Annotated in this window: 60 protein-coding genes and 1 pseudogene (2 of these 61 running past the window's edge); 28 read left to right on the top strand and 33 right to left on the bottom strand. The window is 71.2% G+C overall.

Features of this window, described 5'->3' with window-relative positions:
- Positions 1–136, bottom strand: the 5' portion of a protein-coding gene (locus ACMGFI_RS17230) for an Lrp/AsnC family transcriptional regulator (protein WP_436911139.1). The gene continues 95 nt to the left of window position 1, outside the view; the window shows 136 of its 231 coding nt (coding positions 1–136); the start codon lies at positions 134–136; its stop codon lies off the left edge, out of view.
- A 183-nt stretch (positions 137–319) separates the two neighbouring features.
- Between ACMGFI_RS17230 and ACMGFI_RS17225 the strand changes: the two genes are divergently transcribed.
- Both ACMGFI_RS17225 and ACMGFI_RS17220 read left to right on the top strand, forming a co-directional pair.
- Positions 320–1000 carry a potassium channel family protein gene (locus ACMGFI_RS17225; protein ID WP_436911137.1) on the top strand — a complete coding sequence of 227 codons (681 nt, stop codon included), beginning with the start codon at positions 320–322 and terminating at the stop codon, positions 998–1000.
- A gap of 1 nt (position 1001) precedes the next feature.
- On the top strand, positions 1002–1232 hold the full coding sequence (locus ACMGFI_RS17220) for an Lrp/AsnC family transcriptional regulator (RefSeq protein ID WP_179911031.1): 231 nt from the start codon (positions 1002–1004) through the stop codon (positions 1230–1232).
- Between the two features lie 48 nt (positions 1233–1280).
- On the opposite strand, the gene ACMGFI_RS17215 is transcribed toward ACMGFI_RS17220, so the two are convergent.
- From ACMGFI_RS17215 to upp, 3 genes are all read right to left on the bottom strand, one after another.
- Complete coding sequence (locus tag ACMGFI_RS17215; RefSeq protein ID WP_436911135.1) at positions 1281–1862, bottom strand: hypothetical protein; 582 nt, start codon at positions 1860–1862, stop codon at positions 1281–1283.
- A 153-nt stretch (positions 1863–2015) separates the two neighbouring features.
- A complete protein-coding gene (locus tag ACMGFI_RS17210) occupies positions 2016–2942 on the bottom strand; it encodes an EamA family transporter (RefSeq protein WP_436911133.1) in 927 nt (308 codons plus the stop codon).
- Positions 2943–3061: 119 nt separating this feature from the next.
- Positions 3062–3742, bottom strand: a complete 681-nt coding sequence (gene upp, locus ACMGFI_RS17205) for a uracil phosphoribosyltransferase (protein ID WP_436911131.1) — start codon at positions 3740–3742, stop codon at positions 3062–3064.
- A gap of 182 nt (positions 3743–3924) precedes the next feature.
- On the opposite strand from upp, the gene ACMGFI_RS17200 reads away from it, so the two are divergent.
- Complete coding sequence (locus tag ACMGFI_RS17200; RefSeq protein ID WP_436911129.1) at positions 3925–4371, top strand: universal stress protein; 447 nt, start codon at positions 3925–3927, stop codon at positions 4369–4371.
- A gap of 34 nt (positions 4372–4405) precedes the next feature.
- Here ACMGFI_RS17200 and ACMGFI_RS17195 read toward each other — a convergent pair whose 3' ends face one another.
- Together ACMGFI_RS17195 and ACMGFI_RS17190 are read right to left on the bottom strand one after the other, a co-directional pair.
- Positions 4406–5104, bottom strand: coding sequence for a type 1 glutamine amidotransferase domain-containing protein (locus ACMGFI_RS17195; protein WP_436911127.1), 699 nt, complete (start codon positions 5102–5104; stop codon positions 4406–4408).
- 119 nt (positions 5105–5223) lie between these two features.
- A complete protein-coding gene (locus ACMGFI_RS17190; protein WP_436911126.1) occupies positions 5224–5418 on the bottom strand; it encodes a DUF8107 family protein in 195 nt (64 codons plus the stop codon).
- A 157-nt stretch (positions 5419–5575) separates the two neighbouring features.
- Between ACMGFI_RS17190 and ACMGFI_RS17185 the strand changes: the two genes are divergently transcribed.
- Entirely contained in the window at positions 5576–6874 is a 1299-nt protein-coding gene (locus ACMGFI_RS17185; protein ID WP_436911124.1) for an outer membrane protein assembly factor BamB family protein, read from the top strand.
- A 41-nt stretch (positions 6875–6915) separates the two neighbouring features.
- On the opposite strand, the gene ACMGFI_RS17180 is transcribed toward ACMGFI_RS17185, so the two are convergent.
- Complete coding sequence (locus ACMGFI_RS17180) at positions 6916–8178, bottom strand: hypothetical protein (protein WP_436911122.1); 1263 nt, start codon at positions 8176–8178, stop codon at positions 6916–6918.
- Positions 8179–8292: 114 nt separating this feature from the next.
- The gene (locus ACMGFI_RS17175; RefSeq protein ID WP_436911120.1) at positions 8293–8763 is read right to left on the bottom strand and encodes an NUDIX domain-containing protein; all 471 of its coding nucleotides are present in this window, start codon (positions 8761–8763) and stop codon (positions 8293–8295) included.
- 140 nt (positions 8764–8903) lie between these two features.
- On the opposite strand from ACMGFI_RS17175, the gene ACMGFI_RS17170 reads away from it, so the two are divergent.
- The 5 genes from ACMGFI_RS17170 (at position 8904) to ACMGFI_RS17150 (ending at position 13081) form a co-directional block, all read left to right on the top strand.
- A complete protein-coding gene (locus tag ACMGFI_RS17170; RefSeq protein ID WP_436911118.1) occupies positions 8904–9452 on the top strand; it encodes an NUDIX hydrolase in 549 nt (182 codons plus the stop codon).
- Positions 9453–9495: 43 nt separating this feature from the next.
- Positions 9496–9771, top strand: a complete 276-nt coding sequence (locus ACMGFI_RS17165) for a hypothetical protein (RefSeq protein WP_436911115.1) — start codon at positions 9496–9498, stop codon at positions 9769–9771.
- Positions 9768–10202 (top strand): type II toxin-antitoxin system VapC family toxin, encoded by a 435-nt coding sequence (locus tag ACMGFI_RS17160; protein ID WP_436911114.1) that lies wholly within the window; start codon positions 9768–9770, stop codon positions 10200–10202. The genes ACMGFI_RS17165 and ACMGFI_RS17160 overlap by 4 nt, the downstream gene beginning before the upstream one ends.
- Positions 10203–10247: 45 nt before the next feature.
- Positions 10248–11717, top strand: coding sequence for a tRNA guanosine(15) transglycosylase TgtA (gene tgtA / locus ACMGFI_RS17155; protein WP_436911112.1), 1470 nt, complete (start codon positions 10248–10250; stop codon positions 11715–11717).
- A gap of 272 nt (positions 11718–11989) precedes the next feature.
- Positions 11990–13081, top strand: coding sequence for an archaeosine biosynthesis radical SAM protein RaSEA (locus ACMGFI_RS17150; RefSeq protein WP_436911110.1), 1092 nt, complete (start codon positions 11990–11992; stop codon positions 13079–13081).
- Positions 13082–13807: 726 nt separating this feature from the next.
- On the opposite strand, the gene ACMGFI_RS17145 is transcribed toward ACMGFI_RS17150, so the two are convergent.
- Positions 13808–14110, bottom strand: a complete 303-nt coding sequence (locus ACMGFI_RS17145) for an ABC transporter permease family protein (RefSeq protein ID WP_436911108.1) — start codon at positions 14108–14110, stop codon at positions 13808–13810.
- Positions 14111–14243: 133 nt separating this feature from the next.
- On the opposite strand from ACMGFI_RS17145, the gene ACMGFI_RS17140 reads away from it, so the two are divergent.
- Both ACMGFI_RS17140 and ACMGFI_RS17135 read left to right on the top strand, forming a co-directional pair.
- Positions 14244–14828 carry an NUDIX domain-containing protein gene (locus tag ACMGFI_RS17140; RefSeq protein WP_436911107.1) on the top strand — a complete coding sequence of 195 codons (585 nt, stop codon included), beginning with the start codon at positions 14244–14246 and terminating at the stop codon, positions 14826–14828.
- Between the two features lie 56 nt (positions 14829–14884).
- Complete coding sequence (locus ACMGFI_RS17135; RefSeq protein WP_436911106.1) at positions 14885–15070, top strand: hypothetical protein; 186 nt, start codon at positions 14885–14887, stop codon at positions 15068–15070.
- An 18-nt stretch (positions 15071–15088) separates the two neighbouring features.
- On the opposite strand, the gene purQ is transcribed toward ACMGFI_RS17135, so the two are convergent.
- From purQ to ACMGFI_RS17115, 4 genes are all read right to left on the bottom strand, one after another.
- Positions 15089–15766 (bottom strand): phosphoribosylformylglycinamidine synthase I, encoded by a 678-nt coding sequence (gene purQ / locus ACMGFI_RS17130; RefSeq protein ID WP_436911104.1) that lies wholly within the window; start codon positions 15764–15766, stop codon positions 15089–15091.
- Positions 15763–16014, bottom strand: a complete 252-nt coding sequence (gene purS, locus ACMGFI_RS17125) for a phosphoribosylformylglycinamidine synthase subunit PurS (protein ID WP_436911102.1) — start codon at positions 16012–16014, stop codon at positions 15763–15765. The genes purQ and purS overlap by 4 nt, the downstream gene beginning before the upstream one ends.
- A 104-nt stretch (positions 16015–16118) precedes the next feature.
- Positions 16119–16781, bottom strand: a complete 663-nt coding sequence (locus tag ACMGFI_RS17120) for a DUF7504 family protein (protein WP_436911101.1) — start codon at positions 16779–16781, stop codon at positions 16119–16121.
- A complete protein-coding gene (locus ACMGFI_RS17115; protein WP_436911099.1) occupies positions 16778–17761 on the bottom strand; it encodes a GAF domain-containing protein in 984 nt (327 codons plus the stop codon). Before ACMGFI_RS17115 ends, ACMGFI_RS17120 begins: the two co-directional genes overlap by 4 nt.
- A 212-nt stretch (positions 17762–17973) precedes the next feature.
- On the opposite strand from ACMGFI_RS17115, the gene ACMGFI_RS17110 reads away from it, so the two are divergent.
- Positions 17974–18966, top strand: a complete 993-nt coding sequence (locus tag ACMGFI_RS17110; RefSeq protein WP_436911097.1) for a formyltetrahydrofolate deformylase — start codon at positions 17974–17976, stop codon at positions 18964–18966.
- A gap of 187 nt (positions 18967–19153) precedes the next feature.
- Here the strand turns inward: ACMGFI_RS17110 and ACMGFI_RS17105 are convergent, their stop codons facing one another.
- Together ACMGFI_RS17105 and ACMGFI_RS17100 are read right to left on the bottom strand one after the other, a co-directional pair.
- Complete coding sequence (locus ACMGFI_RS17105; RefSeq protein ID WP_436911095.1) at positions 19154–19540, bottom strand: CHY zinc finger protein; 387 nt, start codon at positions 19538–19540, stop codon at positions 19154–19156.
- A 16-nt stretch (positions 19541–19556) separates the two neighbouring features.
- Positions 19557–20609 (bottom strand): phosphoribosylaminoimidazolesuccinocarboxamide synthase, encoded by a 1053-nt coding sequence (locus ACMGFI_RS17100; RefSeq protein WP_436911093.1) that lies wholly within the window; start codon positions 20607–20609, stop codon positions 19557–19559.
- A gap of 151 nt (positions 20610–20760) precedes the next feature.
- Here ACMGFI_RS17100 and ACMGFI_RS17095 point away from each other — a divergent pair, with 151 nt between their 5' ends.
- The 5 genes from ACMGFI_RS17095 (at position 20761) to ACMGFI_RS17075 (ending at position 26023) form a co-directional block, all read left to right on the top strand.
- Positions 20761–21792 carry a sodium:calcium antiporter gene (locus tag ACMGFI_RS17095; protein ID WP_436911092.1) on the top strand — a complete coding sequence of 344 codons (1032 nt, stop codon included), beginning with the start codon at positions 20761–20763 and terminating at the stop codon, positions 21790–21792.
- A gap of 144 nt (positions 21793–21936) precedes the next feature.
- A complete protein-coding gene (cofH, locus tag ACMGFI_RS17090; protein WP_436911090.1) occupies positions 21937–23340 on the top strand; it encodes a 7,8-didemethyl-8-hydroxy-5-deazariboflavin synthase subunit CofH in 1404 nt (467 codons plus the stop codon).
- Positions 23341–23412: 72 nt separating this feature from the next.
- On the top strand, positions 23413–24228 hold the full coding sequence (locus ACMGFI_RS17085) for an MFS transporter (protein WP_436911089.1): 816 nt from the start codon (positions 23413–23415) through the stop codon (positions 24226–24228).
- Positions 24229–24321: 93 nt separating this feature from the next.
- On the top strand, positions 24322–25215 hold the full coding sequence (locus ACMGFI_RS17080) for a hypothetical protein (protein WP_436911088.1): 894 nt from the start codon (positions 24322–24324) through the stop codon (positions 25213–25215).
- Between the two features lie 151 nt (positions 25216–25366).
- Positions 25367–26023, top strand: coding sequence for a helix-turn-helix domain-containing protein (locus ACMGFI_RS17075; RefSeq protein WP_436911086.1), 657 nt, complete (start codon positions 25367–25369; stop codon positions 26021–26023).
- A 597-nt stretch (positions 26024–26620) separates the two neighbouring features.
- On the opposite strand, the gene engB is transcribed toward ACMGFI_RS17075, so the two are convergent.
- On the bottom strand, positions 26621–27238 hold the full coding sequence (gene engB, locus ACMGFI_RS17070; RefSeq protein ID WP_436911085.1) for a GTP-binding protein EngB: 618 nt from the start codon (positions 27236–27238) through the stop codon (positions 26621–26623).
- Positions 27239–27370: 132 nt separating this feature from the next.
- Here engB and ACMGFI_RS17065 point away from each other — a divergent pair, with 132 nt between their 5' ends.
- Both ACMGFI_RS17065 and ACMGFI_RS17060 read left to right on the top strand, forming a co-directional pair.
- Positions 27371–29134: an LVIVD repeat-containing protein gene (locus ACMGFI_RS17065; protein WP_436911083.1), complete on the top strand. Its 1764-nt coding sequence runs from the start codon at positions 27371–27373 to the stop codon at positions 29132–29134.
- 93 nt (positions 29135–29227) lie between these two features.
- Complete coding sequence (locus ACMGFI_RS17060) at positions 29228–30853, top strand: LVIVD repeat-containing protein (protein WP_436911081.1); 1626 nt, start codon at positions 29228–29230, stop codon at positions 30851–30853.
- Between the two features lie 4 nt (positions 30854–30857).
- On the opposite strand, the gene ACMGFI_RS17055 is transcribed toward ACMGFI_RS17060, so the two are convergent.
- The 3 genes from ACMGFI_RS17055 to ACMGFI_RS17045 form a co-directional block, all read right to left on the bottom strand.
- Positions 30858–32423, bottom strand: coding sequence for a ribonuclease FAU-1 family protein (locus ACMGFI_RS17055; protein ID WP_436911079.1), 1566 nt, complete (start codon positions 32421–32423; stop codon positions 30858–30860).
- The gene (locus tag ACMGFI_RS17050; protein ID WP_436911077.1) at positions 32420–32794 is read right to left on the bottom strand and encodes a DUF7532 family protein; all 375 of its coding nucleotides are present in this window, start codon (positions 32792–32794) and stop codon (positions 32420–32422) included. Before ACMGFI_RS17050 ends, ACMGFI_RS17055 begins: the two co-directional genes overlap by 4 nt.
- A 117-nt stretch (positions 32795–32911) precedes the next feature.
- Positions 32912–33070 (bottom strand): preprotein translocase subunit Sec61beta, encoded by a 159-nt coding sequence (locus ACMGFI_RS17045; RefSeq protein ID WP_135366185.1) that lies wholly within the window; start codon positions 33068–33070, stop codon positions 32912–32914.
- Positions 33071–33246: 176 nt separating this feature from the next.
- Between ACMGFI_RS17045 and ACMGFI_RS17040 the strand changes: the two genes are divergently transcribed.
- Positions 33247–33513 (top strand): thioredoxin family protein, encoded by a 267-nt coding sequence (locus tag ACMGFI_RS17040; protein WP_436911075.1) that lies wholly within the window; start codon positions 33247–33249, stop codon positions 33511–33513.
- 104 nt (positions 33514–33617) lie between these two features.
- On the top strand, positions 33618–34052 hold the full coding sequence (gene ribH, locus ACMGFI_RS17035; protein ID WP_436911074.1) for a 6,7-dimethyl-8-ribityllumazine synthase: 435 nt from the start codon (positions 33618–33620) through the stop codon (positions 34050–34052).
- 5 nt (positions 34053–34057) lie between these two features.
- On the opposite strand, the gene ACMGFI_RS17030 is transcribed toward ribH, so the two are convergent.
- The 5 genes from ACMGFI_RS17030 to ACMGFI_RS17010 form a co-directional block, all read right to left on the bottom strand.
- Positions 34058–34471 carry a putative toxin-antitoxin system toxin component, PIN family gene (locus ACMGFI_RS17030; RefSeq protein ID WP_436911072.1) on the bottom strand — a complete coding sequence of 138 codons (414 nt, stop codon included), beginning with the start codon at positions 34469–34471 and terminating at the stop codon, positions 34058–34060.
- Positions 34453–34725, bottom strand: coding sequence for a hypothetical protein (locus ACMGFI_RS17025; RefSeq protein WP_436911071.1), 273 nt, complete (start codon positions 34723–34725; stop codon positions 34453–34455). Before ACMGFI_RS17025 ends, ACMGFI_RS17030 begins: the two co-directional genes overlap by 19 nt.
- Positions 34726–34785: 60 nt before the next feature.
- Positions 34786–35454, bottom strand: a complete 669-nt coding sequence (gene npdG / locus ACMGFI_RS17020; protein WP_436911068.1) for an NADPH-dependent F420 reductase — start codon at positions 35452–35454, stop codon at positions 34786–34788.
- 184 nt (positions 35455–35638) lie between these two features.
- Positions 35639–36520, bottom strand: coding sequence for a TIGR01548 family HAD-type hydrolase (locus ACMGFI_RS17015; RefSeq protein ID WP_436911066.1), 882 nt, complete (start codon positions 36518–36520; stop codon positions 35639–35641).
- Positions 36521–36639: 119 nt separating this feature from the next.
- Positions 36640–37029, bottom strand: coding sequence for a UPF0146 family protein (locus tag ACMGFI_RS17010; RefSeq protein WP_436911064.1), 390 nt, complete (start codon positions 37027–37029; stop codon positions 36640–36642).
- Positions 37030–37069: 40 nt separating this feature from the next.
- Here ACMGFI_RS17010 and ACMGFI_RS17005 point away from each other — a divergent pair, with 40 nt between their 5' ends.
- Together ACMGFI_RS17005 and ACMGFI_RS17000 are read left to right on the top strand one after the other, a co-directional pair.
- A complete protein-coding gene (locus ACMGFI_RS17005; protein ID WP_436911062.1) occupies positions 37070–37591 on the top strand; it encodes an archaemetzincin family Zn-dependent metalloprotease in 522 nt (173 codons plus the stop codon).
- A gap of 115 nt (positions 37592–37706) precedes the next feature.
- Positions 37707–37904, top strand: coding sequence for a hypothetical protein (locus ACMGFI_RS17000; protein WP_436911060.1), 198 nt, complete (start codon positions 37707–37709; stop codon positions 37902–37904).
- Here the strand turns inward: ACMGFI_RS17000 and ACMGFI_RS16995 are convergent.
- A pseudogene (locus tag ACMGFI_RS16995) lies at positions 37901–38661 on the bottom strand (PHP domain-containing protein). The gene ACMGFI_RS17000 and the pseudogene ACMGFI_RS16995 overlap by 4 nt on opposite strands.
- Positions 38662–38780: 119 nt before the next feature.
- Between ACMGFI_RS16995 and ACMGFI_RS16990 the strand changes: the two are divergent.
- Positions 38781–39902, top strand: a complete 1122-nt coding sequence (locus ACMGFI_RS16990) for an ATP-binding protein (RefSeq protein ID WP_436911059.1) — start codon at positions 38781–38783, stop codon at positions 39900–39902.
- Between the two features lie 3 nt (positions 39903–39905).
- Here ACMGFI_RS16990 and ACMGFI_RS16985 read toward each other — a convergent pair whose 3' ends face one another.
- The 3 genes from ACMGFI_RS16985 to ACMGFI_RS16975 form a co-directional block, all read right to left on the bottom strand.
- Positions 39906–40904: a WD40/YVTN/BNR-like repeat-containing protein gene (locus tag ACMGFI_RS16985; protein WP_436911057.1), complete on the bottom strand. Its 999-nt coding sequence runs from the start codon at positions 40902–40904 to the stop codon at positions 39906–39908.
- A gap of 120 nt (positions 40905–41024) precedes the next feature.
- Complete coding sequence (locus ACMGFI_RS16980) at positions 41025–41876, bottom strand: ABC transporter permease (protein ID WP_436911055.1); 852 nt, start codon at positions 41874–41876, stop codon at positions 41025–41027.
- Positions 41877–41878: 2 nt separating this feature from the next.
- Positions 41879–42880, bottom strand: coding sequence for an ABC transporter ATP-binding protein (locus ACMGFI_RS16975; RefSeq protein WP_436911053.1), 1002 nt, complete (start codon positions 42878–42880; stop codon positions 41879–41881).
- 230 nt (positions 42881–43110) lie between these two features.
- Between ACMGFI_RS16975 and ACMGFI_RS16970 the strand changes: the two genes are divergently transcribed.
- Together ACMGFI_RS16970 and ACMGFI_RS16965 are read left to right on the top strand one after the other, a co-directional pair.
- Complete coding sequence (locus ACMGFI_RS16970) at positions 43111–43863, top strand: hypothetical protein (protein ID WP_436911052.1); 753 nt, start codon at positions 43111–43113, stop codon at positions 43861–43863.
- Between the two features lie 123 nt (positions 43864–43986).
- Positions 43987–44943 (top strand): ROK family protein, encoded by a 957-nt coding sequence (locus tag ACMGFI_RS16965; protein WP_436911050.1) that lies wholly within the window; start codon positions 43987–43989, stop codon positions 44941–44943.
- A 56-nt stretch (positions 44944–44999) separates the two neighbouring features.
- On the opposite strand, the gene ACMGFI_RS16960 is transcribed toward ACMGFI_RS16965, so the two are convergent.
- The 4 genes from ACMGFI_RS16960 to ACMGFI_RS16945 form a co-directional block, all read right to left on the bottom strand.
- Positions 45000–45245: a type II toxin-antitoxin system HicA family toxin gene (locus ACMGFI_RS16960; RefSeq protein ID WP_436911049.1), complete on the bottom strand. Its 246-nt coding sequence runs from the start codon at positions 45243–45245 to the stop codon at positions 45000–45002.
- 3 nt (positions 45246–45248) lie between these two features.
- Positions 45249–45452: a type II toxin-antitoxin system HicB family antitoxin gene (locus ACMGFI_RS16955; RefSeq protein ID WP_436911048.1), complete on the bottom strand. Its 204-nt coding sequence runs from the start codon at positions 45450–45452 to the stop codon at positions 45249–45251.
- 66 nt (positions 45453–45518) lie between these two features.
- Positions 45519–47351 (bottom strand): ribosome biogenesis/translation initiation ATPase RLI, encoded by a 1833-nt coding sequence (locus ACMGFI_RS16950; RefSeq protein ID WP_436911047.1) that lies wholly within the window; start codon positions 47349–47351, stop codon positions 45519–45521.
- Positions 47352–47353: 2 nt separating this feature from the next.
- On the bottom strand, positions 47354–47656 hold the full coding sequence (locus ACMGFI_RS16945) for an EMC6-like membrane protein (RefSeq protein WP_436911046.1): 303 nt from the start codon (positions 47654–47656) through the stop codon (positions 47354–47356).
- A gap of 273 nt (positions 47657–47929) precedes the next feature.
- On the opposite strand from ACMGFI_RS16945, the gene ACMGFI_RS16940 reads away from it, so the two are divergent.
- A complete protein-coding gene (locus ACMGFI_RS16940) occupies positions 47930–48202 on the top strand; it encodes a winged helix-turn-helix transcriptional regulator (RefSeq protein ID WP_135366170.1) in 273 nt (90 codons plus the stop codon).
- Between the two features lie 63 nt (positions 48203–48265).
- Here the strand turns inward: ACMGFI_RS16940 and ACMGFI_RS16935 are convergent, their stop codons facing one another.
- Positions 48266–49579, bottom strand: a complete 1314-nt coding sequence (locus ACMGFI_RS16935; protein ID WP_436911045.1) for a DUF7978 family protein — start codon at positions 49577–49579, stop codon at positions 48266–48268.
- 415 nt (positions 49580–49994) lie between these two features.
- Between ACMGFI_RS16935 and ACMGFI_RS16930 the strand changes: the two genes are divergently transcribed.
- A protein-coding gene (locus tag ACMGFI_RS16930; protein WP_436911044.1) for a PQQ-dependent sugar dehydrogenase crosses the window boundary here: on the top strand, positions 49995–51959 show its 5' portion. 105 nt of this gene lie beyond the right edge of the window; only the first 1965 of its 2070 coding nucleotides appear in the window; its start codon is at positions 49995–49997; the stop codon falls past the right edge of the window.

Raw genomic sequence — 51959 nt, 5'->3', positions numbered from 1 at the left:
CGACCGCCTCGACGATGATGTCGTACTGGCCGGCGACGATGTGCGCCTCCTCGACCCCGTCGATCCCCCGGATCGAGTCGAGCAACTGTTCGGACTTCCCGGCCGCCGTCTTCACCATGATAAAGGCCCGCACCATCGTAGGCCGAACTTCGCCCGGCCGCTCCAAAAACCTTCCCCCGTCCCGTCGAATCCCGGATTAATCGGGTAGCGTGAGACTCACACCCACACCGGAGATCGGGGGTTCGATCGCGGGGTCGCACCCGCCGATCGGGGGGCGATCGGAGGTAGCTTTATTCCCCGCCTGGTCGTACGCGTTACCATGCGATTCGTTATCGTGGGTGCCGGCCGCGTCGGGCTGCGGACGGCGCGCGCACTCGAAGACAGCGGACACGAGGTGGTCCTCATCGAGCGCGACCCGACGAAGGTAGACCGCGCGAAGGCCGAGGGCCACGAGGTCATCGAGGGGGACGCCAGCGACGAGCAGGTGTTGCTCTCGGCGAATCTGTCCGAAGCGGACGCCCTGGGCGCGCTGACGGGCGACCTCTCGACGAACTTCGTCGCCTGCATGGTCGCGAAACACCACGGCTGTCGGACCGTCCTCCGCATCGACGAGGAGTACCGCGAGGAGATCTACCGCAAGTACGCCTCCGACGTCGACGAGGTCATCTACCCCGAACGGCTGGGCGCCATCGTCGCCAAGAACGCCCTGCTGGGCGGCAACATCCGCGCCGTCGCCGACATCGCGCAAAATCTCCAGCTGGTCGAGCTGACGGTCACCCCCGAGTCGCCGATGCGCGGCTACACCCTGAGCGAACTGGAACTGCCCGCGGACACCGAGCTGCTCGCGTTCGGCAAGAAGGGCGACCCGCTCACCATCCCCGACGAGGACGTGTCGCTGGAGGCCGGCGACACGCTCGCCATCCTCGCGGACTTCGAGAAACTGGACGACGTGCGACAGATCGTCGTCGGCGAGGCCGTCGCCGCGAAGGGGGGTGCCTGAGATGGTCCGCGCCTACGTCATGGTCAAGGCCCACTCCGGCGACGCCGAGCGCCTCAAGTCCGAGATCCTCGACGTGGAGGGGGTCGACGACGCCTACATCGTCGCCGGCGACGTGGACTTCATCGCCACCGTCACCGTCGACGAGACCGCCGACGTGAAGGCCGTCGCCGCCACCCACATCCAGAACCTGGAGGGCATCGAGGACACCCAGACCTACGTCGCGATGGACTGACGACCCCGCGACCGCTCCCGGTCCGTTTACCGAATCGGCGGTGTCCGGTCAGTCCGACGCGCCCGATGGGTCCGGCCGGTCCGCTGCGCCCTGTTCGCTCGTCTGCGCCGCCACGGCGAGATACACCGGTTGCGAGTCGTACCGCCCGCCGTCGAGGAGCGAGAGCGCTCTCGCCGTCGCGTAGTGGTTCCCGTCGACCACCGACGGGACCGCCGCGTCCGGGGAGCGAAAGAGCGTCAGCCGCTCCGCCTCCGCGTCGTCGCCGAGCGCGGCCGCTCGCCGACGGATGTAGTCGATATCGATACCCTCGCGGACACCGGCCAGTCCGTCCGCTCTGATGCGTTTCGCCGCGCCCAGGATCGTGCCGTCGGGAGAGAGGGCCCGCCAGGACTCGTCGGGCGGCCCCCCGATGACTCGCAGCCGGCGAAACTCCGGCTCGGTCAGCTCCGTCCGGTACCACTCGACCGGGTACCGCCAGAGGAACGACGCCTGGAACGGGCACTGACAGAGCAGGTTGCCGACCAGCTCCCAGTCGCGCTCGCCGCCGTGAACGGTGAACTCCCGGTAGGGCTTGCGGTGTTCCCGGCGCAGCCAGTTGCGGACCGCTTCGTCGAGTTCCACTGACTCCATCTCCCGGGGCTACGTCCCCGGGCGAGAAAACGTGTCCCATCGAACGGCCCCGCGGGCGGGACCGCGCCGTCCGGCTGGGCGCTCCCAGGTGGCTCCCGCCGGCCGAGGGGGCCGGCCGTCCGTGGTGGCCGGTCACGTGTCGGAGCGACGGTCTCACCCCCTGACGACGAGCGTCACGCCGACGACCACGAGCAGCGCCGCGCCGGCGAGACGGAGCGTCACCCGCTCGTCGCCCCGGAGGAATACCGCGGCGCCGGCGACGACGAACAGCGTGCTCGCGCTCAGTACGGGGGTCGCGACCGACACCGGGACCCTTGCGAGCGCCTCGTAGTACGCGAGGAGGTAGACGGTGTTGGCGACGCTCGCCGCGAGCAGCCAGCGCTCCGCACCGAGGGAGAGCCGCCGACCCGCTCGGAGCGCCCCGAGGGCGGGGACGCGTCCGCCCCGGAGTGCCCGCCAGAGGAAATAGAGGCCGAAGGCCGTCGCCGCGGCGACGATGCGGACCGCGACGCCGACCAGCGGCGTCGTCCCGTCGGCCAGCCCCAGCTTGGTGAACACCGGATCGATACCGAGGAACAGCGCCGCGGCGACCGGAAAGGCGACGGCGACCCAGAGCGCTCGTCCCGTGGCCGTCCCGGGCGCGTCCCGGCTGTCGAGGCCGACGAGCGCGCCGGCGCCGACCAGCAGCGCCACGCCGCCGAGCCGCGTCGCTGTGACGAACTCCCCGAGGAAGGCGACGGCCGCGCCGAGCGCGAAAAGCGGGGCCAGCGCCCGGAGCGGCTCGGCCCGACTCGCGCCCAGTCGCTCGATCCCCACGTAGTAACAGACGCGGGCGAGCAGCGAGCCGAGGAGCCCGGCGACGGCGAAGGCCGCGACCGCCCGCGCCGTCAGGCCGAAGTCGGGATAGGCGGCGAGGACGGCCGCGGGGACCACCACGAGCAGGTTGACGGCGAACACGGCCCCCACGACCGCCGCGATCGAGCGCGTCTTCGTCCCGAGGCGGACGGCGATACCCTGGGCCGCGAACGCGAGCGCGGAGAGCAACGCGAACCCGACGCCGACGACGGACTCCGACACCATCCGTCTCCCCGTTGTGGCCGAGGCCCCGTCAGTCCCGGCCTTGTCCCTGAAGCCGTCGGGGAACCCTGTCTGCCGGCTCGCCGGGCGCCGGCCCCGGCGCGAACGGGCTCACTCGCCGGTCACTCCGTCGTCCGGAACGCCCGGTCGCCGGCGTCGCCCAGGCCGGGCACGATGTAGCCGTCCTCGTCGAGTTCGTCGTCGATCGCCACGGTGAGCAGTTCGGCCTCGGGGACGGCGTCGCTCACCTGCAGGAGTCCCTCGGGCGCGCTCACCGCCGAGAGGACGAACAGGTTCTCGGGCTCGGGCTGACCCTCCAGCACCCGCTCCAGGACCGCGCACATCGTCGACCCGGTCGCCAGCATCGGGTCCGCGACGATGACGGTGTCCTCGGGCTCGATGTCCGGGAGCTTGACGTAGTCGACGGAGATGGGGAACTGTCCCTCCTCGTCCATGCCCGCCGCCTCGTCGCGGCTGGCGGAGATGACGCCCTGGCGGGCGCGCGGGAACGCCTTCAGCAGCCCCTCGACGAACGGCGTCGCCGCGCGGAGGACGTTGACGATCACCACGTCGTCCAGCCCCTTGACGCGCTGGCCCATCGTCTCCGTGAGGGGGGTCTGAACGGGGACGTACTCGGTCTCCATCGCCCCGTCGATGATCTCGTAGCCGCAGACCCGGCCGAGCTTGACCAGCCCCTTTCGAAAGGCCACCTGTTCGGTCTCCACGTCGCGCAGCCGCGTCAGCACGTCCGTGGCGAGCGCGTGGTCGATGAGTTTCGCGTCGCCGCGGTCTTCGATCGCCATACCCGCGAGTGGGTCCGGCCCCACCAAATATCCTTGTCCGCTCGTCTGGGGCCGCTCCGCCCGCCCGCGGCCGCTCCGCCCGTCCACAGCCGATCCACCCGCCTGCGCTCCCGCCCCTTACCGCCCCGTCCGGCGGTTGAACGGTCGACACACTCACGGCGCCCCGCGTGGTTCCGGGGCGCATGGACGGGTACGAGCGGATCCTGGTGCCGACTGACGGGAGCGAGCCGAGCGAGCGGGCGACCGACCACGCCGTCGACCTGGCGGGCCGGTACGGCGCGACCGTCGACGCGCTGTTCGTCGTCGACGAGACCTACCCGGCGGTGAGCCACTGGGACATGGTGGTCGAAGCGGAGGAGGAGGCCGGCGAGCGGGCGCTGGACGCGGTCGCCGCGGCCGGCGAGGCGGCCGGCGTCGCCGTCGAGCGCCACCTCCGCCGCGGGGTGCCCCACGAGGAGATCGTCGACGCCGCCGCCGAGTACGGCGCGGACCTCGTCGTGATGGGCACCCACGGCCGGACGGGGCTCGACCGCTTCGCGAACACCGGGAGCACGACCGAGCGCGTGGTCCGGCTGACGCCCGTGCCGACGCTCGTGGTCGGCGGCGCGGGACTCGACGAGGCCGAGTGAACGGACCGGGGTCCCGCCCCGTGGCGACCGCGCGTCAGTCGCTCGCCTCGGCGGCGGCGCCGAGTTCGTCGAGCAACGTCCGCGCGGCGGCCGCTGAGGACTCGGGACCGCGGGCGGTCACGAGGTCGCCGTCGACGGTGACGCTCGTGTCGGCGTCGAGTTCGGCGTCCCAGTTCCCGCCGGCTGTTTTCACCTCGTCCTCGACCCAGTAGGGGAGCTTCCGGCCGTCGGGCATCCGGTCGGCGTCGTCGACGATGCCCTCCTCCCACTCGTTGGGGAACCCGGTCACGTCGCGGCCGTCGACGAGGAACTCGCCGCCGTCGGTGCGGGTAAAGGCGAGGATGCCGACGGCGTGACAGACCACGAGCGCCGTGCCGTCGTCGCCGGCGACGGCGTCGCGGAGTAGCCGCCGGGCGTCGCTGTCCTGGTTGACGTCCCACTCGGTGCCGTGGCCGCCCGGGAACACGACGGCGTCGTAGCCGTCGGCCTCGGCGCGGGCGACCGGCTCGGGGTCGTTCAGTTCGGGGTGGTTCTCGTGGACCTCGCGGACGCGCTCGGCGGTCTCCTCGCCGACCTCGTCGGGGTCGACCGAGCGCTCGTCGACGACCGGCGGGTCGCCCGACGGCGTCGCGACCGTCACGTCGACGCCCGCGGATTCGAGCGTCGTGAGCGGCTCGATACACTCCTCTCCCCAGTAGCCTTCCTCGCTGACGACGAACAGTGCTGATGTCATGGCACGCGCGCTAGGGGCGCGAGACGCCTAAAGGATCCCCCGGCCGAACGGCTTGCCGGCTCCGCGGTGTGGCGGAGGTCCCGGCCGTGGCTGTCCCCGCATATCGCTCCCGCCGGTGCTCACTCCCGGAGGACCGCGAAGTAGGTCACGACCGCGAGAAAGAGCGTCGCGAGGGCGACGTTTTGCCAGGTGTACTCGCCGACCCCGGCCAGGTCGAGCGCGTAGACGGCGCCGACGCTGAACACCAGCGAGAGGAGGAGATCGAGGACGAGCAGCACGCGGATGTCGCCCGAGGGCTCGTCGTCCGTCGCCATGTCCACGTGCGCGGCCGCTGGGCCCTTAGCTGTGGGGGCCGAGCGGGCGCTAGCGACGGAAGGGAGCGCGGACAGGGGGGAGCGGTGGCGGGGAACGACCGAAGCGACCCGCCGACGCCCCGTAACAGTGAAACGACCCGGCGACGACTACCGGGCCATGGACGAACCCCACTCGCGGCGGGCGTTTCTGGGGGCGGCCGGCGCGGCCGCCGGCAGCGTCGCGGCCGGCCTCGCGGGCTGCGTGGCGGCGCCCGGCGGCTCGGAGGTCGTCAGGCGGATCGAGACCGACGGCGAACCGCTCAGCGAGGCCGCCGCGGCGCAGTTTCGCGGTGGCCTCCAGCGCCGCGGCGTCTCCCCCGACGCGACGATCCCCACCGATCCCGAAGTCGACTGGACGATCCGGGAGGTCAACACCGGCGACCACACGGCGGCGAAGGCCAGCCCCGTCGAAGTCCCGGGCGGCGACATCGTCGTCCCGGGCGACAACGGCGAGATCCGGCGGGTGACGCCCGCCGGCGAGGAGGTCTGGAAGTCGTCGGTCGAGCCGACCTCGCGGGGGATCCACGGGACGCCCGCGGTCGCCAACGGCGCCGTCTACGTCGGGGCCTACGACGGCGCGCTGTACGCGTTCGACCTCGAATCGGGCGAGCGCTACTGGCGGTCGAAGCTCGGCGACGCCATCGGGTCCAGCCCCGGGTATCACGACGGCACCGTCTACATCGGCGTCGAGTACTACGAACCCAGCGGCGCGATGTTCGCCGTCGACGCCGTCACCGGCGAGGTGACCTGGGAGGACCAGCGGGTCACCGACCACCCCCACTCGACGGCCGCGGTCGACCGCCGGGCCGGTCGCCTCGTCATCGGCTCGAACGACGGCTACCTCTACGCCTGGAGTTACCCCGACCTGGAGTACCTGTGGAAGTTCCCGACGGGGCGGCCGATAAAGGGGCCGGTCGCCACCGCCGGCGGGAGCGCGGTCTTCGGGTCGTGGGACGGCTCGGTCTACCGAGTGGCGCTGGACGACGGGACCGAGGAGTGGTCGTTCGACACCGACGGGCTGGTGATGTCCGGTCCCTCGATCGAGGCCGAGACGGGGACCGTCTACGTCGGCAGCCACGACTCGCACCTCTACGCGCTGCAGTTCGACGACGGGAGCCAGCGCTGGTCGTTCGACACCGGCGGCCGGATCGTCGGCTGTCCGACGGTCACCAGCGAACACGTCCTCGCCGGCGCCTACGACGACTACTGCTACGCCGTCGAGAAGGACACCGGCGACGAGGCCTGGCGCGTCGAGGGCGTCGGCAACGTCACGTGCGCGCCGCTGGTCACCGACGACGCCGTCTACTTCACCGAACGGGCTTCGAAGTCGTACCTCGACGCGAAGAAGGCCGACGACCGGGAGGCCGACCCCGAGGAGTCGGGCGGGCTCTACCGGGTCGTGGCCGCGGACGGGTAGCGGAGAACGGGCGGGGAAACGGGAGGGGAGCCGGCGGGCGGTCAGGGCCGCCGGCGGAACAGCGCGAGGTGGCGCAGCAGCGTCCGGTCCTCGAGGCCGCCGGCGAGCGCGCCCGTGAGGACGCCGACCGTGGCGATGAACCCGGCGATGCGGACGATGTCGACGGTCGTCACGACGGGGTCCTCCAGGCTCGGCCAGTTGGTCATCAGGTTCGGCGGGAAGACGACGTACTCGATGACGAGCATGATTCCGGCGACGAGCGCGAACAGCCCGGCCACCCCGGCGACCAGGATCCCCAGGATGGCGACGTTGAGCAGCGCGACGTGCTCGGTGACGACGCCGCGGCGCTCGCGGGGGACGTTGAGGTTCAGCGAGAACAGCAGATACGCCGCCGCGGCGAGGACGCTGACGACAGCGAACAGCGCCGCGGTCCCGTTGCCGAGGTTCAGGCCCACGTCCCACGTCTCGGCGCTGAACACGAGGATGAGCGTCGGCGCGACGGCCGCGGTCGACAGCTTCGGCAGGAACAGCGGCAACAGCGGCGCCCGGCTCGTCGCCAGCGCCCCCAGCAACTTCCGCGGGTTCCGCGCCGCGCTCGCCAGGTGGAACCGGACGAGGTCGGCGACCGACCGCGACGCGACCTCGGCCTCCGGAACGGTCGTCGCGACCCGCTCCAGGCGCCGGCGCAGGTCCGCGTCGAACGACGGGACCGAGCGCCGCCCGGGGTCGAACTCGTAGGGCGCCATCACGCCGCCGTCGGCGTCGTGGCCGGCCCCGAGCAGGTGACCGACCTGATGGAGCAGGACCGTCGCGCCGTTGTACCGGACTGCGGGGTCGTCGAGCGGTCGACGCGGCCGGTCGCGGCCCGACGTGCGGAGCCGGCGGGTCGAGACGACGGCGACGCGGCTCAGCGGCGAGGCCAGTCCCGCCACGCGGCTGCGGTCCCGCGCCAGCAGCGGCGCGTCCGTGACGACGACCACCAGGTCGTAGGGCCCCTCGACCATCCGCAGGGCCGCCTCGTCGAGGAACTCCGAGGGGCGCCGCGGCTCGGGGTCCGAGAGAGGTTCCGGCTCCTCGTCGTAGAACCGCCAGGTCGCGCCGGTCGCCGCCGCGAGTTCGTCGACCGCGTCCGCGGCCAGTTGCCCGGTGAACGCGACCAGCCGCTCGGGGTCGACCCGAGAGGCCGTCGCCGGGAGCACCCCCACGTCGACGGTCGGGCCGTCCCCGCCCTCGCCGACGACCGCTGGTCCGCCCGTCCCCTCCCCGGCGGTCGTCTCGCTCGCCGGCCCGGGCGAATCCTCCATGCGAACCGTTCGAGTCCCGGCCGGAAAAGCCCGGGCTCGGCATCTCCGGGTCCGCCCGGGTTCCGCTCTCCCGGCGGTCACCCCCGCGGACACTTCTACCCCGCAAGTCGGCCGTCAGTCGTCCCCGCGCAGTTCCATGTCGACCAGGTACTCCCGGACGTACTCGTGGAGCCCCGCCTCGTCGCCGGTCACGAACCGGTAGTCGTCGTGCTGGTCGTCGAGTTCGATCGCGGCGTCGGGGTCGACCCGCGAGACGCGGAAGACGACGTTGACCGTGTGCCGCGAGTCGACGCCGTCGATACGCGAGCGGTCCCAGAAGTGAGCGTACACGCCCACCCGCCCCCCGACGGTCACCTCGACGCCGAGTTCCTCGCGGGCGACGCGGCGGGCCGCGTCCTCCAGTCGCTCGCCCTTGTAGAGGCGGCTACCCGGCCAGAACCACTCGCCTTTCCCGGGTTCGTTCGTCCGGCGGGCGAGCAGGACGCCGTCCTCGCCGTCGAGGACGACCTCGACGCAGACCTGCGGCACGCGGTTCAGCACGGTGGCGAACTCCTCGGCGGGGATGAACTCGTCGCGAACGTCCATGGTCCCACGTCGACCTACCCGCCCTTCGGCGTTTCGAGGCGCGGGCGTCGGAGCCAGTCCGCTGGCCCCCGCCCGCCGTCCACCGCCCACACGCCGCGGTCGGCCGACACCGCTAACTCGCTCGCGCCGTCCCCTCCACCATGACCGACGAACTGGCCTGGGAGACGCTCGACAGCCGCACCTCCTACTCCTGCGAGGGGTTCGATATCGTCACCGATACCGTCCGCTTCCCGTCGGGCGAGGAGGCGGAGTTCGACTACCTCGCGGAGGGCGAGAGCGTCGTCGTCCTCCCGTTCACGCCCGACCGCGACGTGGTCGTCATCGAGGAGTGGCGCCAGGCGGTCGGCCGCGTGAACCGCGCCCTGCCCGCCGGCAGCATGGAGTCCGAGGACACGGCCCCCGAATCCTGCGTCGCCCGCGAACTCGAGGAGGAGACGGGGTACCTGCCGGGCGAGGTCGAACACCTCACGACCGTCGAGCCGGCCAACGGCTTCGCCGACGCCGTCTTCCACTACTTCGTCGCCCGCGACTGCGAGCCGACCGGCGAGCGCGACCTGGACTACAACGAGGACATCAACGTCGAGACGACGACGTTCGACGCGCTCGTGGCGGCCGCCCGCGAGGACGACCTGCGCGACGGCCGGTCGATGCTCGGGGTGCTGTACTTCGAGGTATTCGACAGGGAGTAGTCCGGTAGCAACATTAACTTAGTTTCAGACGCTACTATCCGGCATGGCGACGGCAGTCAAAATGGACGAGGAGGGGAAGTCGCTACTGGAGGAACTACAGGCGGAGATCAAACTGCGGACCGGAAACAAGGTCACTCAACAGGAGATCCTGACCAGATTGCTGAAAAACGCACACGAATCCAAGTCCGAGATCGTCGACTCGTTCCGCGATTCGACCGTTCCGCTCTCGGAAGAGGAACGCGAGGCGTTCCACAGCGGGATGTTCGCTTCAGGCGTCGAGACGGACGAAGACGATATCGACGACATCCTGTACGGATGAGCGTCGTTATCGACAGCGGTGTATTTTACGCCCATGCCGACATGGATGCAACTCGCCACGACACTGCAGTGCGGGCGTTCGATGTAGTCATCGACGGCGATGAGGGGCAACCGTACGTGAGTGACTACCTGTACGACGAAGCAGTGACGCTGACGCTCAGTCGTACCGGGTCGTTCGAACAGGCGAAACGAGTCGGAAGACGGATCCGGGGTGCAGGGGAGTATCCTGATCTCGTCACACTCGAACACGTCGACCGATCCGTCTTCCGTGACGGGGTAGCGGCCTTCGAGCGATTCGACGACCAGGGGCTTAGTTTCACGGACGCGACGACGGTCGCACTCATGGAGAAGCGCGATATCGATTCGGTGCTGAGCTTCGACGACGACTTCGACGGCATCGTCGACCGGATCGACCCCGCCGATCTCGGGTAGTCAGCGAACACAACCCTTAGGCCCGCCGGCCGGATATCGCGGGCAATGACCGACGTCTTCGAGGTCGACCGCTACGACGCCGCCGGGCGGCTGGGCGAGCTGGAGGTGCCCCGCGCCGGCGTCACGGTCGAGACGCCCGCGCTCCTCCCCGTGATCAACCCCCACCTCCAGACGGTCACGCCCGCCCAGCTCGAATCGGAGTTCGGCGCGGAGATCCTCATCACTAACTCCTACGTCCTCTACGGCAGCGAGGACCTCCGCGAGCCCGTCGAACGGCAGGGCCTCCACGACCTGCTCGACTTCTCCGGCGCGATCGTGACGGATTCGGGCTCGTTCCAGCTGGCCGAGTACGGCGAGATCGACGTGACGACCGAGGAGATACTCGACTTCCAGCGCCGGATCGGCTCGGACATCGGCACGCCCGTCGACATTCCGACGCCGCCCGACGCCTCGCGCGAGCAGGCGGAGGACGAACTCGCGACCACTCAGGAGCGGCTCGCCACGGCGGCCGACGCGGAGACGGGCGAGATGCTCGTCAACGCGCCCGTCCAGGGATCGACTTACACCGACTTGCGCGAGGAGGCGGGCGCTCACGCCGCCGCGTCGGGGCTTGACGTGTTCCCGGTCGGCGCGGTCGTGCCGATGATGAACGAGTACCGCTACGCCGACCTGGCCGAGGTGGTCGCCGCCGCGAAACGGGGCCTCCCCGAGAGCGCGCCCGTCCACCTGTTCGGCGCCGGCCACCCGATGATGTTCGCGCTCGCGGTCGCGCTGGGCTGTGACCTCTTCGACTCGGCGGCCTACGCCATCTACGCCCGCGACGACCGCTACATGACCGTCCGTACCACCGAACACCTCGAAGACCTCGAGTACTTCCCCTGCTCCTGTCCGGTCTGTACGAACCACACCCCCGCCGAACTTCGGGAGATGGGCGACGAGCGCGAGCGACTGCTCGCCGAGCACAACCTCCACGTCTCCTACGGCGAACTCCGCACCATCAAGCAGGCGATCCGCCGGGGCGACCTGCTGGAACTCGTCGAGGCCCGCGCCCGGAGCCACCCGGCGATGCTCGACGGCTACCGCGCCCTGCTGGACCACGCCGCGCAACTCGAACGCACCGACCCCGTCTCGAAGGACACCTTCTTCCACCTCTCCGGCGAGAGCGCCCGCCGGCCCGAGGTCGTCCGCCACCACCGCCGGCTCGACCGGCTCGACCCCCGCGGCGACTCCGTCCTGCTCACCGAGGGCAACGACGCCGACGGCTTCGACGAGTGCTGGAACGTCCTCCCACCGTTCGGCCCGTTCCCGCGGGAACTCGCCGACGGCTACCCGCTGACCGCCGAGACGCCCGAGCATCTGGAGGCCCCGGCCTACGAGGCCGCCGCGGCCGGCGTCGCCCGCCTCGTCGACGCCCACCCCGACACCGCGTTCACGCTCGCCCACGACGACTGGCCCGCGAGCGCGCTCGGGGACGTTCCCGACCGCGTCGAGCTGTGGAACCTGAGCGGCGAGTAGCCCGACGGAGTCGGCGTCCGTACCCCACGGATTCGCGCCGCGAAAGTTGCGACCGTCGAATGCCGACGCGGTCGGCGTTCGTGTTCGCAGCTTTCAAACCGCAAAAGCTGCGACCGCCGAGAGACGGCGCTGCCGTCTCTCGTGCTCCGAGCGTCGTATGGCGACGCTCGGACCGCCGACGGACGACTTCGTCGCCCGTCGAGGTCGCGGCTTTCAAGCCGCAAAAGCCGCGACCGCCGAGGTTTTATCGCCCGACCGGATAGACGGGGGCAATGAGCCAGCCGAGCCCCGAGGTCTACGAGCAGGGCAAGGGGATGGACGCCCACAACCAGGTGATGCGCGAGGTGCGCTCGCGCAACGACGCCAGCTACGACCCGCGCGAGCCCACGCGGGTCTGGATCGACGAGGACAACACCCCCGACGGCTTCGTCGACTCGCTCACCATCATCCTCAACACCGGCGGCTGCCGCTGGGCCCGGGCCGGCGGCTGCACGATGTGCGGTTACGTCGCGGAGTCGGTCGACGGCGGCTCCGTCGCCCACGAGGACCTCATGGCCCAGATCGACGAGTGTCTGTCCCACGAGGAGGAACACGCCGACGACCTGCGCGGCGACCGCGCCGACCTGATCAAGATCTACACCTCCGGTTCCTTCCTCGACGAGCGGGAGGTGGCCGCCGAGACCCGCCGGGCCATCGCCGACACGTTCGGCGACCGCGACCGCATCGTCGTCGAGTCGCTGCCCGACTTCGTCGACCGCGAGAAGGTCCGGGAGTTCACCGACGAGGGGCTGGAGTGTGACGTGGCTATCGGCCTGGAGACGGCAACCGACCGCGTCCGCCGCGACTGCGTCAACAAGTACTTCGACTTCTCGGACTTCGAGGCCGCCTGCGCAGAAGCCGGTGCGGTCGACGGCGGGGGCGTCAAGGCCTACCTCCTCATGAAACCGCCCTTCCTCTCGGAGAGCGAAGCCGTCGAAGACATGAAGCGGTCCGTCCGGCGCTGTCTCGACGTGGACGGGTGTCACACCGTCTCGATGAACCCCTGCAACGTCCAGCGATACACGATGGTCGAGGACCTCTACCACGAGGGCGGCTACCGCCCGCCGTGGCTCTGGTCGGTCGCCGAGGTGCTCGAATCGACGGCGGACGCCGACGGCATCGTCGTCTCCGACCCGGTCGGCCACGGCTCCGACCGCGGCCCGCACAACTGCGGCGACTGCGACGACCGCGTCCAGCGCGCGATCAAGGACTTCGACCAGCGCCAGGACCCCGCCGTCTTCGACCAGGTCTCCTGCGAGTGCGAGCGCACCTGGGAGGCGGTCGTCGAGCGCGAACGCAGCTACTCCCTGCCGCTGGCTCGATAGCGGCACGGGTTCGACCGCTGTCGACGCTTCGTCCGTGCGCCCCGCGCTCGACCCGAAACGGTCCCCCTCGCTCGCTGCCGTGAGCTAGTTGTTGTCACGGTTCGCGACGGTGCAGTCCGGCGGTTTCACTTTCACTCCGGTTGCCGTGGGTTTTTATGCATCTGCGATCAAGGGCATCGTAGGGGCCCTGGAGACCCCGACTGTCACACGCTCCAGCCCCTACGTTCCCCCATCCTATCCCCCTGTACTCCCCCAGTCGCGACGCTGGATACGCGACCGTATCGTCGGCGGGTGCTGGACATCATCAGCGCGCTCGCCCTGGATCGACTTGACCGAAGGGAACAGCGAACGTTGAAAGCCCTCGGCGCGCTCGCTCTGAGATGGATCGACGGTGACCAACAGCAAGGGATGAAAGCCCTCGGCCCGCTCGCGGTCGCTGAGCGGGATATCCGCGCTCTCCGCACCGCCCGCGCGGATAGAGCCCGCTCAGGCGACTATCGGCGCGAGCGCGCCTCGCCCTTTCAGTCCACCAGGGACCACACCGCAGACCGCAGCACGGCACCCCGACCGCCCTGCGACCGAACCGCAGACAGCCACACACCTCCCCAGCCGATTCGCTCACTCGCTCCGCTCGCTCGCTCATCCCTCGCGCGGCTCCGTCGCGCGCATGAAAGCGCGCGACAGCGCGCGCCGACCGCATATGGGACTGCGCGTCGGTCACCGCCCCTACTGCTGGACGAGCCGGACGAGGCGGTCGAGCCAGCCGGCGTCGCCGGTGATTGGGCGGTCGGACTCGAACAGCTTGACGGCGAACCACCCAGCGGCGACGGCGAAGAGGACCTCGTAGGCGATGCCGGCGAGCACGAGGTCGACGTCGTCGAACAGCAGGCGCTTGGGGGCGACGATCGGGTGGGTGAACGGGATGGCGAACAGGACGGCCTTGGCGGGGAGGCCGAGCACGTCCACGTCGGTGAACATCGTCGCGAACATCGGGACGATGGCCAGGCCGGAGAGCGGGAGCGGGAGCATCTGGGCGCCTGCTGGCTGTCGGCGAAGATGCCCAGCGAGAGCGCGACCGCGAGCGTCTCGACGACGACCTCCCCGTACTCGCCGCCGTCGCGGGCCGACAGGGTTATCGACCGGGGCGGACAACCGGCGGCGCATGGGGCGGACCGACCCGCGCGAGCGGTTCGACGACCTCGTCGTCCGCCGGGAACGCCACGCGGTCGACGCCGAGCGGTTCGACGAACTGCGCGAGGCCGAGGTCTTCCGGTCCGGGTGGGGCGTGGCGGGCGTCGTCTTCGAGGGCGAGCGCCTGCTGGCCATCCGCAACGAGGCGTACCCGACGGAGTGGACGCTCCCCGGCGGCGCCGTCGAATCCGGCGAGAGCCTCGCCGACGCGGTCGCTCGCGAGGTGCGCGAGGAGACCGGGGTCGAGGTGGAACCACTGCGACCCGTCGGCGTCGACGAGAGCGTCGTGGTGTGCGAAGACGCTACCGGCGGCGACGAGACCGACGCCGGACACTCCAGCGACGACGACACCAGTGGCGACCGCCGCGTCGAGATGGCGTTCGTCCACTTCCTCTGTCGCGCCACCGACCCCGCAGTGGCCGACGGCGGCGACCTGGGCGACCCCGACGAGACGATCACCGAGGCGGCGTGGCTCGGATCGCTGCCCGACGACGTGTTCAACCCCGAGCACACCCGCGACGTGTACGAGCGCGCCCGGGAATTCCGTGACCGGTAGCCGCAAGCCGGTGTCAGTCCACAGAGACAAGTCACTCGACGGACGGATAACCAGATATGGTCCCCCTCCTGATCCCCGGACTCACCGAACTGTTCATCATCGGGCTGAATTTCGCCATCCCCGCGGGCGTCGTCGGCGGCGTCGGCTACCTCGTCCGCCGGGTCACCGACTCCGGGACCGACGAGCGGATCGAGGAACTCGAAGCGGAGGTCGAGGAACTGCGCGAAGACCGAAATTCATAGCGGAAGGCCGGAAGAGGGCTATTCGCCGAACGCGCGGAGGACGCCCTGGCCGTCGGTGGAGCCGATGTCGGGCAAGGAGACGCGCTCGGGGTGGGGCATCAGCACCGCGACGGAGTCCCGGTCGCCGAGGACGCCCGCGACGCTGTGCTTGGAGCCGTTGGGGTTCGCCTCGGGCGTGACGTTGCCCTCGGCGTCGCAGTAGCGGAACAGGACCCGGTCGTCGGCTTCGAGTTCCGCCAGCCGGTCGTCGCCGATCTCGTAGCGGCCCTCGCCGTGGGCGATGGGGAACTCGACGACCTCGCCCGCCTCGAAGTGGCTCGTCCAGGGGGTGTCGGCGTTCTCGACGCGGAGGTGGACGCGCTCGCACTGGAAGCGGGCGCTCTCGTTGGTGGTGAAGGCGCCGGGGGTCAGCGACGACTCGCAGCCGATCTGTGCGCCGTTGCAGATGCCGAGCACCGGCGTCCCGGAGTCGGCGGCCTCGCGGATCTCGTCCATGACCGGCGAGCGGGCGGCCATGGCGCCGGCCCGGAGGTAGTCGCCGTAGGAGAAGCCGCCGGGGAGGACGACGCCGGTCGCGTCCTCGGGGAGGCCGTCCTCGTGCCAGACGAGTTCGGCGTCGATGCCGAGGTGGGCGAGCGCCTGGACGGTGTCCCGGTCGCAGTTTGACCCGCCGAACTGGACGACTGCTACCGTCATCGTTCCTCGACGGTGACCTCGTAGTCGTGGATGGTCGGGTTGGCGAGCAGGCGCTCGGCCATCTCGTCGGCGCGCTCGGCGGCGTCGTCGGCCGACTCGGCCTCCAGGTCGACCTCGAACAGGTCGGCGGCCCGCAGGTCCTCGAGTTCGAACCCGAGCCGTTCGAGCGCGCGCCCGGTCGTCTCCGCCTCCGGGTCGAGCACGCCGTGTTTCAGGCGGACCTCGACCGTCGCGGTGTACGCGGTCATTACGTGAGTCGGGGCGGCGCCGGGAGAAAACGGTTTTGACTCGCCCCGGCGGCCGACTCGCGAGCGGACCGGACGGCCGTGACCGGTCCGTCCGACGGGGGCGGTCAGGCGGTGTCGAGTTCGACGGGCTGCCAGCCGTCGGGCTGGTCGGGCAGCCCGCGGACGCGGACGGCGCGCTGGCCGTCGGCCTCCCGGAGTTCAACCTTCCCGTCGAACGCCTGGGCGACCGACGAGAGGGTCTGGTCGTCGACGGCGTCGGGGTCGATCGCGCAGACGCCGAGGCCGTCGGCGGTGCGGATGCGGCCGGTCAGCGTGTGGACGAAGCGGAACACGGACTTGGCGGGCGCGTAGACGACGAACGGCGAGAGCGTGTACACGCCGATGCGGACCTGCGCGGCGCCGTTCGCGTGGATCCGCTCGTACAGCGAGGAGAACTCGATGCCGGCGCCGGTCAGGTCCGCGGGGCTCCCGACCGCGTGGACGTTGTGTTCCTCGTCGTCGGCGCCGTTCTCGGTGCAGTCGACCACACCCACCCGTGCGAAATCCAGGTCACCGCCCAGCGACTCGTAGTCGGTCAGCGCCTGGCGGCCGTCCACGTCGGCGGCGATGAACAGCGCGCCCTCGCGGGGGTGGCCCCGCAGGAGCATCCGCATCGCCAGCTCGCGGATGCCGCCCAGCGCCGGCCCGGTGACGAGGATGTTGGTCCCGCCCTCGACGCCCGCTATCGGCAGGCCGTCGAACGTGTAGATCGATTCCTGCACACTCACGGGCCATCACCGCCCTCGTCTCCGTCCCCAGTCCCCCCACCGGCCGCCGCGTCGCGGTCGCCTTCCGAGCCGCGCCCGATGCCGTCCGCGTCGCGCCCGTCCTCGTGCTCGTTGAGCTGCCGGCGCAGCTCCAGCTGGTCCATCGCCTCGTCGGCGAACCGCCGGAGGTCGGTGAGTTCGGCCTCGGAGAACGTGCGCGGCTCGTCGTGGGTCAGACAGAAGGCGCCGACGGTCGCGCCCCGGGGCGTCTCCAGCGGCACGCCGGCGTAGGCGCGGATGTCCAGCTCGTCGAGGCGGTCGTTGTCGGCGAAGCGGTCGTCGGCGTGGGTGTCCTCGACGACCATCAGGTCGTCCCGGAGGATCGTGTGCGTACACATCGAGTCCTCCCGGGAGAGCGTCTCCCAGGACGCCCCGGCGCAGGCGAGAAACCGCTCCTCGTGGGCGTCGATTAGCCCCACGAACGCGACGTTCACGTCGAAGTGCGCCCGGGCGAGCGCCGTCAGCCGGTCGAACGCCTCGGCGGCCTCCATGCCCGGGCAGTCGTACTGTTCGAGCGCGGCGAGCCGCTCGTCCTCTCGCGTCGGGAGCGGGTAGCCGACCTGCGTCCGCTGGTCGACGAGGTTGCCGACCATGCGGGCCAGCGTCTCCCCCGCGTCCGGCATGTCCCGCGGGAGGTACTCGACGACCACGTCCTCGCGGTCGGCGGTGTCGATCCGGTCAGGCGACGCGTCGGTGAAGAGGATACAGGGCGTGTCGGGCGCCGTCTCCCGGACCCGCGCGGCGACGTCGAGGCCGGTCCCGTCGGGGAGGTCGTAGGCGGTGACGACGCAGTCGACACCGCCCGCTTCGAGGGCGTCGCTCGCCGCGGCGACCGAGTCCGCCTCGGTCACCGCGACCTCGCCGCCACTGACGAGCGCCTCGCGCGTGGCCGCGCGCCCGCTCTCGTCGGGGTCGACACACAACACAGTCAGTTCGCGCATTCCGTCTCTGCCCACACTTTCGACTCCACCGTAATAACTCTCTGCGTACGCGATCCAGCGTTGATACCGTCGGACCGTCGAATACCGGTCTCCCGGCGAGCCGGTCGGGCATGTGACGCGACGGCGTGCGACGAGAACCCTTTAGGCACCGACGCCCGTCAGCGCTATCCGATGACTGTCCGTCCGCACACGCGCTCGCCGGTACCCCGGCGGTGGTCGTCGTGACCAGCGACCTGACCGAGATCGTCGTCGTCGGCGACGACGACACGGGACTGATCGCGGAGATCACCTCGCTGCTGTTCGAGCGCAACATCAACATCGAGGACCTCGATCAGGCGGTCCGCGAGGGCGTCTTCCGCATGACGATGCGGGTCGACACCTCCGAGATGATCGTCAAGGAGGAGACGCTGCGGGAGAACCTCCACGACCTCGGCGACGAACTCGGCGTCGACGTGCAGGTGCGGTTCCCCGACGACCGCGAGACCCAGCAGATCGCCGTCCTCGTTACCAAGGAGTCCCACTGCCTGGAGGCGATCTTCGAGGCGTGGGCCAGCGGCGACCTCGGCGCCGACGTGGAAGTGGTGATCGGCAACCACTCCGACCTGCAACCGCTCGCCGAGAAGTACGACGTGCCCTTCCACGACATCGGCGACGAGAAGGGCACCCCCGACGAGGACGAACTGCTCGACCTCCTGGCGGAGTACGACACCGACCTGGTGGTGCTCGCGCGGTACATGCGCATCCTCAGCCCGGACGTGGTCTTCCGCTACGAGGACCGCATCATCAACGTCCACCCCTCGCTGCTGCCGGCGTTCCCCGGCGCGTCGGCGTACATGCAGGCCATCGAGGAGGGCGTCCGCATCGCGGGCGTCACCGCCCACTACGTGACGACGGATCTCGACCAGGGACCGATCATCACCCAGCGGGCGTTCAACGTCCCCGACGACGCCACCGAGGAGCAGCTCCAGGAGATCGGCCAGCCCCTCGAAGCGGAGGCGCTGCTGGAGGCCATCGACCTGCACCTCAACGACGAGGTGACCGTCCACCGCGGGCGGACGAAGCTACGAGACCCCGAGGAGACCGACGCGCAACTGGGCGCGCCCGAAGATCTCGACCAGGCCAACCCCGACCGGCCCATCGACGGGCTCGGCGAGTACGTCGCCGAGCAGGACGAGGACGAACCCGAGGCCGAAGCCGACGACTGATCGGCAGCGGCCGGCCGGTTTTTTGCGAACAGGCGACACGAACGGCTCGCGGGGCGGCGTGTCGCGCTCCCGCGGAGCGCCCCGCGTCGGCTCTCAGGTCACGGGACCGGCTGGTCCCGTCACCGCACTTGAACCTACGGCCCGGACGTGCCGAGGGCCGACCGCGCGCTCGGTCTCCAGAGCGGGGTCACTCCTCGACGGCGAAGTAGCGGTCCCGGTGGCGCCGACAGCCGGGGTTGAACGCCGCGCCGCACTCGGGACAGGCGTCGTCGCAGTCGAGGTACTCGCGGACGGTCAGCGTCGCCCCGCAGGCGCCGCAGAGCACCGCCGGGTCGCCGAACGCCTCGCGGGGGACCCGTTCGGGTCCGTGGTCGGTTGCGACATCGTGGCACCGGAAACACGGGTAGTAGCAGTCACAGCAGGGAAAGCGGAGCGCGACCACGTCGACCGCGTCGCCGTAGTGGCCACAGCGGGTCGCGGCGTCGACGGCGACTCCGCGGAGCGGGACCGAAAATCGGTCGTCCGTCTCCGGCGGATGAGTCGTCCGTCGCTCCGAGTCCGGCTGCGCTGGCATCGGTTTCTCCGCGCGGTCAGAGGTCCCGGACGGTCTCGACGGCGGCCTCGATGTCGGGCGCGTCGAAGACCTCGCGGCCGACGTAGGCGTTGGTGCCGGCGCAGTAGAGGTCCCGCGCCGCGGCGACCACGCGGTCGTCGAGCGGTTCGGGTTCGCGCTCGCACAGCGACTTCCAGTCGGCGATCCCGCGCTCGTCGGCCTCGCGCTTGGCCGCCGAGACCGCCTCGACCCACTCGGGCTGGGTGCGCTTGTGGTACTGGCGGACGACCTCCTTCGAGACCTGCTGGCCCTCGTAGGAGAAGCGGTTCTCGTCGAAGGTGCCGACCACGTCGGCGACGCGGACCTCGCCGCGGTAGTACAGACACTCGATCTTGCCGTCCTCGTGGGTGAGTCCGGCCTCGGCGGCGCGGTCGGTGACGACACAGTTGACCTCGCGGGCGACCGATTCGAGGTCGTCGATACTCGCGGCGCCGGCGATGCGGTCGGCTTCCCCGCGGTCGAGGTAGCGGTCCTGTTCCTCGTACTTGGTGGAGAACTCGACGACTGGCTCGTCCAGATCGACGGCCTCGTCGGGCCACTCGTCGAGGTCGAGCCCGTGGTCGGCCGGGTCGGTGCGCGTGCGGAGCGACGAGCCGACGGGGACGCGGTTGCGGAAGACGATCTCGAGGGGAACGAGGTAGTTCTCGCCGGCGTCGGCGTGGTAGGCGCCGTAGTCGTAGCCGCTGGGGTCGTCGGCGGCATCGCCCTCGAACGGGAGGGCGGGCACCTGCGTGAGTTCGATGACCATCTCGCGGGGCGCGACGCCCGAATCGAGCGCGTCGCCGAGCGGGACCGCGCCGTCGGTGTCGTCGGTGGCGACACCCTCGTAGTGGGTCGGGACCCCCTCGCGTTCGAGCAGTTCGAAGTTGAACGCGCCCATCGTGCACAGCGAGGCGCCCTTGTCGGGGATCTCGTCGGGCATCTTCCCCCAGTCGAACACCGAGTAGTCGTCGGTGAAGACGAACGCGCCGCAGCCCAGCTCGTCGGCGGTGGCGGCCTCCTCCACCCGGAACTCCTTCACGGAAGTCATTGCCGGACCCTCTCGCCCCCGCGGCAAAGTCGTTTCTCACTGCGGTCGCACCTCACTCGCGGTCGCACGAGCGCGACCGAGGTGACAGCGACGACCGCAGCGTCGAGCCGGCCCAAAACGCCTACTTGCCTGCCCCGTGGAGATGCGCTCGATGGTCGAATCCGTCGGGCTGGCTGTCGGGATCGTCCTCGTCACGACCGGCGCCGTCTGGCTCGGTAGCTCCTGGCTGGAATCGGCGAGCGAGCGGCTCTCGGCGTACTACGGGCTCCCACAGGTCGTCCAGGGGTCGGTCGTCGCGGCGGTCGGGTCGAGCTTCCCGGAGCTGGCGACGGTCGTGGTCTCGGCCTTGGGCGGCGCGCTCGGACTGGGGACCGGCGCCATCGTCGGGTCAGCGATCTTCAACATCCTCGTGATCCCCGCGGTCGCGGGCATCTCGACCGACGAGGACATCGAGGCCAGCCGGACGCTCGTCTACAAGGAGGCGCAGTTCTACATGCTGGCGGTGTCGGCGCTGGTGATCACCTTCGCGATGGCGGTCATCTACTACCCCGTCGGGGACACCGAGTTCATCTCGGGCGAGATGACGCGCCCGCTGGCGGCCATCCCGCTGGCGCTGTACGGCCTGTACATCTTCATCCAGGCCCAGGACACCGCCGACCACGTGGCGGATCCGGACACCGCGGACGGTATCGACGCCCGCCGGCAGTGGGGATACCTGCTCGCGGGGCTCGCCGTGATCCTCGTGGCGGTCCACGAACTCGTCGGGGCGGTCGAGACGATCGGCCTGGCGGTCGGCGTCGACGAGTTCATCATGGGCGTGACCGTCGCCGCGGGAGCGACGAGCCTGCCCGACGCGCTGGTCAGCGTCCGCGCGGCCCGGGACGACCGCGGGGTGGCGTCGCTGGCGAACGTCCTCGGCTCGAACACCTTCGACCTGCTCGTCGCCATCCCCGTGGGAGTGCTCATCGTCGGGACGTGGTCGTTCAACTTCGAACTCGCCGTGCCGATGTTCGCCGTCCTGACGCTTGCGACGGTCCTCCTCTTTACGTTCCTCCGGACGGACCTGGCGCTGTCGACGCCGGAGTCGGTCGCGCTGCTTTTCGCCTACGCACTGTTCGTCGGCTGGGTCGTCCTGGAGGCGGTCTCGACGGTCGTGGCGTTTCTGCCGGACGCCGGCGGGTGACCCGCGGGTATGGGTGGCCCGCAGGTATCCCCGGCGTTCGTCGCCGAGCCCGCCGGTCTCTCCGCGGACGCCCGCCGTCACCGACGGCGGGGCCATCGGCCGGTTCCCGGCCGCTTATACGGGTGGACGCTGTGATGTGGGCCAATGACAGACGCCGCCGAGACGCGCCCGAACGTCCCACGCGGGGAGTTCGGGTTCGAACGCGTCCCCGAGACCGACGGGTCGTTCGAGAACGCGCTGGCCAAGGCGCGGGCCGGCGAGCGGCTGACGGTCGCCGACGGCGTCGAGCTGCTGACGACCGGAACCGGGAGTGATGAAATCGACCGCGAGCGGAAGGAACTCGTCCTCGAAGCGGCGGATCGGCGCCGCGCCGAGGTGGTCGGCGAGGAGGTGACCTTCGTCGCCAACCTCAACAACAACGTCACGACCGCCTGCAACACCGGCTGCCTGTTCTGTAACTTCAAGGACCGCTCCGAGCAGTTCCGCTCGGCCAACGACGAAGACCACGGCGGGTTCACCAAGCGCCCCCACGAGTCCCGCGAGATCGTCCGCGACGCGGTCGAACGGGGCATCTACGAGGTCACGTCCGTCTCCGGACTCCACCCCGCGTTCGCGCTCGACGACGAGCACCGCGAGATCCTCGAATCCAGCGACCGCGGCGACCTGAACTATCGGCCCCCCGCGGAGTACGACGTGAACCCGGGCACCTACTGCGAGCAGATCGACGCGATGAGCGTCGACGGCGTCCACGTCCACTCCATGACGCCCGAGGAAGCGTACCACGGCCGCAGGGGAACCGACTGGTCCTACGAGGAGGTGTACGGCCGCCTGAAGGAGGCCGGGCTGGACTCGGTGCCCGGGACGGCCGCGGAGATCCTCGTCGACGAGGTCCGCGACGTGATCTGTCCCGGGAAGATCGGTACGGACGAATGGGTTGAAGCGATGGAGGCCGCCGCGAACGTCGGCCTCGACGTGACCTCGACCATCATGTACGGCCACGTCGAGAACGAGATGCACAGGGTTCTCCACCTGAAGCGGATCCGCGAACTCCAGGACCGCACGGGCGCGATCACGGAGTTCGTTCCCCTATCCTTCGTCCATCAGGAGACCCCGCTCTACGAGGAGGGGATGGTCGAAGCAGGTGCGACGACCGACGAGGACGAGCTACTGATCGCGGTCTCGCGACTCTTCTTGGACAACGTCGACCACATCCAGTCGTCGTGGGTGAAATACGGCGACGAGCAGGGGCTGAAGATGCTCTCCTGCGGCGCCGACGACTTCATGGGGACGATCCTGAGCGAGGAGATCACCAAGCGCGCCGGCGGGTCGTTCGGCGAGGTCCGGTCGTTCGACGAGTACGTCGAGATGATCGACGCCATCGGGCGCGTTCCGGTGGAACGGTCGACGGACTACCGCCAGCGCCGCCGCATCGACCCCGACGACGGGCCCCACGGGCCGCAACTCGGCCCGAAGGCCGACGGGACGCCGCTGGTCGACCCCGAGTGGCTGGACGATACGGCGAGTAGCGCGACCAGCGCCGACGACTGATCGGGTGCCACGAGACGCGAGCAATGTCGCGCTCCGACGAGCCTATCCGTTCGGTGGGCGAACACGTCCGCGATGGCAGACTCCCTCCGCGAGGCCCTCCGCGACCGGCTGGGCTTCTGGCCCGCGCTCCAGTGGATCGCCGTCGGCGCCGTCCTCTGGCACCTGCTCGACCCGTCCCCCGCGCAGTTCGTGACCACGGCCGTCTCGATGGCGGTTTTCGGCCTCTCCGAACTCGTGACCGACGTGTACGACGTGCGCCAGTCGGTCAGGAACGCAGGGTTCGGCGTCTACGCGCTGGTCGGCGGCGCCGCCATGCTCCTGCTGGGCGACTCGGGTCTTGTCGCGCTCCCCGTCGCCTTCCTGCTGGTCGGCGCGTGGTTCGTCGCCGACGCCCTCCAGACGGTCCGCCACGAGGGCGCGACCGAGGACGAGCCGACCGGCCGCGAGGTGTACCGCGACTACGTCGGCCGGCGGGTCCACGAGGCGCTCGACGACGGCCCGCTGACGCGACGGGAACTGTCCGAGGCGCTCGACGCCGACGACGAGGCCGTCGACGCGGCGCTCGCCAAACTCCGGTCGCGCGGCGTCGTCGTCCGCGAGGGCAGCGCGTTCCGGGTAGCCGACAGCGACGACGATGGGGTCGCGGCCCGCGTCGCCGGCCTCGCCAGGCGGATCGCCCGCCCGCTCACGCTCGAGTTCGGCGACGGAACCGGGGACACCGGGGATGCCGACAGTGTCGGTCCCGAGGGAGAATCGATCGACAGGGCGGGGGCCGCCGGCGGACGTGACGACCGGATCGGCCGCGACCAGGGAACGAACGACCGGGAAGCGAACGACACGGGACCCCCCGACAGTGAACGGGACCGCGAGCGCGAGTCGGCGGACTGACGGGCCGGGGCGTGGCCTCCGACCGGCGGCCGGTCGCCCGGACGTTCGTTCGAGCCGACAGGAACTAGTGGGCGGAGGTCGAAGCCGTCGGCGATGTCCCCGTCAATCCGCGAGAGCCTCCGCGAGGAGATCGACCACTGGTGGGTGCTCGCAGCGGTCGGGATAGTGGTCGTGTTCGCGGGGGTGCTGGACGCGACGGCCGCGGAACTGGCGGTCGTCCTCGCGGTCCTGCACGCCGAGAAGGGGTCCACCGTCGCCGAAGCGGCGGGGGTCGTCCGCGAGTGGGTCGCCGAGGCCGCGTCGGCGCTCGCCGCGGTCGGCGGGGCCGGCATACTGTGGGCGCTCGGGAGTGACCCGTCGCTCGCGTTCGTCGTCCTGTTCGCCGGCGTCAGGAGCGGGTACGGCGCGGCGAAGACCGTCCTGGCAGCGAGCGGATCCGGCCGCGACGGAGCGGCGAGGGCGACGGATCGGGCGGGATCGGTGACAGACCGGGCGGGGTCGACCGACCGTGCCGTCCGTTCGGCGCTGGAGGATCGGGCGCGGACCAGACGAGAGGTCCGGGAGGCGGTCGACGCCGATCCCGACGCCGTCGACGCCGCGCTGGTCCGCCTTCGGGACCGGGGCGCGGTCGAGCGGGCGGGCAGCGAGTACCGCGTCGCGCCCGAACCCGACCCCGGGTTCGTCGAGCGACTCCGGTCGCTGGTTCCCGGTGGCGACCGGGAAGCCGGTTCGTTCGGGGGCGACACCGACGGAACGGTCGACTCCTACAAGGCCGACCGCTCGCCGGTCACGTCGGTCTCCGGGCGGTCCGCCGGGGCCGACAGCGGTCGCGGGTCCGGCGGACGGGAAGACGCCCTGGGGACCGACGGCGACGACACCGCGGCTGGGGCCAGGACAGCGATGACCGACGCGAGTACGAGACGACGGATCAGCGATAGCGCCGGTGGCGTCAGCGAGGGTGCGGCGGACCCGGGAGAGGGCGAGTGATTCAGGGCGACGACGGGACGAGCGCCCGGGACCGCCGGACCGTGCCCGTCCAGCACCAGTCGATTCGAACGCGGACGGGGTATTCCTGTTGCCGGTCATGCGAGGCGGTTTTATACGTGAGGGTTTTCCGTCGGGGGCCCCAGGAGTCGGTATGCGCTACGTGACGGTGCGGGTGACGCACGCCGAAGGCGAGGCGTTCCACCCGCTGAGCGCGGCCGTGGCCGACGAGCCGGCGGTCGCCACGGGGCCGATCCACCAGCTGGAGCTGATCGACGGCGACACGGGCGTCTCGCTGTCGGAGATCCGGTCGGGACTCGACCGCTACAGCGAGGTCCTCGCCGCGTCGCCGCACGTCATCGAGTACACGACGACCGGGTCGGACCGCGGGTTCGCGTACACGCACTTCGAGGTGGACGACCTGACGCGGCGGCTCCTGCGGTACCGCCGGAGTTCGGACCTGATCGTCGAGATGCCGATCGAGTCCGAACCGGACGGCGCGACAGTGGTCACGCTCGTCGGCGAGGCCGACGCGTTCGCCGGCGCGTTCGACGGGGTTCCGCCCGAGGTGAGCGTCGAGGTCGTCGAGACCGGCGAGTACGACCCCGGCGTCCGCCAGCTGTTCGGCCGGCTGACCGCCCGCCAGCGGGAGGTGCTGGAGACCGCCGTGCGGGCCGGCTACTACGAGAACCCGCGGGGAGCGACCCAGGATGAACTGGCCGAAGAGTTGGGGGTGTCACCCGCCACCGTCGGCGAACACCTCCGGAAGATCGAATCGCGCGTCTTCTCCGGGTTCGTCGCCGGGGAGTAGTGCTCGAATGGAAACGTGCGAGTTGAACGGGTGTTTCTGGTTGTGTTGGTGTGGAAGAAACGGGGACAACCGCGACCGCACTCGACGGTGAGCGGTGAAAGCCCTCGGCGCGCTCGCTGGAGGATCGACCACGGGAAACAGTGAGCGGTGAAAGCCCTCGGCGCGCTCGCGGTCGCTGAGACGGGATATCCGCGCTCTCGGCACCGCCCGCGCGGATAGTGCCCGCTCAGACGACTGAACAAGCGCGAGCGCGCCTCGCCCTTTCAGTCCGCCAGGGACAGCACCGCGACCGGCCCGCACAGCACCGCAATGGGCCACGAACCTCCCCAGCCGATTCGCTCCTGGCGTCGCTCATCCCTCGCGCGGCTACGGTCGCGCGCATGAACGCGCGCTCCAGCGCGCGCCGACCGCACCGCGACCGCTCACCGGGACAGCTACCGCCCGTAGTTAGCATCCGGCGCCGAAGGCGCCGGTTCACCGGACGCGAGGGAGCGCAGCGACCGCTGCGTCCGGCCTTTTTCACCCATGTTTTTGCCGCCCGGGTTCCCCGCAGGTCGCCGCAGGCGACCGAGGAAACCCGGGCGGCAAAAAGATGGTTTAGAAAAACTGAAAGAGGTCGTCCCGTTCCTGTTCGTGGAGGTGGTGGCGGACGGCCTCGGTCATGGGTTCGATGGAACCGCGTTTCGCGGAGATGGGAGCGATGGTGTTCTGCCACTGCTTCCAGGGGGGATAGAGGCCGAGGCGGTCGCAGAGCTCGTTCAGCCGCTCGTCGCGGTCGTCGACCTTGTCCATCTTGTTGACGGCGACGACCACAGGAATGTCCACGTCGCGGAGGAAGTGGAACATCTCCACGTCGTAGGGGACTTCGTCGGGGCCGGAGTGGCGGTCGATGATGTCGACGGCGGCCTTGCCGTCGACGACGAGGATCCCGACCAGAATTTTGTCGGCGTTCGATTCGATGTACCGGACGATGTCGGTCTTGGTCTGTTCGCGCACGTCCTCGGGGACGCCCTCCATGAAGCCGAAGCCGGGGAGGTCGGTGATGACGAAGTCCTCGGCGGCCCAGTCGAAGTGGTTGGGCGAGCGGGTGACGCCCGGGCGCTGGCCGGTGTCGAAGGTGTGGCCGGTGAGCTCGCGCATGAGCGTCGACTTGCCGACGTTGGACCGGCCGACGAGGACGACCTCGGCGTCCCGGTCCGGGCGTGACTCGAACACGAGGGGTCCTACACCGGGCGGGTGGAAAAGGAGCGCGTTCGCGCCCGGCGGACCGCGGGGGCGGTCGCGGAGGCGGTCGCCGATCGGTCCGATCAGCAAAACTAAACGACAGCCGCCCGGAAGATAGGGTGCATGCGCCGCCGTGAATACCTCCGTTCCGCAGTCGGCGCCGCTGGCCTCGCAGGGATCGCGGGGAGCGCCCTGACGGCCGCCGGCGACGACGACGCATCGCCCTCCACCCGAACGACCGCGACGCAGACGGCGACCGCGCCCGCGAGCGACACCGCGACCGCGAGCGGGACCGACGCCGGCGACGGCTACGGACCGCTGGCCAGTTTCGACGTGTCGAACGGTCAGAGCGGGTTCCAGACCACCGAGGCGGTGATGGAGCCGTCCGGCCGGTACGCCTTCGCCTCCCGCGTCGACGGCTTCTACGTCGTCGACTGCGCCGACCCCGAGAACCCCGAAGTGATCGGGACCTACACCGGGATCACCGCCTCGGGCGGCCGTTCCATCACGGGGTTTTACGACATCAAGTACAACCAGGGTCGACTGATGCTGGCGACCTCGGCGGCGGCCGACGCGTTCCGGGGCATCGCCATCTACGACGTGAGCGACCCGACGGACCCGCGCCCGATGAAGACCTACGAGACGACCTACACCATCCACAACTCCGACCTCCACGGGGAGTACGCCTACCTGACGACCGGGCGAGAGCTCGACGTCGTTCACGTCGCGCCCGACCAGCCGGAGTCGGTGGCGCGGTGGTCGCCCGCCGAGTACGACGAGGGGTACGGGGAGCTGTCGGGGCTCCTGGTGAACCTCCACGACGTGTACGTCCAGGACGGGCGCGCGTACCTGGCCTACTGGGACGCCGGGGGGTGGATCCTCGACGTGTCCGACCCCGCGAACCCCGAGTACGTCGGCCACGCCGCCGAGTACTCGCTGTCGGACCTCCAGGACGTGAGCGGGACCGACCGCTACGAGTACGCGATGGAGCCGGAGGGCAACGCCCACTACGTCCAGCCCGACGACGACGGCGACCTGTTCGCCGTCGGCGGGGAGAGCTGGAACCTCGAGGGCGGCGTCGACGACGACGAGTCCGACGAGGAGGACCTGGGCGGCCCCAGCGGGATCATCCTCTACGACATCAGCGACGCCACCGACCCCGAGCGGCTGACGGAGATCGAACCGCCCCAGCCGCCGGCGGGCGAGACGGCCCGGCGGCAGGGCGGCTACTACACCACCTCGCACAACTTCGAGATCGCCGGCGACTACCTCTACTCGTCGTGGTACCGCGGCGGAGTGAAGGTCCACGACATCTCCGACCCCGCGAACCCCGAACAGCTCGCCCACTACCAGAACGGCGACCGCGCGAGCTTCTGGACCGCCCAGGTCGGCGTCCCGGGCGAGTTCTTCGTCGCGACGAGCTACGTCCACCCGACCGAGCGGGACGGCCCGGGCGCGTTCTACACGTTCCCGGACCCCACCGACAACCCGGCGACGGTGACCCCATCGGGCGCCGAGATCGACCTGCCGACGGAGGCGCCCCAGGCGACCCCGACCGACGCGGCGGGGACGACCGACGCGACGGGGACGGCGACCGCGACCGACGCGCCCGCCGGCGGGACGGATCCCACGGCGACCCCGACGGAGTCGCCGACGCCGACCGCCTCGCCCACGGACGCGCCGACCGCGACGAGCGCGACGGCCGGCGAGACCGTCACGGCGACGGCGGACGGCGCGGCGGGGGAGGTCGACGCGGCGACGGACACGCGGTCGGGCGAGGCGACGGGGACCGCCAGCGGCGGCGGCCCCGGGCTGGGCGTCCTGTCGGGCCTCGCGGCGCTGGGCGTCGGCGCCTGGCGACTCGCCGACCGCGACGAGGGGGAGTGAGGAGCGACCACACCGGTCCCGCGGGTCCGCGAGCCCGCTGATCCCGCCGACCGCACCGGGAAGCTGATACCCGTCGACCGCTAGGCCCGGGACGTGCATCGACGCCAGTTCCTCCGGGCGGTCGCCGGGACCGCCGCCCTCCCGACCGCCGCCCTGACGGCCCGCGACGGCGGCGCGCGCCGGACGGACCCGAGTGCGGGCGACGCCGCCGGCGCGACCACCGCGAGCGCGGATCCGACCGCGACGGGGACGCCGTCCGGGACGCCGACGCCGACACCCACGGAGGCGGTCGCGACGCCCACCTCCGGATACGAACCGATGGGCAGCGTCGCCGTCGAGGGCGCGACGGAGACGGTCCTGACGCCCGACGGCGACACGGCGTTCGTCGCGGTCGGCGACGGCTTCGCCGTCCTCGACCTGACCGACTCCGCGAACCCCACCGTCGTCGCGAGCGAGCGCGACATCTCGCCCCCGGGCACGAACCAGACGATGGGCGGCGTCCGGGACGTGAAGTACGACGACGGCCGGCTGCTCGTCGGCGGCCCCGCCGGCTACGACCCCGACAGCTTCTACGGCGTCGCGCTGTTCGACGTGAGCGACCCGGCCGACCCCGGGTTCCTCCGGGCCTACGAGACGGCCTACCCGGTCCACAACTGCGACCTCGCGGGCGAGTACGCCTACCTCACCCGGAGCGACCGCGACGCTAACCCGCTGCTCGTCGTCGACGTGGGCCGCGAGGAGCCCCGCGAGGTCGCACGCTGGTCGGTGCTGGACCACGACCCGGTCTGGGAGACGGTCCCCCAGCAGTTGCGGACGCTCCACGACGTGTTCGTCCGCGACGGCTTCGCCTACCTGGCCTACTGGGACGCCGGGACGTGGGTCCTCGACGTGTCTGACCCGGCCGACCCCGGGTACGTCGCGGACGCCCGCGAGCGCGACCCCGAGACGCTGGCCGCCCTGGACGGCCTGGCGGTCGCCCGCGAGAGCTCGGAGCCGCCGGGCAACGACCACTACGCCGCGACCGATCCCAACGGGAGCCTGCTCGCGGTCGGCAAGGAGTCGTGGAACTCCAACTTCGGGAAGGAGGGCACCACGCCGGGCCCCGACGACCCCGGCGGCCCGAGCGGGATCGCCATCTACGACATCGCGGACCCGCGCTCGCCGGAGCACCTCTCGACCATCGACCCGCCGCCGACGGCCGACACGAACATCAACGGCGTCCGGACGACCGCCCACAACTTCGAGATCGCCGCCGGCCACCTCTACTCGTCGTGGTACCGCGGCGGGGTGAAGGTTCACGACCTGTCGGACCCGGCCGACCCCGAGCGGGTGCGGTACTTCCGCCGCTCCTCTGAGACGAGCTTCTGGACGGCGCAGCTGACGGCGCCCGGCGGGGCGGTCGTCGCCACCAGCTACTACCACCCCTCCGACCCCGACGCGCCGGCGCGGGTCTACACCTTCCCCGACGTGGCCCGGGCGACGCCGACACCGACGCCCGACGGGGACGGCGCGACGACGGCCCCGACCGGGTCGGGCGGCCGCCCCGCGACGGGAACGGACCGGAGCCCGACCGCCGGGATGGGCGGCTCCGACGGGACCGGGACGGAGGACGCGACCGCGGGTGACGGCCCGGGGTTCGGCCCCGCCGCGGCGCTGGCCGGCCTCGGGATCGGCGCGTGGCGACTGCTGGACAGCGACGAGCCGGGTGACGAGGAGTAACCGCTCAGAGCGCGTTCTCGACCGCGCTCGCGACGCTGCGGGCCTTCTCCGCCAGTTTCTCGGGGACGTGGCCGGCCGCGACGGCGGCGTCGAGTTCGTCGTCGTCGACCCGCTCGACAGTCCCGTCGGCGTGTCTGACCACGTCAACGTGCAGGTCGACGTAGCGGACCGCCGACGGGAACACCTCGACCGGGGTGCAGATATTGACGTACGTGCCTCGTTTCTCGCCGTCCGCACCGCGATAGACGGTGGGGTACCACCACTTGCCCTCCGTGAGTTTCGTCACGGCCACGTCGCCGGCCTGCTGGTCGACGCCGAGCGCGTCGTAGGTGCCCCGGCCGGACATCTCGCGCTCGACGACGACGGTGCCGTCGGCGTCCCGGCGGGTCACCTCGCCGCTGCCCAGCGAGAACATCCGGCCGTCGGGCTTGCCGTGGTCGATGCGGACGCTGTCGCCCTCCATGGGGCCGAACTGCCGGGTCACGGCGTCGAACGGGAAGTCCGTCTCCCCGCCGGTCCCGGCGTCGGGGCAGACCGCCTCGACGAAGTCGACCGCTGCGCTGGCGGCGTTCGTCGCGGCCTTCGTGCGGTGGTGACCGGGCATCGTCGCCGTCACGTCACGTCGGTGCTCGTCGAGGCCGAACCGCGACTCGCGGCCGAACCAGACCCAGACGGTCGCCTCACCGGGCCAGTAGCAGTACGGGGCGGCCTCGTCCGGCGCCGGCGCGTCGTCGAACGCCGAATCGAGCGCCGCGGCGCGCTCGCTGACTCCGTCGAGCGCGTCACCGAGCGCGTCCAGATCCGCGTCGTCGGCCGCGCGGTCCCAGTCGGTCCCCCAGCCCTCGGGCGGGTCGACGGGCAACAGGTCGGCCAGTTCCGGCCCGTTGCCTCCCGGCGACGAGCCGCGGACGAGCGTCGCGAGGCCGGCCTGCACGCGGACCGTCGTGTCGAGGACCGGCCGGCCGTCGCTCCAGGGCGCCGCGGGCTCTTTGACCTGGACGCGCAGCCGGTCGCCCTCCTCGACGTGTGCTGCCGTCTTCGAGTAGGGGAGAAAGCCTTCCGGGTCGGTGCCGGCGACCGGGGGCAGCGAGTCAGTGTCGGCCTCCGGCGGTCCGCCCTCGACGGCACCGTCGCCGAGGTCGACGACGGCGCCGCTCCCGAGCGTCTCGGTCACCTCGCCGGCGTAGACGGCGCCCCGCGGCGTCGGGTCCCGCCAGGCCAGCGCGTCGGTGCCGACCCCGCGGGCCGCGTCGAGCGCCGCCGCGACCGCCGCCGTGTCACCGACGACGCCGACTCCCTGCCGGTCGTCGGTCGTCGAGACCTCGGCGCCGGCGGGGGCGACCGCGAACTCGTCGTCGAAGCGGTCGCGGATCGGCGGCGACGCCTGCACCACGGACAGGCCCGCGTCCTCGAACAGCCGCGTCAGCGCCGTCGTGTAGATGCCCCGGACCCGGACGGTCGGTGCGTCGCTGGCATCGCTTCCGGTGTCTCCCTCGCTGGCATCGCTTCCGGCGCCCCCGTCGCCGGCCGCATCCGCGCTCGCGTCCGCCGCTCCGTCGTCGCCGCTCATAGCGCGTCGCGGTCGGCGGCGAAGCGGACCCGGTCGTTCACCGTCGGCCCCAGGGAGAGTTCGACCACGTCCTCCGAGAGGACGCGCCCGCCGGTGACGGGGACGCCCCAGGAGTCGAACCGGAGGTACCCGCGGATGTCGTCGGCGTGCGTGAACAGGTCGAGGTAATCGACGGCGTGCTCGGGGAACTCCTCGGCGGAGTGGGCCTGGTCCATGTCGGAGTAGACGGCGTCGAGATCCGCGAAGAACGCTTCGAGGTCGTCGGCGGCCTCGCCGGTCGCCTCGACGACGCGCTCGGAGGCCGCCCGGATCTCCCCGTCGGAGAGGCCGGCCTCGCGGAGCGCCGCCTGCGTCCGCTGGTCGAAGTGCATACCCGCGGGTTCGCGGGCGGGGCTTGAAAACGTCGCGGTCACGCCCCGCGGCGCTCGTTCCCGCTCGCGGGCCGGGGCGAGCCGCCGGTCGGTGCCGCGGTCGCGGTGGTCGGCCGGTCAGATCGTCGCGCGGAGGACGAGCACGAGGAAGCCGAACATCGCGCCGAAGGCGATGACCGTCTTCGGGTCGATGCGGATGGCGTTGCGGTCCTCGGCGTCGAAGTACCGGACCAGCCCCGCGCTGGACATCAGTCCGCCGCCGTCGTTGCTGCTCATGTCTGTCTCTCCCACTCCCGCCCGCGTAAGCCTTTCGTCCTGACCCCGACCCGCGACCCCCGCGGTTCCGGAGGCGGAGCGCGCCCGCCGGAGGTGTCACTCGCGCGACCGGCGGATCCCGCCAACGCCGGTAGTGGAAACCCTTATCCCCGCGGATTCGCAACGTCCGATGACCCATGACAGTCACGCTCAAGGACTTCTACGCCGACTGGTGTGGCCCCTGCAAGACCCAGGACCCTATCCTCGAGGACCTCGAGGACGAATGGGGCGACGTCGAGTTCGAGAAGATCAACGTCGACGAACAGCAGGACGTGGCCAACGAGTACCACGTCCGCTCGCTGCCCACCCTCATCGTCGAGAACGACGACGGCGTCGTCGAGCGGTTCGTCGGCGTCACCCAGGCCGACGACATCGAGGACGCCCTCCAGCAGGCGTCCGCCTGAGTCCGCCCTTCCTGATCTCCGTTCTCACCCGCCCCGACAGCACCAGCGGTAGCGGGCCGTCCAGCCCCTCGTAACGAACCTGGAAACGGTAACGATTTTCTGAAGTGGGGGCGGACGGGGGCTATGGTCAGCTCGGCCTCGTCGTCGCGGAGTTCTACGAGGGACTCGCGGCGGAGATGGAAGCGCGGGCGCGGACGAACGCCGACCGGCGGGACGCGACGGTCGCACAGCGGGTGCCGGTCCCGGGCGTCTACGACGCGCCGCTGGCGGCCGACCGACTCGCCCGCCGGGGCGGGATCGACGCCGTCGTCGTGCTGGGCGTCGTGATCACGGGCGACACCGGCCACGACAGGGTCGTCACCCACACGGCCGCGCGGCAGTTGAGCGCCGTGAGCGTCGACCGGGACACGCCGGTCACCTTCGGCGTCCAGGGACCGAACATGAGCCCGGCGGAGGCGCGCGAGCGGATCGAGAAGGGGGCGGCCGCCGTCGACGCGGCCGTCGACCTCGTCGAGGCGTTGCCGCCCACAGGGGGGTAAACGAGTCACCGGACAGATTCCAGAAAGCCGGCCGGCGAGACGATATCGGTTCCGCGAAACGCGCCGAGATCGAGCAGATGGTCGTCGCCCGAAATCAGGAAGTCGGCGTCACTCGCGACAGCGCACTCCGGAAAGGCGTTGTCGTCCGGATCACGTTCGACCGCATCGACTGTTTCGGCAGTAGTCACGATTTCGGTCTCACGACGAAGAATGGTCAGGAACAGTTCCCTGTCCCGTTCGGTGAACGGGAGCCGGTCGTACTCCATCGCGCGGCCGAGTTCGGCGAGTGTCGGCTCGCTGGCGACGACATCAATCTCCGAATCGTCGAGTGCGCGGACCAGCGCCGCCAGTGGTTTCCCGCCGAACCCGAGAGCGGACACGAGAACGTTCGTGTCGAAAACTACTGTGACCGGGCCCATGCGATAGCGTCGTCGACATCGCCCTCGGTGACCCCCTCCTCCTCGAACCTGTGACGGACCCGGGCGCCCAGGGCACGGAGTGCGGTTTCCGTGTCGGCGTCGTCGACCGTGATATCGCCGTCGCGCTCCCCGAGCCTGAGCGCGAGCGCCGCGAGCGCGAGCGCCCGCGATTCCCCTACCCCCGTGGTCCCCGTTTCACTGTCGACGGCCGTGTACCGTCCGTCTTCTTCCGTAATCTCGACAGTGGCGCTCATATCGGGAGATTGCTCGCCATCGAATAAAAGGGTTCGGCGGGTCGTCGCGAGATACCGCCGTCAGTGGAACTTGACGCCCACGTCGTGCAGCCCCTCGTTGTTCATCGCGATGTTGATGAGCAGGGGGGTTAGCGCCTCGACCTCGGCGGCGTTCGCAATGGGGCCGGCGGAGACGGCCCGCAGGCCCTCGATACCTTCGGCCAGCGACGAGACGGTGTCGACGGCGTCCTCGTCGTCGCCGACGACGAGCGTGTCCACGTCGAGGTCGGCGTCGAGGTTCGCGAGGCGGTCGGCGGCGAGGTTGTGGAACGCGCCGACGACGGCCACGTCGTCCGGTGCCGCGCCCGCGGCCAGCGCGGTGACGCTCCCGGCGCCGGGCCTGTTGTAGTGCATCCCCTCCTCGTCGCGTTTCATCCCGACGGCGGGCGAGACGAGCACGTCGCCGGCGTCGAGTTCGTCGGCGACGGCCTCGATCGTGTCCGTGAGGTGGTACGCGGGGACGGCGGCGACGACCACGTCGGCGCGGGCCGCGGCCGCCGCGTTCTCGGCGCCCGCGACGTCGGCGTCGACGCCGCGGCTGTCGAGTTCGGTCGCGTACTCCTCGGCCTTGTTCTCGGCGCGCTCGGCGTCCCGGGAGCCGACGACGACGGTGTGGGACGTGTGGTAGGCCCACCGAAGCGCCAGTCCCTCGCCGATGTCGCCGGTGCCGCCAAGCAGTGCGATGTCCATGTCGGGGCCGTAGGCCGAGGTCAGGATAAGCGTTGGCGATTCGGCGAGCGCGGAGAGTCGGGCCGGGCGCCGTGGTCGCGCCCGCTCCCCGCGCCGCGGAGTCATACGGATTATTGCAAGCGTTTACCGGGTCGACCGCACGACTGCGTGCGGTCGATCCCGGAATGTCTTGCAATAATCCGTATCAGTTCCCGCTATCGCCGTCGAGCAGTGCGGGCAGGTCGTTGACGGAGTCGATCACCGCGGTCGCGCCGGCGCGTTCGTACTTCCGGCGGCCCGCCTCGCCGGTCAGCCCGCCGGTGAGGACGCCGACGCCGCGGTAGGCCCGGTCGGGGTCCTCGCCGGTGGCGTTGACGGCCGTCTTGATGTCGTCGAGCGTGTCGCCGACGAAGACCACGGAGTCGGCGTCGAAGCGCTCGGCCAGCGTCACCAGCGCGCGGGGGTGGGGCTTGCCCTCCTCCCAGTCGTCCATCGTGAAGCGGTGCTCGTCGGGCACGTCCAGCCCGACCCGGTCCAGCGCGATGTCGGCCTCCGCGGCGGGTCGGCCCGTGAGGACGCCCACGTCGTAGCGGGCCTGGAGCGCATCGATCGTCTCGCCGTCGAGGATGACGGGTTCGTCGTGGATGTACCCCGGGGTGTCCATGTCGGGCTCGGCACCCTCCAGTTCGCGGTAGAGGTCGCTACCGAGGTACAGCTGCTGGAACACCTCTCGGAGGCGGTCGGGGTCCCACTCGTTCATGACGCGCTCGCGCTCGGCGGGCCCCAGCGCGTCGAGGACGACCGTCTCCGCTGCGGAGACGCCGCCGCCGGTGGCGGCCACCCGGTCGGTGAACGAGGGGAGCGACAGCCCCAGCCCCGCCCCGTCGGCGAGGACGTACAGCGCGGCGGCGTAGGTGAGCTCCCAGTCGTTGTTGAACCCCCCGGCGTCCTTGAACTGCTGGACGGTTTCCTTCGGGATGGTGTCGCCGTAGACCCGCGACACCGACTCGACGATCGCCCGGCGGTAGGAGTCGGCCACGTCGACGAGCACGCCGTCGACGTCGAGCACGACCGCGTCCGCGTTCATTCGTGTCTCCCGGGATGACCTCCTGGCAAAAGTCCGTTCCGACTCGGGAGAACCTTCGGCGGGAACGGCGACGGTGGGTTCGGCGGGCGCTGTCGAGGACGGTCACGGTCGGTCCGCGGTCAGCCCCGCGCGACGAACAGCGTCTCCGCGGGGATAGTCTCCCGGTCGACGGGGACGAGCGGCTGGTCGGTGCCCAGCGTCGTGAACATGAACGCGGCGTCGGCCTCCCGGGCGGCGGCCAGCGTCGGCCGGTGGAGCTCCGGCGGGAGGTTCAGCGCGTACACGAGGTCGGCGTCGGCGTACACCGACGGGTCGGGGTCGGTCACGTCGTCGACGACGAACCGGACCGGGTCGGGCACCGACCGGGGTCGGCGGTCGGTGGCGGTCACGTCCGTGCCGGTCTCGGCGACGGCGTCGGCGACGACCGTGCGGCGGCCGATCCCCACTTCGACGGCGGCGTCGAACTCGGCGAAGCGGGCGACCAATCCGTCCAGCGTCTCGGGGATCACAGCGGGGAGTTTATCACGGCGGCACGCATAAACGTCCCGTATGCACGTCGACATCGTGCCGGTGGGCGACGTCCGCGCCGAGGTCAAGCGCGAGGCCTCGGCGAGCCTCCGGGCCGTCTACGAGAGCGACGTGACGATGCACGACACGCAGTCGATCCCCTCCGGCGCGTACGACCGCAGTCGCGACCAGTACAGCGCGGAATCGTTCATCAAGCTCGCCACCCGCGTCGGCGACGGCGACAAGAACATCGCCATCACGCCCAAGGACCTGTTCTACCACCGCCGCAACTACGTCTTCGGCCTCGCCTACCTCGACGGCAAGGGGTCGGTCATCTCCACCTACCGCCTCAACACCTCCTCCGACGGCGGCATCTCCCGGCGCTCCGACGAGGACGTGTTCTCCGACCGCGTCCGCAAGGAGGTCATCCACGAGATCGGCCACACCATGGGCCTGGAACACTGCGACAACAAGCGCTGCGTCATGAGCTTCTCGCCCACCGTCCGCGAGGTCGACATCAAAGACGAGGCGCTCTGCGGGACCTGCCAGCGCGAGGTCATGTGACCCCGACCGGCAGTACCGGCCACACGACTGCGCTCGCGGCCGTTCTCGACCGAACAGCGGGATACCAACGTGGTTAGGCACCAGCGCTATTCCCGCTCCCCGCGAAGCAGGGGTGATGAGCGAATCCCAGAACCGCGAGCGGACGCGTGAACTCGGCGAACTGTTCGTCTCGGTCACCGGCGACGACACCGTGACGGAGTCACAGGAGGCGGACGGCGAGAAGGTCTCCGAGTCCGAGGACGACGAGTACGCGCCGGACGACGACGGCCTCGGCGGCGCCATCGACGCGGACCTCGACGGCGCGTCGAACTAGAGCGTCGCCGTGTCGACGCCGGCGGCCGCCAGGCGGTCGCGGAGCAGGGGTATCCGTTCTCGCAGCGAATCCGGCGTGTGGGCGTCGGAGCCGACGGTCACCGCCACGTCGCGGTCGGCCAGCACCGACAGGAACTCGGCGTTCGGGTGGAACTCGCCGTACTCGCGGTCGACCCGGCCGGCGTTGAGCTCCGGGACCGTCGACGAGTCGGCCAGCGCCGCCGCCACCGCCTCGTAGTGGTCGGGGCTCGCGTGGCCCCGCAGCGCCGGGTTGCGCTCGACGATGTCGAGGTGGGCGGCGACGTCGAACAGTTCGGACTCGACGAGCGCGACCACCCGGTCGAAGTACTCGTCGACCGCGGCCGCCCGCTCGGCCGCCGGGAGGTCCGCGAAGTAGTCCCGGTGGACGTTCACGCCGCGGAGCTCGTGGACGCTCCCGACGGCGTAGTCGAAGCCCGCCTCCGCGAGGAACGCCCGGATCTCGGCCTCGTCGGCCGGGTGGTAGTCCAGCTCGACGGCGTCGAACACGCGGATGTCGTGGTCGGCGCGGAGGTCGGCGATGGCGTCGCGGCGGCCTCGTAGGTCGCGTCGAGGTTGAAGCCGAGCCGCTTCTTGGCCCGGCGGGGCCCCTCCCGGTCGGAGACGTTGCAGTGGTCGGCGAAGCCGACGCCGTCCAGCCCCGCGTCCGCGGCCGCCCGGACCATCGAGCCCATGAACTCCCCGTCCGAGTAGTTGGAGTGGACGTGGTAGTCGTACACGTCCGTACCTGAAGCGGTCGCCCGAAGGACCTTTCGGGACCGCCGACGGCCGGCCGGGAGCGGCGGACTCCCGGCCATTAGGCATCCCATTGAAAAAGGGCAAGTCCTAAACGGGGATCATGGATACACACCGCCGGTGGGGGATGGGCCCGTTGGTCGTCGCGAGCGCGGGGGCCGTGCTCGCGGCGACCGCGCTCGTCCACCACGCGGCGGAGGCCGCGACGCTCGGGTCGCTCCGGGCGCCGATGCTCGCGTTGCTGGTCGACGGCGTCCCGGCGGTCGCGCTGGTGTACGCCGGCTACCGGCTGGGGCGGACGGACCTGGACGCCGAGTACCGCCGGATGGCGGCCGTCTGGTCGCTCGGCGGCGTCGTGGTCTTCACGGGCGCGGTCGGGCTGACCATCGGCGTCCGGCTCCTGGAGGACAGGGTCGTCACCGAGCCGGCGTTCACGCTGCTGGTCGCCGCCTCGTTCGGCGGGCTGGCGGGTGTCGTCGCCGGCTACTACCGGGCGCGGGCGGTCGCCGACGCCACCCGGGCCCAGCGGGCGAGCGACGCGCTCGCGTTCGTCAACGGGCTCGTCAGGCACGACCTGCGCAACGATATGCAGGTGATCCGCGCCTACGCGGGCGAGATCGAGGACGCCGACGTGGCGGGCGAGGACGTGGCCGACCACGCGGCGGTCGTCCGCGAGAAGACCGAGGAGGCCTTCGAGCGCATCGAGACGGCGGGCTCGCTGGCGAAGACCGTCGCCGGCGAGGCCGAGTACGAGCCGGTCGACCTGGCCGCGGTGGCCGACGAGGCGGCCGCCAGTATCGAGGCCGCCACCGCCGCGACCGTGCGGACCGACCTCCCCGAGCGGGCGCCGGTCGTCGCCAACGCCGGCCTCCGGTCGGTCGTCGACAACCTCGTCGAGAACGCGGTCGAGCACAACGACAGCGACGACCCGCACGTCTCGCTGACCGTCGAGCGCGACGAGGATGTCGTCCGCCTGACCGTCAGCGACGACGGCCCCGGGTTCGCGCCCGGGGAGCGGCCGACCGTCTACCGGCCGGGCGCGGAGAGCGAGGGCGGCGGGCTCCGCATCGCGGCGACGCTCGTCGACCGGTACGGCGGCGACCTCCGGATCGCCGACGACGGCCGCGGGGGCGACGACGGCGCGACCGTCGTCGTCACGCTGCCGCGGGCCGACGCCGACGACGCGGCCGCGCTGCGGCCCGACCAGCGGGCGGTCGGCGGGTAGCGCTCACGCCAGTTCCGCGAGCGGCGTGTATCTCCCCGTGAGGTCGCCGGGCACCGGCAGTTCGCCGACCGCCGTCCACTCGCCGCCGCGGCGGACGAGGACGGACCCGCGGTGGGTCGCGACGACCAGGTCGCCGTCGGCCGCCGCCATCCCGGTGACCGTCTCGTCGGCCGCGGGGAACTCGACGGCGTCGACCGCGCCGTCGCGGACGGCGAACAGTTCGGGGTCGGCGTCGGGGTCGTCCCAGGTCGCGGAGTTCGAAAGCGCGCCGCCGGCGTAGACGGTCCCGTCCAGCGAGAACGCCGTCCGGAAGTACCGCTGGTCGACCCCCTCGTCCAGTCGCGCCCACGACTCTCCGCCCTCGGTCGTCCGGAACAGGCCGAACCCCGTCGCGGCGACGTACTCGCCCGGCCCGGCGACGTGGAGTTCGTGGATGTCGTCGTCGACGGCGTCGCCCGCGGAGTCGTCCCCCCGCAGTTCGACCCACGTCTCGCCGCCGTCGTCGCTCCCGTGGACGCCCCCCACCTCGACCCCGGCGACCAGCCGGTCGGGGTCGGCCGGGTCGTGGTGGAGGTCGCGCACCTGCGCGAGGTCGTCGTGGCGGGGGAGCCGCCACTCCTCGCGCGAGGGGAGCCGCTGGAACCCCTCGCACTCGCGCCACTCGACGGCCGGGCCGCCGTCGTCGGACTCGCCCGCGTCGACGCCGTCCTCGAACTCGCCGGCGTAGACGCGGGCCGGACGGGTCCCGGCGTAGAGCTGCCCGCCGGGGAGCGCGCCGACGCTGTAGACCGCTTCGGTCGGGACTCCCAGGTCGACCCACGTCTCGCCGTCCGGCGAGTGGAAGAGCCCGGTCGTCGTCGCCGCGAAACAGCCGTCGAGGCCGTCGAACGTCCGCAGTCGCATCACGCGGCCGCTGGCGAGGGTCCGCTCGGCCGTCCGGTCGGTCGGGCCGTCGCGGTCGGGGAACCGATACACGCCGTCGTCGCTGCCGGCGAGGAGCATGGTCGAATGGACGGGCGACGGGCGGAAAAGCGCTCGCTGAAGCCATTTTTTGTCCGGAAACGGACTGGTTTCGGAGGTGGAGGGCCGAAGCCGCGAGATATCGGCGGACGGTCCGGCAGTTCACGCGAGTTCGGCGCGGCGGAACCGGAGGTAGCCGACGGTTACCGAGCCGAGCGACCACGCGAGCAGGACGGCGACGTGGAACCACGCCCGTTCGTAGACGGCGTCGGCGCCGCTACTCAAGTGCGCGAACCGCTCGTACTTCTCGGCGCCCTGCGCGAAGACCGGGTCGATCAGCCCGCCGTAGGCCCGCAGCGGGGACAGCGCGTCGACGAACTCGCGGGTCGACGTCGAGAGCTCGGTCCCGAGGAGGTCGCCGACGGCCGAGAGGAGCGTCCCGAGCGTCAGCGGCGGGGTGATCCCGAGCCAGAAGGGGACCAGGACGAAGTAGACGGCGACGGCGCCGAACATCGCCCGCGAGCGGCCGGTCACGCTCGCGGAGATGGCGACGGAGATACAGACGAACGTCACCACGTACAGCGCCGAGGCGGCGGCAAACAGCGCGAACGCGCCGGGGTCGGGCGCGTTCTCGAAGGCCGCCAGCGCGACGGCGAAGCCGACGGCCAGGCTGGCGAGGACCGCCGCGACCGCGACGCCCGCCCGCGAGACCACCTTGGCAGCGACGTAGCCCGGTCGACTCGCCGGCAGCCCCATGACGTACTTCAGCCGCCCGCTGGCGCGGTCGCCGGCGACGGCGAGATACGTCAGCGGCGCCAGCAGGACCGGACCGACGAGGACGAACAGCAGGGCAACGTCGTTCAGCGTCCGATAGGGGTCGGGGAACAGGTCCATCTCCGCGAGGAAGACGAGCGCGACGCTGACGACGAAGGCGCCGACGACGCCGAGGACGACGTGCGACCGCGCCGCGTTCAGGAAGTCGTCGCGGGCGACCGTGACGGCGTTCGTCGCCACGGTCACCCACCTCCCAGCAGCGGAATGGAGCGGCCGCTCCCGTCGTTCCCCTCGGCGGCCGACTCGGCACCGCCGGTGTCGCCGGCCGCGCGACGGGTCGAGCCGGTACCCGACGTGTACTCGTCGAAGACCGATTCGAGCGAGACGTCCTCGACCCCGAAGTCGCGGACGCGGGTGCGCTCGGTCAGCCGGGCGACGACAGCGGCCTTCGCCTCGGGTCGGGAGCACTCCGCGCGGACGGTGTCGCCGTCGACCGTCACGTCGGCCACCCCGTCGATCCCGGCGAGGGCCGACGGCTCCGGGGGCTCCGCGACGGTCACGTCGAGGACCTCGTTCGCGCCGAGTTCCGCCCGGAGGTCGTCGATGGCGTCGACGGCGACGAGTTCGCCCCCGGCCATGATCCCGACCCGGTCGCAGACCTGCTCGACCTGCCCCAGAATGTGCGAGGAGAAGAACACGGTCGCGCCGCGGGCGGCCTCCTCGCGGACGATCTCCCGGAGCAGCCGGATCCCCGACGGATCCAGCCCGCTGGAGGGCTCGTCGAGGACGAGCAGGTCCGGCTCCCCGACCAGCGCGACTCCCAGCGCGAGTCGCTGGGTCATCCCCGTGGAGTAGCCGCCGACGGGCCGGCGGGCCGCCCCGGGGTCCAGCCCGACGCGGTCGAGGACGGCGTCGGGGTCGTCGTCGGCGCCCGTCGCCTCGACGGCCGACCGCACGTGGTCGCGGGCGGTCAGGTTCTCGTAGAACTCGCAGCCCTCGGGGAGGAGTCCGGTCCGGGCCCGCACCGCGCGGGCTTCGGCGGTCGCGTCGTGTCCCAGCACGGTCGCCGACCCCTCGGTCGGCCGCCGGAACCCCAGCAGGAGGTCGATGGTCGTCGACTTCCCGGCGCCGTTGGGCCCGAGGAAGCCGAAGACCTCCCCCGAGTCGACGGCGAGGTCGAGTCCCTTGACCGCGCGAACGTCGCCGTAGCGTTTCGTCAGGGCGGTGGTCTCGATGGCGGGCATCGCACTCGCCGCTACCGACCGCTCCTGATTAATCCCCACCCATTGTTCAGGATCTGGTACGTTCGCGGTATCGGCGTACACCCGCGATCCGACCGGGTCCGGATCGGCCCGACCACGGGTCGCATATCGTCGGTGTAGGTACCGCTCTGTGGGTGTATCCCGATACACCCGTCGGGTCGCCGGCGGAACGGATGCGTGGTATTAAGGGCGAGAGCGAACCTGTCCGAATTATGGGTGGTAGATCCGCCTCGCTGCTCACGAAGAAACAGCGCAGTCGCATCCGCGAGGGGTTCGACGGCATGGGGGAGGACAAGGTCCGGCGCGACCAGCAGCGCGTCCGCGAGCGGGTCCGCGCCGGCCTGCTCGACTTCGAACTGCTCGCCGACTACCCGGACCGCCAGCTCGAACTCGCCGTCGACGACCTCTCCGACGAGGAACTGCGACGCGCGCTCGCCGACGCGCAGCTGGTCGCCGAGCGGGTGCGGCTGCTCCGGGGGTACGACCGCGACGACCTGGTGGTCCGGACGCGCGAGCGGGCCGCGGACCTGGCGACCGAGGTCGACGACGCGGCGACGCTCCGCCGGCTGGAGCTGCGGACGGCCGACGAGGTCCGCCGCGAGACCGAGCGGGAAGTTCGCGAACGGTTGAGCGCCGACCCGTGGGACGAGCGCGCCGACGGCGCGCTGAAGCTCGCCGCGAGCGCGCTCGTCGTCCTGTCGGGATTCTGGGCCGCCGAGTGGCTGACGCCGTGGCCGCTGCTGAGCGACGGGGGCGTCGAGGCGGTCCTCTTCATCCTGGTCGCGGCCGTGATGTTCCTCGCGGTCGGCGCGGCTGCGCTGGTCAAGTTCGCACAGGCGCTGAAACACGACGTGGTCCCCGCGGTCCGGACGCTCCGCCGGGACCCGTCGACGGCGGTCCGGGGCGCGGTCTCGTGGGTTCGGCGTCCGGGACAGACCGTGCGGCGCGTCTGGGAGGAGCTGTAGCCGCGGCCCGGCCGGGACCTCCCGGGCGGTCTGCGGCACCGACCCGCTCGGCGACTCGTCGCCCGCCCGTCCCGGCGGAGTAACAACCGAATACTCATGCCCGTCCGCCGGATCGTCGGACCCATGGACCGCGTCGCCGCGTTCGGTATCGGGAGCACGAACTTCCGGTCCGCCGTCGCCACGACGGGCGGGGAGTTCCTGACCGACGTCGCCGCCGAGCCGACGCGCCCCCGCGACCTCGCCGACCAGCTCGCGACGGCGGTGGGCGACCTGCGGCGGTCGACCGACCGCCCCCTCGACGCCGTGGCCGTCTCGACCGCCGGGCTCGTCGACGACTCGGCGGGCGTGATCCGCGAGTTCGACACGCCGACCGGGGAGACGATCGACCGGATCGACGTCGCCGGAGCGGTCGACCGCGCGCACGGGCTCCCCGCGGTGCTCGTCAACGACTGCAACGCGGCCGCGCTCGGGGAGTGGTACTACGGCGCGCGCGACGACGAGCACAGCCTCGCCCACGTGACGTTCGGGACCGGCATCGGCGGCGGCGTCGTCGAAGGCGGGCGACTTCTCCGGGGGGCGGACGGTCAGGCCGGCGAGTTCGGCCTGCTCCCAGTCGCGCCCCGCGAGTACGAGAGCACGGGGGTCGCCGGCGCGTGGGAGGCGGTCTGCTCCGGCCGCGGCATCCCCCGGTTCGCCGCCGAGTTCGCCGACGGCGACGCCGCCTCGGACGCGGAGCGGGGGGACGGCCGCCCCGGAGCAGTCGGGCTCGACGGTGGCGGCCACACGGCCGAATCGGTGTTCGCCGCGGCCGACGCGGGCGAGGCGTGGGCCCGGGACTGCCTCGACGAGGTCGACCGGTACAACGCCGCCGGGATCGCGGGGGTCTGCAACGCGGCCAACCCCGGGCTGGTCACGCTCGGCGGCGGCGTCGCGCTGAACAACCCGGACCGGATCGTCTCCGGCATCGAGGAGCACCTCGACCGATACCTGTTCGTCGACCGCCCGACCGTTCGGCTCACGCCGCTTGGCGACGACATCGGTCTCTACGGTGCGCTGGCGGCCGCTCAGGTAGAGCGGTGACCTCGAAGCCCCCGAGAACCCGTTCGTCACACACATCGACTGACGGCGAATGTGGCTTAGCGATGTTCGTCGATCCACTCACACCACGAGTGGAAATCGTCCGCCCCGCACTGGTCCGCGATTTGCTGTAGCGTCCCGGTCCGGACGCCGTCGTGCAGCGGGACGGTGACGGTCCGTTTCTCGCCCGTCTCGGGGTGCGTGTACTTGAGAATCGCGTGGTCTCCCCGCGTCCGGTCGTGGCGATACCCGAATTTGCGAAGGACGTTGACTATCTCCTCCCCCGAAAAGTCACGAGAGACCATCCGCTACCCGTCGAACCACGGCGCGTCGGGTTCGGGCGCCTCGCCGTCAGCTTCCTGGGCCGCTCGCGTCGCCTCGACGGCCTCGTCGAGGTTTGCCAGCGCCTCCGTCCTGCTCGGTCCCTGGCTCGCGGCCCCCGTCTCCTCGTCGATAGCCGACCACCAGCCGTCGTCTTCTTCGATGAGCCGGATCTCCCGCCCTGTGCTCATACGGGTCGGTACGGCGGAATGTCTGAAAAGGGTTCGGACGTGCCCGAAACAGGCCCCACCGACGGGTCAGTCCGAGTAGTAGTACTCGCCGGCCGACTTCTGCTCCCGGTCGAGTTGCGACCCCGGCTTGTTGATCCGCGGTCGGCCGGTGCGCTCGTCGCGGCGGAAGGTGATGTCGAGGTTCGCGAGGAACTCGTTCATGCCGTCGCGCATGCTCACCGGCGGCGAGGCGTGGCCGCGCTCGGCCGGTTCGCCGTCGAAGACGAGCATCCGGTCGGCGAGCAGGTCGATCATGTAGATGTCGTGGTCGATGACCAGCGCGGTGGCGTCGTGGTTCTCGGCGTAGCGGCGGATGGCGCTGGTGGCGCGGACCCGCTGTTCCACGTCGAGGTGCGCCGAGGGCTCGTCCAGCAGGTACAGGTCGGCGTCCTCCGAGAGGCAGGCCGCGATGGCGACGCGCTGGCGCTCGCCCCCGGAGAGGTCGGTGAGGTCCTGCTCCATGACCCGGTCCAGCTGGAGCGGGTCGGCGATCTCCGTGTTCCAGTAGGAGGTGCCGAAGTCGTCGGTGATAGAGGAGAGGAAGGCGTCGACGCGCATCGGCTGGTCGATCTCGACGTACTGGGGCTTGTACGCGATGTCCATCCGCGCGTCGACCTCGCCCTCGTCCGGTTCCAGCCGACCGGCGAGCAGCTGGGCGAACGTCGACTTCCCGATGCCGTTCGGGCCGACGACGCCCAGCACCTCGTTTTCCTGGATCGTGCCGCCCTCGACCGCCAGGGAGAACTCGCCGTCGCCGTATGACTTGGTGAGGTCGGGGTACTCGACGACGACCTCGCCCTCGGCGGTCGTCCGCGGGGCGTGTTCCTCGAAGGTGATCGACTCCTGGCGGACCCGCATGTTCTCGTTCTCGAGGTAGCCGCCGAGGTACTCGTTGATGCCGTTCTTGGTCGACTTGGGGCTCGTGACGACGCCGAACGCGCCCGGGGACCCGTAGGCGACGTGGATGGTGTCGGCCAGCAGGTCGAGGATGGCCAAGTCGTGTTCGACGACGAGCATCGACCGATCCTCCTCGTCCGCGAGTTCCCGTACCAGCCGCGCAGCGGTCATCCGCTGGCCGATGTCGAGGTAGGGGGTCAGCTCGTCGAGGAAGTAGAAGTCGGCGTCGCGGGCGAGACAGGCCACCAGCGCGACCCGCTGGAGTTCGCCCCCGGAGAGCGTGTCGATGTCCTGGTCGACGACCGGGCGGATCCCGACGCGGTCGATGAGCTCGTCGAGCGCGCCGCGCTCGTCGGTCCGCTCCAGCAGCTCGCGGGTGGTCCCGTCGAACTGGTCGGGGATCTGGTCGACGTACTGCGGTTTGCGGGCGACGGTCACGTCGCCCTCGCGGAGCGCTTCGAGATAGGTCTGCAGTTCGGTCCCGCGGTACTCCTCCATGATGGCGTCCCAGCCCGGGGGGTCGCCGGAGACCTGCCCGAGGTTCGGGGCCATCTCGTCGGCGAGGATGCGGACCGCGGTGGTCTTCCCGATGCCGTTGGGGCCGAGGATGCCCGTCACCTGCCCCTCCTGGGGCGCGGGCAGGCCGTAGAGGGCGAAGGCGTTCTCGCCGTAGCGGTGGACGGGCTCCTCGTCGAGTTCCTGCGGGAGGTTGATGATCTCGATGGCGTCGAACGGGCACTTGTTGACGCAGATACCGCAGGACTCGCCGAGGCAGATCTCCTCGGAGATGTGGATCTGGTCGGGGTCGCCCTCGTAGGGTTCCTCGTCCTCGAAGCGCTCCTCGCGGGTGACGATGCACTCCTTGCCCGAGCGGTTCGGCGGGCAGAAGTTCGCGCACTCGTAGTTACAGCGGTCGGGCTGGCAGCGGTCGAGGTCGACGACCGCGATGGAGTCGTCGGACATCGTTACAGGGGGGTCTCCGCGGTCAGCAGGATACCCCAGGAGACGAACCACAGCGAGAAGGTGATGAAGGCGATGTAGAGGTACTCCTTGGGGCCGAAGTCGTCAACGTCGATGCCGAGCGCCATGTAGACGGGGAGCTGGACGAGCACCGCCGCGCCGAGCAGGTACAGGCCCAGCCGGTCGCTGGGGCCGGTCGCCAGCGCCTGGGCGGCCACGCCGGCGCCGATCCCCAGCAGGGAGGCGAGCGTCGTCACCGTCAGCCCCCGCAGGTGGTCGTCCCACCCCTCGGCGGTTTCGGTAGCCATACGTCCGTCTCCGCCACGCGTCCCCAAAAGCCGTTCGTTCCCGACCCCGCCGCCGGGTCGGGCGCCGCCGCGTCTTCGCCCGCCCCCGTCCTGCGCGCCCCTCGTCCTGCGCGTCCACTCGCCCTCCGTGCCGTCCCTCCTCGGCCGCCGACCGCTCGGCCGCCGACCGCGTCGGGGGAGCCGACCGTCTCCGCTCCCGTGGCGGCGATACAGTGGGATCTTGGCTGTCGCCAGTGTGAATCTTTATTGTACGCGCGCCCCACCGATCCACCGATGCCCGAGACAGACGGGGACGACCTCAGCGACCTGCCGCCGAGCGCGAAACTCGTCTTCAAAGTACTGGAGTACGACGGTCCGCTCACCCAGAAGGGGATCGTCGAGGAGTCGATGCTTTCGGCGCGGACCGTCCGCTACGCCCTCGAACGCCTCGAGGAGGTCGGCGTCGTCGAGGAGGACGTCTACTTCGCTGACGCCCGCCAGAACCTCTACGAGATCGACAAGCCCGACTGCGACGGCGACTGCGAGGCCGCCGCCTCCGCCGACTGACTCCGTTCTCGCTCTCTCGACGCTCCGCTACTCGCGCGCGTTCCGCTACGATACCCCGCCCCGCTACGACGCTCCGCGCGTGCCGATCCGTGCCAGCGCGCGACCGACGCGGCCGGTCGCGGCCACCGCGGCGAACCCGGCGAGCCCGCCGACGGCGCCGACCACCACCGGGTACAGCAGGCCGGTCCGCTGGACCGCGTCGAGGACGGACACCGCGAGCACCAGGTCCGGCGCGGCGGGCGGCGTCCACGCCGACAGGGGCGCCGTCGCGGCCGCGACCGGCAGGTACCCGACCGCGACGGCCCCGCCGCGGAGCGTCGCAGTCCTCCAGTCCGACGCGCCGGCCGAGTAGACCAGCGCCGCCCCCGCGAGGAGGAGGACAGCAACCGGGACGAGCGGGGCGTTCCCGGCCAGTTCGACCACCTCGATCGCGTCGACGCCGTCGTCGACTGCTTGCCGGTACCGCGCGACCATCGACCCGCCGTGGAGCCGGTGGTACTGCCAGGTCGCGAGGACGTTCGGGCCGGGGTCGACCGCCCCGGGCGCGATCCCCGCGTACTCGCCGTCGGGGACGGCGCCGACCGCCTCGACCGGGGAGCGGCGCTCGGTCGCGAGGCGGCGCCCGGTCAGATATCGGACCACAGCCCACCCGGTCGCGAACGCCGCGGCGCCGGCGACCGCGCCGCGAGCGAGGAGCGACCGGGGGAACGTCCCGTCGCGCCGCGCGAACGCGAGACACCCGCCGAGCGCGCCGAACGCGACCGGGACGACGAGGCCGGTCAGGACGACGGCCGGCGCCAGCGGGACCGCGACGGTGCCGAGCGGATGGGTCGTCGCGCCGACCCCCGAGATGACGACCTCGACGGAGTCGGGCGCCGCCCACGCGGACAGCCGAGCCGACCCGGCCGCCAGCGGGAAGTACCCGACCGCGACGAGCGCGCCGCGGCCGGCCGCCGCCCGGGGGCCGTCCGCCCGGGTCCGGGCGACCAGCAGGAACCCCGCCGCGACCAGCACCGCCGCGGGCGCGACCGCGAGCGCGGGCTGGGGCGGGGCGACGGTCCCCCCGGCACCGAACCACGGGTCGAGACTGACACCGTGGAGCCGGTGGTACTGCCAGGCCGCGAACTGCCACGCCTCGGGGAGCGCGCCGCCGGGACCCACGGTTATCTCCAGGCCCGCGTCGACCCCGTAGCCGTACCGCGAGAGGACCGGCCGCGTCGGGTCGCGGACCCGGTGGCGCTCCGAGAGGAACGTCGCCGCGTACCCGACGACGAACGCGCAGAACCCCGCGAGGCTCCCGACCACCACGGCGTCCCGTCCGGGCGCTGCCGCGGCGAGTCGCGCTCGCAGTCGCGCCTCGCGGTCGGCCGGCGACATAGCGAACGGTTACCCAGTCGACTGGTAAGTCTTGTGCCGCGCAGGAGCCCGCTCGGAGCGCTCCGCCGTCCGCGTGAACGTCGGTGGGTGACGGAGCGACGGTGGCGCGCACCGTCGCGCGACGGCCGCCGGCCCCGTAGGGCGACGTTTCGCCCGGGGCCTGGGGACGCCGTCGGGCCACCGGACGGCTTACTCCGACCGGGACCGGTTCCCGTACCGGGTCGGGACCCGCCCGGAGGCGGCACAACGCCGTCGCGGTGAGTCGCCTCGGCCGGCGGCGGTTCCGTCGGGTAACTGTGGACACATCGCCGCGCCGATCGGCGGTAGGCGAGCTCTGTCATCGTTTCTCTCGGGATACCGGGAGAACGATTGCCGCCCTTTTCCACCGCGCTCGGAGAGTTGTGCGTGACGGACAATGACAGAGAGATCCAGCGATCGAGACGGTATCGACGACGACGAGCGCGCACAGGCGAGCGGGTGGCGCCCCACGCGGCGGCGCCTGCTGGAGGCCGGCGCGGCGACCGGCGCGCTCGCGGGCCTCGGGAGCATCGCGTTCGGGAGCCAGCAGGAGACCTACCGGTTCGGCGGGGAGGTGTCCGGCTGGGTCGGCCAGTCGCCCGCGGCGATCGAGGGCGCCGAGAACCCGACGCTCGAACTGACCGCCGGGACCGAGTACGAGGTGGTCTGGGAGAACCTCGACGGGCTGCCGCACGACTTCGTCATCCAGGACGGCGACGGGGCGGAGGTCGTCGGGACCGACATCGTCTCCGAGCAGGGCGCGACGACGACGCTTACGTTCACCGCGACGCCGGAGATGACGCAGTATATCTGCACCGTCCACCCCGACACGATGGTGGGGTCGGTCGAGGTGAGCGGCACCGCGACCGCCACCGCCGGCGAGACGGAGACGACCGACGGGACCGAGACGGCTCCCGGGACGCCGGCCGACGCCGGCTTCTTCGAATCGGGCGCGGAGGTCGGCGTCCGCGAGGTGGCCAACGGGGCGCTGACCGCCCCGACGGACTTCGCGGAACCGGAGGGGGCGGGGGACCGCCGGTTCGTCACCGACCAGACCGGCCAGTTGTACGTCGTCGAGGGCGACCAACTCAGGTCGGAGCCGTTCGTCGACGTGAGCGACCGGATGGTCACGCTGGGGGAGTTCAACGGCTCGTACGCCAACCCCGAGTCGGAGTACGACGAGCGGGGGCTGCTCGGCGTCGACTTCCACCCCGACTTCGCGGAGAACGGGCTGTTCTACCTCCACTACAGCGCGCCGCCGAACGACGAGACGCCCGAGGGGTGGGACCACGTCGAGGTCGTCTCCGAGTTCGAGACCACCGACGGCGGCGAGTCGGGCGACCCCGACAGCGAGCGGCGGTTGCTGACGATCCAGCACCCGCAGTACAACCACGACGCCGGCCCGATGGCGTTCGGCCCCGACGGCTACCTCTACGTCCCGATGGGCGACGGCGGCGGCGCCAACGACGAGATGTACGGCCACGTCGACGACTGGTACGACCGCAACGCCGGCGGCAACGGTCAGGACGTGACCGAGAACCTCCTCGGCGACGTGCTCCGCATCGACGTCGACGGGTCGGGCGAGGACACCCCCTACGGGATCCCCGAGGACAACCCGTTCACCGACGTCGAGGGGGCCCGCGACGAGATCTGGGCCTACGGCTTCCGCAACCCGTTCGGGATCTCCTTCGACTCGGCCGGGAACTGCTTCGTCGCCGACGCCGGGCAGAACCTCTGGGAGGAGGCCAGCGTCGTCGAGAGCGGCGGCAACTACGGCTGGAACGTCAAGGAGGGGACCCACTGTTTCAGCACCGAGAACCCCGGCGACCCGGACGCGATCACCGACTGCCCGGAGACGGAGCCGGACGAGGCGCCCTACGACGGGAGCGACCTGATCGACCCCATCGTGGAGTATCCCCACCAGTACGAGGGCGCGAGCGTCGGCATCACCATCGTGGGCGGTCACCGCTACGAGGGCGCGGCGGTCCCCGAACTCGACGGGAAGTACGTCTTCGGCACGTGGACGACCGACGTGAGCCGCGCCGCTCCCGAAGGTCGCATCTTCACCGCCGACCCGCCCGAGAGCTTCGACGCCGGCGACGGGACCGGGACGGCGACCGGAACTGGAACGGCGACCGGCACGGAGACAGCGACGGACACCCCGACCGGGACATCGACCGGTACCGACGCCGGGACCGCCATCGACGAGAGCGACGTGCCCCGCGACGAGCTGTGGGACATGGCCGAACTCGACGTCCGCGGCGGGTTCGACTGGTTCGTCCGGATGTTCGGTCGGGGGGCCGACGGCGAGGTCTACGTCCTCGTCAACAAAGAGGGGGTCCCGGAGGGCGAGACCGGTGCC

The sequence above is a fragment of the Halosimplex marinum genome, assembly GCF_051414075.1.
Taxonomy (GTDB): Archaea; Halobacteriota; Halobacteria; order Halobacteriales; family Haloarculaceae; genus Halosimplex; species Halosimplex marinum.
This window is presented reverse-complemented; position numbering and strand designations above follow the sequence as displayed.

What these genes read in the sequence shown, in the direction of transcription:
- ACMGFI_RS17225 (WP_436911137.1), top strand. Translation starts at nt 320, where the DNA reads ATGCGATTCGTTATCGTGGGTGCCGGCCGCGTCGGGCTGCGGACGGCG.
- ACMGFI_RS17220 (WP_179911031.1), top strand. Translation starts at nt 1,002, where the DNA reads ATGGTCCGCGCCTACGTCATGGTCAAGGCCCACTCCGGCGACGCCGAG.
- ACMGFI_RS17215 (WP_436911135.1), bottom strand. Translation starts at nt 1,862, where the DNA reads ATGGAGTCAGTGGAACTCGACGAAGCGGTCCGCAACTGGCTGCGCCGG.
- ACMGFI_RS17210 (WP_436911133.1), bottom strand. Translation starts at nt 2,942, where the DNA reads ATGGTGTCGGAGTCCGTCGTCGGCGTCGGGTTCGCGTTGCTCTCCGCG.
- upp (WP_436911131.1), bottom strand. Translation starts at nt 3,742, where the DNA reads ATGGCGATCGAAGACCGCGGCGACGCGAAACTCATCGACCACGCGCTC.
- ACMGFI_RS17200 (WP_436911129.1), top strand. Translation starts at nt 3,925, where the DNA reads ATGGACGGGTACGAGCGGATCCTGGTGCCGACTGACGGGAGCGAGCCG.
- ACMGFI_RS17195 (WP_436911127.1), bottom strand. Translation starts at nt 5,104, where the DNA reads ATGACATCAGCACTGTTCGTCGTCAGCGAGGAAGGCTACTGGGGAGAG.
- ACMGFI_RS17190 (WP_436911126.1), bottom strand. Translation starts at nt 5,418, where the DNA reads ATGGCGACGGACGACGAGCCCTCGGGCGACATCCGCGTGCTGCTCGTC.
- ACMGFI_RS17185 (WP_436911124.1), top strand. Translation starts at nt 5,576, where the DNA reads ATGGACGAACCCCACTCGCGGCGGGCGTTTCTGGGGGCGGCCGGCGCG.
- ACMGFI_RS17180 (WP_436911122.1), bottom strand. Translation starts at nt 8,178, where the DNA reads ATGGAGGATTCGCCCGGGCCGGCGAGCGAGACGACCGCCGGGGAGGGG.
- ACMGFI_RS17175 (WP_436911120.1), bottom strand. Translation starts at nt 8,763, where the DNA reads ATGGACGTTCGCGACGAGTTCATCCCCGCCGAGGAGTTCGCCACCGTG.
- ACMGFI_RS17170 (WP_436911118.1), top strand. Translation starts at nt 8,904, where the DNA reads ATGACCGACGAACTGGCCTGGGAGACGCTCGACAGCCGCACCTCCTAC.
- ACMGFI_RS17165 (WP_436911115.1), top strand. Translation starts at nt 9,496, where the DNA reads ATGGCGACGGCAGTCAAAATGGACGAGGAGGGGAAGTCGCTACTGGAG.
- ACMGFI_RS17160 (WP_436911114.1), top strand. Translation starts at nt 9,768, where the DNA reads ATGAGCGTCGTTATCGACAGCGGTGTATTTTACGCCCATGCCGACATG.
- tgtA (WP_436911112.1), top strand. Translation starts at nt 10,248, where the DNA reads ATGACCGACGTCTTCGAGGTCGACCGCTACGACGCCGCCGGGCGGCTG.
- ACMGFI_RS17150 (WP_436911110.1), top strand. Translation starts at nt 11,990, where the DNA reads ATGAGCCAGCCGAGCCCCGAGGTCTACGAGCAGGGCAAGGGGATGGAC.
- ACMGFI_RS17145 (WP_436911108.1), bottom strand. Translation starts at nt 14,110, where the DNA reads ATGCTCCCGCTCCCGCTCTCCGGCCTGGCCATCGTCCCGATGTTCGCG.
- ACMGFI_RS17140 (WP_436911107.1), top strand. Translation starts at nt 14,244, where the DNA reads ATGGGGCGGACCGACCCGCGCGAGCGGTTCGACGACCTCGTCGTCCGC.
- ACMGFI_RS17135 (WP_436911106.1), top strand. Translation starts at nt 14,885, where the DNA reads ATGGTCCCCCTCCTGATCCCCGGACTCACCGAACTGTTCATCATCGGG.
- purQ (WP_436911104.1), bottom strand. Translation starts at nt 15,766, where the DNA reads ATGACGGTAGCAGTCGTCCAGTTCGGCGGGTCAAACTGCGACCGGGAC.
- purS (WP_436911102.1), bottom strand. Translation starts at nt 16,014, where the DNA reads ATGACCGCGTACACCGCGACGGTCGAGGTCCGCCTGAAACACGGCGTG.
- ACMGFI_RS17115 (WP_436911099.1), bottom strand. Translation starts at nt 17,761, where the DNA reads ATGCGCGAACTGACTGTGTTGTGTGTCGACCCCGACGAGAGCGGGCGC.
- ACMGFI_RS17105 (WP_436911095.1), bottom strand. Translation starts at nt 19,540, where the DNA reads ATGCCAGCGCAGCCGGACTCGGAGCGACGGACGACTCATCCGCCGGAG.
- ACMGFI_RS17100 (WP_436911093.1), bottom strand. Translation starts at nt 20,609, where the DNA reads ATGACTTCCGTGAAGGAGTTCCGGGTGGAGGAGGCCGCCACCGCCGAC.
- ACMGFI_RS17095 (WP_436911092.1), top strand. Translation starts at nt 20,761, where the DNA reads ATGGTCGAATCCGTCGGGCTGGCTGTCGGGATCGTCCTCGTCACGACC.
- cofH (WP_436911090.1), top strand. Translation starts at nt 21,937, where the DNA reads ATGACAGACGCCGCCGAGACGCGCCCGAACGTCCCACGCGGGGAGTTC.
- ACMGFI_RS17085 (WP_436911089.1), top strand. Translation starts at nt 23,413, where the DNA reads ATGGCAGACTCCCTCCGCGAGGCCCTCCGCGACCGGCTGGGCTTCTGG.
- ACMGFI_RS17080 (WP_436911088.1), top strand. Translation starts at nt 24,322, where the DNA reads ATGTCCCCGTCAATCCGCGAGAGCCTCCGCGAGGAGATCGACCACTGG.
- ACMGFI_RS17075 (WP_436911086.1), top strand. Translation starts at nt 25,367, where the DNA reads ATGCGCTACGTGACGGTGCGGGTGACGCACGCCGAAGGCGAGGCGTTC.
- ACMGFI_RS17065 (WP_436911083.1), top strand. Translation starts at nt 27,371, where the DNA reads ATGCGCCGCCGTGAATACCTCCGTTCCGCAGTCGGCGCCGCTGGCCTC.
- ACMGFI_RS17055 (WP_436911079.1), bottom strand. Translation starts at nt 32,423, where the DNA reads ATGAGCGGCGACGACGGAGCGGCGGACGCGAGCGCGGATGCGGCCGGC.
- ACMGFI_RS17050 (WP_436911077.1), bottom strand. Translation starts at nt 32,794, where the DNA reads ATGCACTTCGACCAGCGGACGCAGGCGGCGCTCCGCGAGGCCGGCCTC.
- ACMGFI_RS17045 (WP_135366185.1), bottom strand. Translation starts at nt 33,070, where the DNA reads ATGAGCAGCAACGACGGCGGCGGACTGATGTCCAGCGCGGGGCTGGTC.
- ACMGFI_RS17040 (WP_436911075.1), top strand. Translation starts at nt 33,247, where the DNA reads ATGACAGTCACGCTCAAGGACTTCTACGCCGACTGGTGTGGCCCCTGC.
- ACMGFI_RS17030 (WP_436911072.1), bottom strand. Translation starts at nt 34,471, where the DNA reads ATGGGCCCGGTCACAGTAGTTTTCGACACGAACGTTCTCGTGTCCGCT.
- ACMGFI_RS17025 (WP_436911071.1), bottom strand. Translation starts at nt 34,725, where the DNA reads ATGAGCGCCACTGTCGAGATTACGGAAGAAGACGGACGGTACACGGCC.
- npdG (WP_436911068.1), bottom strand. Translation starts at nt 35,454, where the DNA reads ATGGACATCGCACTGCTTGGCGGCACCGGCGACATCGGCGAGGGACTG.
- ACMGFI_RS17015 (WP_436911066.1), bottom strand. Translation starts at nt 36,520, where the DNA reads ATGAACGCGGACGCGGTCGTGCTCGACGTCGACGGCGTGCTCGTCGAC.
- ACMGFI_RS17005 (WP_436911062.1), top strand. Translation starts at nt 37,070, where the DNA reads ATGCACGTCGACATCGTGCCGGTGGGCGACGTCCGCGCCGAGGTCAAG.
- ACMGFI_RS17000 (WP_436911060.1), top strand. Translation starts at nt 37,707, where the DNA reads ATGAGCGAATCCCAGAACCGCGAGCGGACGCGTGAACTCGGCGAACTG.
- ACMGFI_RS16990 (WP_436911059.1), top strand. Translation starts at nt 38,781, where the DNA reads ATGGATACACACCGCCGGTGGGGGATGGGCCCGTTGGTCGTCGCGAGC.
- ACMGFI_RS16985 (WP_436911057.1), bottom strand. Translation starts at nt 40,904, where the DNA reads ATGCTCCTCGCCGGCAGCGACGACGGCGTGTATCGGTTCCCCGACCGC.
- ACMGFI_RS16975 (WP_436911053.1), bottom strand. Translation starts at nt 42,880, where the DNA reads ATGCCCGCCATCGAGACCACCGCCCTGACGAAACGCTACGGCGACGTT.
- ACMGFI_RS16970 (WP_436911052.1), top strand. Translation starts at nt 43,111, where the DNA reads ATGGGTGGTAGATCCGCCTCGCTGCTCACGAAGAAACAGCGCAGTCGC.
- ACMGFI_RS16965 (WP_436911050.1), top strand. Translation starts at nt 43,987, where the DNA reads ATGGACCGCGTCGCCGCGTTCGGTATCGGGAGCACGAACTTCCGGTCC.
- ACMGFI_RS16960 (WP_436911049.1), bottom strand. Translation starts at nt 45,245, where the DNA reads ATGGTCTCTCGTGACTTTTCGGGGGAGGAGATAGTCAACGTCCTTCGC.
- ACMGFI_RS16955 (WP_436911048.1), bottom strand. Translation starts at nt 45,452, where the DNA reads ATGAGCACAGGGCGGGAGATCCGGCTCATCGAAGAAGACGACGGCTGG.
- ACMGFI_RS16950 (WP_436911047.1), bottom strand. Translation starts at nt 47,351, where the DNA reads ATGTCCGACGACTCCATCGCGGTCGTCGACCTCGACCGCTGCCAGCCC.
- ACMGFI_RS16945 (WP_436911046.1), bottom strand. Translation starts at nt 47,656, where the DNA reads ATGGCTACCGAAACCGCCGAGGGGTGGGACGACCACCTGCGGGGGCTG.
- ACMGFI_RS16940 (WP_135366170.1), top strand. Translation starts at nt 47,930, where the DNA reads ATGCCCGAGACAGACGGGGACGACCTCAGCGACCTGCCGCCGAGCGCG.
- ACMGFI_RS16935 (WP_436911045.1), bottom strand. Translation starts at nt 49,579, where the DNA reads ATGTCGCCGGCCGACCGCGAGGCGCGACTGCGAGCGCGACTCGCCGCG.